The sequence below is a fragment of the Actinomycetota bacterium genome, from assembly GCA_040905475.1.
In the GTDB taxonomy this organism is placed as follows: Bacteria; Actinomycetota; AC-67; order AC-67; family AC-67; genus DATFGK01.
Genome location: JBBDRM010000019.1, coordinates 1 through 56,563, shown reverse-complemented (window position 1 = coordinate 56,563; position 56,563 = coordinate 1). Strand labels below are relative to the sequence as shown.

The window sequence follows — 56,563 nt, the reverse complement described above, 5'->3', positions numbered from 1 at the left end:
AGCATCACCTTGCCAAGGTGAGGGTCGCCAGTTCGAATCTGGTCGCCCGCTCCAGTCATCGGTGGGCCGGCACGTGCCGGCCCACCTGAAGTCTCAGGGCGTCGCCGGATCCAGGTCGGCCGTTGAAGCGGCGCTCGGCGGCGCGTCGGCGAAGCTGATGCGCTTCACGCAGAGCCGTAGCAACGGCGCCGTCATCAACGTCGTGACGACCGATACCATCACGAGCATCGTGTAGGCCTCCTCGGTGATGACGCCGATGCTCAGGCCGATGGCCGCGATGACAAGGCCGATGGCGCCTCGGGCGTTGAGCCCGATGCCGGTCGCGATCGCCTCCCACTTCGGCAGTCCGCCGGCGCGAGCTCCGAACGCTCCACCCACGAACTTCGCGATACATGCGATGGCTACCGCGACGATCGTCGCGACGAGCGTCGATCCCCGCATGGTCGTCAGATCGACGTTGATACCGGTGAACGCGAAGAAGAACGGCGTGAAGAACCCCGAACCGATCTGAGTAACGACGTTCTCCGAACGCTTCAGGCTGAGGCCCGTACGGCGAAGCTGGATCGCAACGATGAAAGCCCCCAAAGCGAGATGCACGCCGATCGCCTGTGTCGCAAGGGCGCCCAGCAACACGAAGCCGAGGACGACCGTCACTTCTGCGTGTGCGATCCGCAGGCTCCGGGACGAGCGGAGCGCCCACCGGAGGAGATCACGGCCGGCCGTGAAAGCGAAGACCACGAACGCCCCCGTGACCGTCAGGGTCCACGCGAGGTTTCCGAGCGCTAACCCCTCTCCTCGAGCGAGCCCGGCGACGACGCCGAGCACGAGCCAGCCGATCGTGTCGTCGGCGACCGCGGTGGACATGATCAGCACGCCCAGACGCGTTCTGATCAGGTTTAGATCCATGAGGATTCGAGCGATCACCGGGATCGCAGAGATCGACATGGCGACGCCGATGAAGAGCGCGAAAGTGGTGCGATCGGCCTCCGGCCCCACCAGGATGTCGGGCGCCAAGAGACCGAATCCCCAGCCGGCCGCGAACGGGACGAGGAAGGCTCCGAGCCACCCGAACATCACCGCTCTTCCGTGCGCGCGAAGGACGCCCAGCCGCGTCTCGAGCCCGGCCGACACCACGAGGAACAGCACGCCGATCCACCCGACGAGCTCGAGCAGGTCTCGCTGGCCGGGATCGGGAGGGAAAAGGGCGCGGAAGCCGCCGGGCCAAACCTGACCGAACAGCGACGGGCCGAGCATGATCCCGAACACGATCTCGCCGACGACTATGGGGATGCCGAGCCGGGCGGCGATCTCTCCGCCGACGCGGGCCGCGGCCACGAGGACCAGGATCTCGGCGAGCACGAGGAGTAGTTGGTGGTCGGTCACGGCTTCCTTTTCGGGCGTGGGAGAAGGTCTGCGTGGCTAGGTTTCGAGGGATTCTATCGACGGGCCGCTAGACGGGGCCGACGCTCGTCGGGGACGGTAGAATCCCCCCGCTCTGGCGGTGTGGCCGAGTGGTTAGGCAAGGGACTGCAAATCCCTCCACCCCGGTTCAATTCCGGGCGCCGCCTCCAGTAGTGACCAGGGCAAACGGTTAGCCCGATCGTGAAGAAGCCCCCGTGGGGGGGCTTCTTGCAAACAAGCTGCAAACATCAAGTTCGCTAGCACCGTCGGGATCCCGGTATCCGTTGGCCGCTCCAGGTTAGGCCTCCTGAGCGGGCGCCGGGGCTACCATCGGTACGGCATGTGGCGCAAACTCGTTGACTTCCTGACGGCCGAGTGGATGGTTAGGAACGCCAACGGCGGTCCGGTCGTCCTGGGTCGGGCGCTGTTCATCAGCATCTTGATCGCTGGGCCGACCATCGGAATACGGGAGATAAATCTGTTCGGTGATTCGGGTATCGGCGAACGGATCACCGACGCGCTCAAATTTCTTGGGGTCGTATTCGCCGCTTCGTACACGGCTCTGTACGCGCGGTTCTCTCAGCAGTGGACCTACCTTGCGAACCTCTACAACCAAATTAAGGCAACTGAAGTTCGAGCATCAACGAGCGGGCCCATGAATGAGGATGCGTCCAAGAGACTAGCGGAATGGAAGGCTGGTTTCATCGAGGACGCTGATGCGGTGCATCTCGTGAAGAAGCGGCTTTTTGCTTCAGTCATCGTTTCCTGGTCGAGACAGGAACAAGTTGAGGCTTCCTACTGCGAGCACGGGAACGACGGAGAACACGGTTGGGACCGCATCGTCTGCGCGGCGAAGGACACTGTCGCGAGACGATCGACAGTGAGGCGATGATCCGGATGGATCGTCAGCCGCCGAGTGCGTCCTCGATTGCCTTGGCCGCCGCGGCCGTCGTCCGAACGTGCTGGTAACGCTCCATCGTGAACGCCTCGCGGGAGTGCCCGAGCGCTGCCGAGGCGATGGCAGGGTGAACGTCGGCCTCCAGAAGCAAGGTCGCGAACCCGTGGCGCGCGTCATGTAGCCGGGTATTGGGGTAGCCCACCCGCTTCGCCAGTCTTCGGAACGAGCGCGTGAACACGTCCGGCTTGACCGGCTGGCCCTTGCCGTCGTCGCACACCAAGTCGCCTGCGGCCCACCCTTCGCCAATGGCGAGCCGCCGCTGAGCCTGGGCGACCTTCCAACGTCGGAGGTGTTCGACCGCAAATGGGGGGATCTCCAGCGTCCGGGCGGCTCGCTTGGTCTTCGGGTCGAGCATCGAGAATGTGCCCTCGACGCGATGGAGGCCGCGCGCGACCGAGATTGTCGCCTTATCGAGGTCCACAGCTGCCCAGGTGAGTCCGAGCGTTTCGCTGCGCCTCAAGCCCGCAGCGCAGGCGAGCAGAACCGGCGCCTCCCACCGAGTGCCCTCGGATGCCGCGATGATGGCCCGGACGCCCGCAGCATTGGGTACCTCCAAAGTCGGCCGCTCCGCCGTGGGGGGCTTGGCCGCCCGAGCGGGATTGTTCATGACGAGACCATCACCCAAGGCCGTCTCCATGATCGAGGAACAGAGGGCACGGCATTGGATGATCGAGCGGGGCTTGAGTCCCTTGCCGCGCATCTGCTCCATGAGGTCGCGAAGGTGCGCGGGCTTGATCCGCCGGAGCGGAATCTGGCCGAGTGCGGGGAGCAGGTGATGGCGGAGCAGGCTCCGGTAACGGACTCGGGTTGAGGCTCGGATGTCGCGCTGCTCAATCCACCTGAGCGCGTATTCGGAGAACAACACGTCCTCGGGGAACGGGTCCTCGCCCTTTTCGACTTCGCCTAACGCCTTACGGAGCGCCGCTTCGGCCTCGCGCTTCGTCGCATGGCCGCCGCTCCATCTCTGCCTGCGCAGCTTGACTGGCTCTGACAATTTGCCGCCGCACCGCGGGCAACGGTCGATCTTGTCATCACTCCAGACCACAACGCTGCGACCCCGCCCTCGACCGCCACCGGCACGGCATCCCGCCGCGCACATCCGTGCCGGTTGCATTCCTTGATCGACCACGATGGACCAGGACCGCCCGCGCCGAACGACGCTTCCTCTCATCGGCCCTTCCCCTTCCGCCGCCCTCGCGGCTTCGTCTCTTCCAGGTATCCCGCTGCCCGTGCCCCGTCGATCAACCTTTTCGCATGGCTCTGCCCGACGTGCTCCACCTCCATGACCGCCTTGATGAAGGGCTTCCCTTCCTCAACGGCGCGACGGACGACGGTAGCAACCCGGCGCAGCCGTTCTTGATCGACGCTGCGATACGCACGCCGGGTACGCTGCGCTGTCGGGCCGGTGGGATTCGTCATCGGGATGAACGCCTCGCGCCACTGGCGGACTTCGCTCTTCAGCGTCCCTCGTGTCTCCTCCTGGCCGATCTGCACGACCACGGCGGCCCCCTCGCGAAGAATCTCCGGCAGCGGTAGTCGCAGGGCCACGGAACTGATGCCCTTCGCTGCGTCCCGGGCTTCGACACTGATCCTGGCGACCCTGGGGACCGCATCCTTGCCGACCGTGACCCACAGTGTCGCGACGACTGGCCGTTTGGGGTCATCGAAGGTCAGCCCGAACGACGTTGGCAACCAGCGGCGATCGCCGAGCGAAACAGAATCAACCGACAGGTCGCCGAAGGCTCGGATGTGCCGGATGGGGAACGGGTCCTTCCGTCGCTGCTTGGCCATGACACAAGGGTACAACAGATGAACAGAATGGGCTAGCCCAATCCCCGAGGCTCAATTCTGCAATGAGCTATCCAAAGGGTACCGGGCACTATCAGGATGTGTTTGAGTGGCACGCACGATGACGAAGACGGAAGCACTCAAGGTCAGCCTGGCGCGCCGCCTGGCGCGAAGTGGCGAAGCGCAACGCATCCGCGCCGAGGCTGAACTATCTCTCAACCAGATCGCCGCCGTCGTGGGCGTGACGCACGTCACGGTTCGGCGCTGGGAGCTGGGTGACAAGCGTCCCTCGGGTAAGGCGGCGGTCCGATACGCCGATCTCCTGGCGGCTCTGCGGGGGCAACCGTGATTCCCGATCCGCGCGAGCAGCCGACGATGAGCGTCGAAGAGTTCGCGCGTTGCGCGGGTGTCAGTCGCGGCCTTGCGTACGAGGCTCTGCGCCGGGGCGAGGTCCCTGGTGCGTTCAAGCTCGGGTCTAGGCACATCATCCCGACCGCGGCTGTCCTAGCCGCGTTGGGCTTGAACAGCGACACCACGACAACGACAGATCAAAAAGATGAGTCCGGTACCTGACGCGGCGCCGGACTCAACGAAGCGGATGGAACAACCGTGGGTCATAGTAACGGGTTCGATTTTGATGCGCCATGCCGCGGATGGCTCTTGCCGCTCGTCAGCCTTCAGGACGGGCGGTCGTTCACGTGGAGGCGACCGTGCCGGCGCCGTGGACTATGCGCCGCGTGTCGCGAGATGCTCGGGCGCCGCGACTATCGGAACGCAGCGGGCAGGTTCCCGCATGATTTTGTCTACGTGCGGCGATTTGCCGGTAGCACCAATCGTCTCCGGCAGGCTCGCCACGCGGCAGGAGCAGAGGGCGTGACTGTGCGGACGCTCGACGGCAACGGTTGGTCGTTCACTGATTGCAGGATCGCACGGTCGCAGCCTTGGCGAAGCGATCTTGCGTTGCGGCTCCTCGATCTTGTGTTGCGAAAAGGCGCAGAGCGCGTGTCATGGTCGGATGGCTGGCGGCCTCCCGACGAAGAAAGGCGTTTCGACGTCGCCGATACAGGGATGGAGCGTGACCGAAAAGACGACTGGGAGCGCGCGTGGGAGCTGGCCGTAGACGAGGCGAAACAGCGATGGGGCGTCGAGATCGTCGAGAACGAACCGCTGCCGAAAGGGATTCCACGGAAGGCATGGCTGCGTCTGTGGGGCGATGCGATCCGTCAAGAGAAGAACGGCGGTAAGGATGAGCCCTGAGCAGGCATTTCTAACGGTTCATCCGGCGCGAACTAACGCTCCGTTGAGTACAGAAAGTACCTATCAACGAACCGTTAGTTCCCGCAGCGTGGAATGGGCCTGCGGCGCGGGATTGTCGCGCTGGTCGCGCCGCGCGGCCCGCTGCGCGGTCCACGCGCCCCTAGTCACCGCCGTAACGCTCCATGAACGCACGCGAGAGACGCTGCATCTTTTCGGGGCCGCCGATCTGCTCCACGATCGCGACCATTACCTGAGCCGAGAGCGCCGACGGAAGAAGCTCAAACAGGACTTTTGTGTACCCCTGTTCGCCCAGGGCGAGTTGCGACGAATGCATGGGCGCTTCGACCAGGGCCACGAGCAAGCTCTCCGAGTTCATTCCCGCCGCCTCCAACCAAGCAAGATTGATCTCGCCCATGCGGGACGGCTCATCTTTGTAGTACCAGAGCAAACGCTTCTGGTTCGTCGGCCCAAGGTGAATCAGCTCGCGAGGATCGCCATTGGGGTCACGCGCCACCGCTACCTGTATGACGTGTTCGTCCTCGCGCAGCAAGGGGCGAAACGGCGCCACGTAGCGTTCCTGGACGGCCTCTCCACGCTTCTTGAGGAGCCGATGAAGAAGGCCCATGCCGATACTCAAGCGGATGGCCTAACTGAGGTCAACGATCCCCGCGCTCGCCCACATTCGGCCTCCCCCCCTACTGGCCCAAACGATGCGCGCGAGGCTCCGGTGATCGGGTCTCTCAGGCCGTCAGACGGGTTCTCGCGCGGGCGCGTGGCTCGGATCCAACCGATCCACCGCACCGTTTCGCGGCTGTTTCGCGTGGTCGCTTTCGCGCCCTCTGACCTGCGGCGATGGATGGGTCGGGGGATATGCAATCCGCAGTTCGAGGGGGATGCCATCCGCGACTCGTCGCGGGGGCGAGCGGCGCACAGAGTATCCCCCTCCGACGTTTCCACACTCGAACCGAAACGGGGGGTAGTCGATGAATGATGAGGAACCCATGCGCGAAACCGCGGTAGAGATACCGGAATCGGATCGACCATGGCTTTTTCGCGCGGCCAATACGAAATCGGTGACGCACGGCGCGCGATCTGAACGCATCGTCCTCGCGCGTGCCAAACAGGAATACGAACGGCTCATCGGGGAGCATCCGCAGCTTGCAGATTTCGCCGATGAGACGATGGCTTACGCAGTCGCACTATCCGTCTGGAGCTTGTACGCGGAAGGCATCGACCGTCTTGGCGTCATGGATGAGAACGACGAACCACGAGCCAGCTTGTCGAAACAACTTCGTCTTTGGGCTTCCAAAACCGTTGAGCATCGGCAAAGACTAGGGCTCACGCCTACAAGTCAATCGCGACTATGGCTCGATGAAACGACACGGGAAGCGAGAAGATTAGAGCTGATCGAAGCGGCAGAAAAAAGGTACGCAGCATTGAATCGGAGGGATAACGATGGATGAGCTTGCCGGACTGACGGTACTACCAAGACTCAACAGATTGGTTGAAGCGGCTTTGACGATGCTTAGAAGCGATCCGATCACATGCGGGCACGTTGACGAAGCACAGGATGGACTATTTCTGTGCCTATTTCACGTTGAAGAAGTGAGCGTCAGTTGCAGAGGTTGCTACGAAGAACACATGGGTCACGCGCTCCATCGCAACGGGAACGAAGAGATCTGCGCCCTCTGTCCGCGCCTGCTATCGAACCCGGTGAAAGAGACGCTCTCCTGGAAGGCTGACGCGACGCCGCCGATCATCGTGCGCACTGAGAACTGCGCGGATTGCTTCGAGGCGACGACGGTTGACGCTCGAATCGGGCTATGCGAACTCCATCTCCTGCATCTCTCGAACGAGGAAGGGACATTTGCGAGGCGCTGGACGGGACTGCGGAACTGAACTACATTGGGCGCAGGCCGGTCGAGTCGCAGCGCCGCCGAAGGGCCATGCGAGCGAGTCGTCTCGGAGGAAGCGCCGCCCACTGTGGGTCATGCGGGCCTCCTAAGGTCGAACGGTAGCGCCGCGGCACATCGCCGCCATGCGGGCCAACCAAGAACCTTTGGAGGGTCCGTCATGGATTCACGTACAGCCAAACTTGCCGAATTGGTCGGTCGCTTCAAAGAGGTTGACGACGTTCAGCTCGGCGAGATCGGGGAACTCCTCACCCTCGAACTCTCTAGCGCCGCCGACGAGAGGGATCTCGACAAGGCCCGCGCCATCTCGGAACTGCACGGCAGGACCAAGACCGAAATCACGCGACGTAAGCGCGTCAAGGCCGAGACGGAACACGAACTCCGACAGCTCCTCACCCGAGCCGGGCTCGCCGATCCACCGGAACCAGAACCGGAACCCGAACCAGCGGGGGCGATCCTGGCAGCGGCCAAGCCGACCATCGCCGACCTTCAGCGCCATCGGTCCCGGCACCTTCGCTCGTCGCCGCGACCGCCAGCGGAAACCTCTCGCTGGACAACTCCAGCGGGTCGAGAACTCGGAACCGTCGCCGAGATTGCAGACGAACTCCGGTCCCGTTTGCTCTCGCTGGGCCGGGAGGGTCGTTTCAGCATCGCTCGCGCGAGCTGGGAGCTACCTCCGGAGCGGCGGCTGGGTCGAGACTTCACCGCCAATCGTTCTGCCCTCGACGCGGTAGTGTCGCCGCCCGCACTAGTCGCCTCGGGCGGGATCTGCGCCCCTCCCAATACGCGATATGACTTTCCATCTAGCTCGACGGGTTCACGGCCGTTGCGCGATGGGTTGCCGCGGTTCGATGCCGACCGGGGTGGAATCGTCTATCTGCCTACTCCGCGGCTGGTCGATGTTGGGTCAGCCGTTGGAATCACGACCGAAGCCCAGGACGCCTCGGGCGAGAACTATCCGAAGCCGTGCCTTCAGGTGACGTGCGATGAACCCACCGAACTCCACGTTCAAGCCGTCCATCGGTGTCTGCAATTCTCGAACTTCAACGCTCGAACCCATCCCGAAGCCGTCGAGCACTACATCGACCTGACCATCTCGGCCGTCGCGCGTGCCGCCGAGGATTCGCTTTGGACGAGGATGCTAACCGCGTCAACGGCCGTCACCGCGGGCGAGAATCTGAGTGCAACCCGGGACGTTTTAGCGGCGGTGGGACGTGCCGCCGCGCAACTCCGTTCTCGTCACCGGATGCCGCAAGACTTCACGATGCGATGGGCTGCTCCCGCGTGGCTCATCGACTTGATGCAGGCCGACATGGGAAGGCAGGCGCCGGGCGATTCCACCATGGGGATCTCGCGGGCGGACATCGAAGCATGGCTCACCGCGCGAAGCATCCGGCCGATCTGGTCGCTTGATGCCGGCGGGCAATCGTTCACCGATACGCAGGGTGTCGGTCCGCTCATCGGATGGCCTGACACGGTAGACACGCTCCTCTATCCCGAGGGCTCATTCATCCACGTTGACGGAGGAGAACTCGACCTCGGCATCATCCGGGACTCGACGATCAACCTGACGAACGATCTTCAAATCTTCGGCGAGATTTTCGAGACGGTCGCGTTCGTCGGTGTCGAGTCTTACGCTCTGACGCTCGATGTTTGCGCGTCGGGGTTGGCTGCCGGATTCGTGGATATGCCGGATGTGTGCCTCAGCGCATCATGACCCGGGAGTGGTCAGCTTGAGGGCCGCCCAAGGGACGCGGAAGATCGTCTCCCAGGGATTCAACCCTAGCTGTGTGGCCATGGTGGAGCAACAAAGGATCTCGCGCCATCGAACATAGGTGTCCACGACTGTGTCGGCTGCCGCGTGAAGCTCATCGAAGGTCATGTCGTCAACGAAGCGGTCGCGCTTACGATCATAGTGCGCGACGGATTTGTTAAACCATGTACGCACCTTTTCCGTGCGCGCCCGCATGTGTTCAAGGTCTGTGGCCGGAATTGTTGGGTCTAGAAAGTCGTACCCCACGCCGTTGATCTCATCGAAACGCTCACCCTCCGCCTGTTCACTTCCAGACGGCCGCAGTCTGATGAATCGCTCACGGGACAGAACACGAGGGAATCGAGATGCCAGGTCTAATAGACGTGCAAGCGAGTGCACGTTTTCCCTCAACTCATTCTGGCGGCGAACTGCGGCAGCGATTGCCTGGCCGTAGTTGTGGTTCAGCCATTCATGGAAGGTCGCGACCTGCTTGGCTTCCGGAGGTGCGCTTTTCAGTACGTGCCTGTAACCGTTCCAAACTTGCCGAATGACCAAGATGCCGTTCACGACGTCTTTGTAGATCGGGCCATCTTCGAGCCAATCGCGCCACTCCATGAACCGCGCATCGAAGTCATCCGGAGACGACCGATCTGCAAACATCTGCGAAACATCCTATCCGTCAGCGGTCGTCACCGGGCGTCAGCGCGCGGCAGAACGCTCGTTCGGAGCCGCAGGTCAGCGGCGATGGACGACACCATCCGGAAGTGGGCGTCAGGCTCCGGACGGGACTGCAAATCCCTCCACCCCGGTTCAATTCCGGGCGCCGCCTCAACGGAAACGCCCTGCACACGCAGGGCGTTTCGCGTTGGTGCTTTCGTCTTGATCAGGCAGTGTCGGCTGCAGATGGCAAACCAAGTGGCAAACCCGCGAACGAGTTCTCCAGCGCCGCCGCAACGTCCGCGTCGGCACCGTGGGCCCGCTTGATGTACCGGTCCTGCGTGAAGCTCGGCCGGGCGTGTCCGAGCCGCTTGGCGACGGCGGCGGCTCCCGCGCGCCCGACGATCTACACGACCGATCACTTCCGCGAGCGTTTCGAACGCAGGGCAAGGCGAACCTTGCGAGGTCGATCGAGCGCCTCAATAGACTGACGTCGTGAACGCGGCATTCCTCGAAAAGATCGAAGCCCGGGCGCCGGGGATCTGTCTCTACGGCCTCGTTCCGCCGAAGCTCGCCACCCCGACTGACGAGCTGAGAGCGATCGCCGCGCATCAGGCCGAACGCATCGAGCGTATGGACCTCGACGGCGTCATCGTCTACGACATCGGCGATGAGTCCGATCGAACGCCGGAGCCTCGCCCTTTCCCCTTCCTCCCCGTCGTTCTTCCCGATGCTTATGCGAACGAGCACCTCGGCCGTCTTCGCCCGGCGAAGATCGTCTACCGGCGTGTGAACCGGGACACGCCCGACAGCTTTGTCGAATGGCTGACCGGTGACGGGCGGCCCGATATCTCCGTGCTCGTCGGCGCACCCACCCGGCGCGCCGATCTCAGCCTCCCTCTGTCCGACGCCTACGCGCTCGTGAAGAAGCACGCCCCCGACCTCGTCCTCGGCGGAATTGCGATCGCCGAGCGGCACACGCACCGGTTCGACGAGCACGAGCGGATCCTTGCAAAGACCGAGATGGGATGCCGGTTCTTCGTGACGCAATCCGTGTACGACGTGACCTCGACGAAGTCGCTCATCTCCGACTACTCGCTCGCCCTCCGCGATGCTCCGGTTTCCATCATCCTGACGTTCGCGCCCTGCGGCTCGGAGAAGACCCTCGAGTTCATGAAGTGGCTCGGCATTGCTTTCCCGCGGTGGCTCGAGAACGAGCTCCGCCATGCGCCGGACCCGCTCGCTACCTCCATGAAGCTCTGCGAGGAGCTATTCGCGGAGATCTGGGACTACGCTCGCGCCAAGGGGGTCCCGGTCGGCGTAAACGTGGAAAGCGTCTCGATCCGCAAGGCGGAGATCGATGCGTCGGTGGAACTGGCAAAGCGGCTGAGGGAGCTGACGAAGCGGTAGCTACGGCGACGTGGATCGGAGTGACGAGCCGCCTGGCGGCAAACTGGTGGCAAAAAACGCCAGCGACGGGACCTTCTGCGACAAGAGGGACTCGGACGCTCACCCTCCCTAAGCAGCGGAAAGCAACCGGACGCGACCGGGAGCGGTGGAATGCAAATCCCTCCACCCCGGTTCAATTCCGGGCGCCGCCTCCAAAGGGTCCGTTTGACGGCGTATCCAGCAGGGCAATCTCATCCGGATGGCTGCCAAGGCAACCCGAGGAACGACGCCTCAAGATCTCATGCGCGGCGTCGCCGGGGGCGCGCTGCTCGGCGTACCGCTGCTCTATACCCAGGAAGTCTGGGATCACGGAAAGACGTTGGACCCAAGCGTGATCCTGGCGCTCTTCGTTACCGGCTTTGGCTTGAGCGTGGCGCTCTCGTACTACGTCGGGTTCCGCTCGGGCCGGACGCAGCGTCCTTTCGAGGATGCGGTCGTCGGGCAAGGCCTGTCGGTCCTCATCGCGTTGGTGCTGCTGTTCCTGCTGGCGCGCATCCATTTCGACATGCCGGCCGCGAACGTCTTCGGCGTGCTCGCGCTCACGACGATCCCGATCGGCATCGGCTTCGCGATCGGGAACGCACTGGCGCCTCAAGGCGGTGAGGAGGGCTCGGAGCGGATGAGTGGGGGACAGGGCGATCTGCTCGCCGCTGCCGGAGGCGCCGTCGTCTTGGCGCTCAACATCGCTCCGACCGAGGAGCCGGTACGGCTGGCGCAGGAACTCGGCTGGGTGCGGCTGGCGCTGCTCGTCGGCATGTCCCTGCTGTTGCCGTATCTCATCGTCTTCGAGGCGGAGTTCGGCGGCCGGCACAACCGCCGGGGACACGCGGGCGCGACGCAGCATCCTTCAACCGAGACGCTCCTCGCGTACCTCGTCGCGTTCGTGTTGGCGGCCGGGATGTTGTGGACTTTCGGCCGCATCGACGGGATCAACGGCCCCGCGCTTGCCGCGGTCGTCGTGCTGGCGTTCCCGGCCTCGCTCGGCGCGGCGCTCGGACGGATGCTCGTATGAGCGCGGCGAAGCGAGGCGCCCGCCGGTCGCGAAGCCCGTTCGAGACGGTCGTTCTCGTCGTTTCGCTCGCGGCCGTGTCGTCGATCGTGCTCGGGCTCGTCGTTGCCAGGGTTTCCGGCAGCAAACGCGAGGCCGACCTGCGGGCCTCGATTCGTGCGACCGGCCAGGTGGCGAGCGGCGGTGAGGTCTACGAGCTGACCATCCGGAACGTCGGCGGCGAAACGGCCGAGAACGTCGTGATCGAGATCACGCTCGGGGAAGAGACACGCGAGATTGAGCTGCTGTCGATCTCGAAGGGCGACGACGAGAGCGCGACCGTCATCTTTCCAAGCGGGAGCACCGGGACGCCGGTCGTGGAGGTGCTCTCGTACCACGAGACAACCCGGGGATGACCTGCCTGTCTCACGAGGCTGGTATTATCCGGCTCCCAACTGGGGCGCGTAGCTCAGCCTGGTTAGAGCGCCTGCTCGACACGCAGGAGGTCGCAGGTTCAAGTCCCGCCGCGCCCACCGGCTCGGGGCACCGCTGCGCCCGCCGCCCCTGAGACACCGAACCCAGATCAGACCCCTTCAGCCACCGGCCTAGCGTTCCTGCGGCGACAGGCGACATCCCGTGTCACTTCCAGCCGCACGTTCGCCGACGGCTGACGTGACCACCCGCCGCGCCCGCCGTGTGATGTCGCGAACTGCCGCCGCCATAGAAGCTTCCAGGCGCCCGTTTTCTGCCGATAATTCCAGGTCAGCCCTGATGCCAAAGCGCCCGTCCGACAAAAGGCGTAGGCGGTTTCACCTGCAGGAGCGATTCTGGCGGCGCGCGCCGCCACTAGGCTCGTCTCAACGATGATTTGGCGTGCCAGGGTCTCTACGCTCACGGTCGTCGCGGTCGCTTTGCTGGGCTTCGGTCCGGCGGCGAGCGCGGCGACCCAGGTCGGTTTCAAGGCGCATTCCTACGCCGGGTTCGACGCCGAGACCAGCGCAGGAGCCATCACCGGTCAGAAGCCGGAGTCGAAGCTGTGGTTCAACGCCGGCAAGTGGTGGGCCGTGATGCTGAGCCCCCCGAACAACGGCGCGCACACGATCTGGCGTCTGGACGACGGCGGCTGGGTGAATACGAACGTAGTTGTCGACGGCCGGGCGGCGACGAAAGAGGACGTGCTGTGGACGGGGTCCAAGCTGTACGTCACGTCCCGGTCTGCCGGGTCTTCGAACCTGCTGCGCCGCTTCACCTGGACCGGAACGACCTACACGCTCGATAGCGGATTCCCGGCGGATCTGGGGATCACGAAGCCAGAGACGCTGACGATCGCCCGCGACTCCCTTGGCACGCTCTGGGTCACGTACGAACAAGATCTGAACATCTACGTCAAACGCTCTCAGGGGGGGCTCGACACGTCCTGGGGCGCGCCGTTCGTCATCCCTGTGCCCGGGGCGAGCGGGGTCCTCGACGACGACATATCTACCATCATCTCCTTCACCGATAACATCGGTCCCGCGATCGGGGTGATGTGGTCCAACCAGTCCACGGACGCCGACTACTTCGCCGTCCATCGGGACGGCGACGCCGACTCGAGCTGGACGGTCGAGACTGCACTGAGTGGCTCCAACCAGGCCGAGGACCATTTCAACCTCAAGACGTTCGAGGGGCGCGTCTACGCGGCCGCCAAGACCGAGGTCAAGAAGGGCGCGCAGATCCTCATCAAGCTGCTCGTCCGATCGCCCGGCGGCTCGTGGGCCTCCCACAATGTGGCGACGTTCGCCGAGGGCGACACCCGGCCGATCGCCGTATTGAACGTCGATCCGACCCAGCGAAAGATCTACATCTTCATGACCAAGGGTGAAGGCGCCGCGGCGGTAGGGATCTTCTACAAGGTGACCGGGGTCGACGCGATCGGCTTCCCGTCGACCGCCACGCCGTTCATCCAGGGACCCAACGGGGAGACGATCAACGACGCGACCTCGACGAAACAGAACACCGACGCGACGAGCGGTCTGGTGGTGCTCGCCTCGGACGGGGACAGCTATTGGTGGAACCGGATCGGTGGGGGGACGCCGGGAGCATCCCCGAACGCCGTCGCGGGCTCCGCGAGCACCACCGAGGACACGCCGGTTCAGGTCACGCTCAACGGCAACGACGCGGACACGTGCGATCTGATCTTCTCCGTCGCCTCGGCGCCGTCGCATGGCTCGCTCGGGGCGATCGCCAACCAGGCATGCACCAACGGGTCCCCGAACACCGATAAGGCGACCGTGACATACACGCCGGCGACCGACTACGCCGGCTCCGACTCCTTCACGTTCACCGTCCACGACGGAACGTCCGCTTCGTCTCCCGCCACGATCTCCTTGACGGTGAACGCGGTCAACGACGTCCCGACCGCGCTTTCCGGCTCGACCAGTACGACGACCGACACGCCGGTGACGGTGACGCTCAACGGCACCGACCCAGAGAGCTGCTCTTTGACCTTCGCGATCAGCCAGCAGCCCGGCCACGGATCTCTGGGCGCGATCACGAATCAGGCATGCGTCGCCGGGAGCCCGAACGCCGACCGGGCGACCCTGACCTACACGCCTGCGGCGGGTTACACCGGTTCCGATAGCTTCAAGTTCACCGTCAACGACGGCAGCCTCACATCGCCGGCGGCGACGATCTCGATCACCATCGGAGCCGCGTCGGCTGGGATCACGCTCCGCTCCGCGTCGAGCGCTGCCAACCCGACCGCGACGTCGCTAACCATCTCGGCGCCCGCCGGACTGGCGCCCGGCGACGTCATGCTCGCCGGCATCTCGGTCCGGGGAAACACGACGATCGCGCCGCCGGCAGGGTGGACGTTCGTACGCCTCGATGCCACGAGCGAGTTCATCTTCCGGCAAGCCGTTTACTTCAAGGTCGCGGGGTCAGAGCCCGCGAGCTACTCCTTTACCTTCAACTCGAACCAGGCCGCGGCCGGGGGGATCGCGGCGTACTCGGGGGTCAACACGGCCAACCCGATCGACGCTCACAGCGGCCAGGTCTCGAACTTCCTGCGCTTCGCAACGATAACCGCGCCGTCGGTGACGACCACGCAGAACGGCGCCATGCTGGTCGGCTTCTTCGGGATGGCCGACAACGTTACGATCGCCCCGCCCTCCGGCATGACCGAGCGGTGGGACGTGGCATCCAACGCGGGCGCCTTCTTCATGACGCAGGAAGGCGCGGACGCGCTACAGCCCACGGCCGGAGCGAGCGGATCGAAGGTAGCGACCGCTCCCGTGAAGGGTTGGAACATCGGCCAGCTCGTCGCGTTGCGGCCGGCGGGTGCAGACCCGTCGCCGTCACCGTCGCCATCTCCGAGCCCTACGAAGCCTCCGAGAGGCTAGCGTCCGACCGCGCGCTCCAACTCCTTCTTGCTCATCTTGGAACGGCCTTCGATGCCTTTGTGCTTGGCCTCGTTGTAGAGCTGATCGTAGGTCCGGCCGCCCGACCCGCGGCGGGAGCGGAGCCCGCCGCGGCGCCCCGATGAGATGTCCATGACGGACGTGCGGCTCTTCCGCCGGGCTTCGCCCGAACGCGCTCGCTCTTTGTTGACGGTCCGCGCCGCAACCTCCTCGGCTACGGTCTCGGGCTCGCCCCGATCGAGCAACCCCTCTTTGATGTGCTTGTACTGACGCTCTCGCTTCGCGGTCCATGAGCGCTGCGGCATCGTCCTCACTCCTCCCATGATCCCTCTGTCGACCTACCCAAGCGGCCGGAGACCACACCGGAACAAGGAACGCGTGGCCAGGTTGCTTCGGTTTCCTCGTGTACGGACGCGGGAACGAAAAACACGACCGTCAGGGGGCGAGCACTGTGGGTGCGAAATGTTTGTGGTGCGGCGGCCGTCTGGAAGATGATCGTTGGTGCATGCGATGTTCTCGCGGCCGGCTCCGCGTTGTCCAACGTTCCGGCGTCGTTCGCAAGCCGGGGGATCAGAAGCCGGATTCGCGCACGCTTCGGCAACAAGAACGCGGACGGCGAAGAGCCCCGCTCGAGGCGGGGCCCGGCGCGTTGAGATCCCGACTTCAGTCGTCGCGACGGAGCAGGCTGCGTCCTCGTCGGCCTGAGGCCTCGACTTCGCCGCCCAACTGGCGCATCTTGTCGACGGCCCCGTAGAGATTCGCACCGCGCGTCATCATGCCGCGCTTCAGCTCGAGCTGAGATTCCGAGGCGCTCAAGGCCTTCGAGACCGCTACCTCGAGGTCTGCCGGGTCGAACGGCTTGGAGATGTGATCGATCGCGCCGCCCGTCATCTCGCGCATGATCCCTTCGGACTCATAAGGCCTCGCGGTAACGACGATCACCGGCAGGTTGGCTCTCGAAGGCATGGCTTTGACCCGCTCGAGAACCTCGTAGCCGTCGGTAACCGGCATCATGATGTCGAGCACGACGAGGTCGAACTCAGTCTTCTTGATCTTTTCGAGCGCTTCCTCGCCCCCAGAAGCTTCGATCACTTGATGACCGGCCATGGTGAGGGTGGCTCGCATGAGAGCCCGGATCGGCGCCTCATCGTCGACGATCAGAATCTTGCCCACGCCGCTCCCTTCATTTCATTCGGTCCCCGCGCTCCCATTTTCGGCGGATCGGGAGGCCGACTGTAGGTGGGAGATCGGCCGGGGACGGCTCGGTGGGAGACCGGACCGCCTGGCTGGGGTGGGAATCGACGGTCGTGTCCGGGATGGGGGTTCTTGTGAGCAGCAGGACAAGGCAGGACTCCCGGAACAGGGGGACTGCCGGCGAACGGTGGTACTTTCTCACCGACATGGCCAACGTCGAAGGCGAAGCGGACGGCCCCATCGGGATCTTGGTCGTCGACGACCACGCGATCTCCCGCAGCGGCGTCGTGCAGCTTTGCTCCCTCATCCCGGGTGCCCAGGTCATCGGCGAGGCGTCCACCGGCGAGGATGCGCTCGAGCTCGCTCGTCTGCACGCTCCCGAAGTCGTCCTGATGGACGTGGAGATGCCGGGCACCATGGACGGGATAGAGGCGACGCGTCAGATCAAGGCGGAGCAGCCGAACACCGCAGTGATCATCCTCACCGTTCACGAGGATCGCGAGGTCATCTTCGAGGCGATCAAGGCCGGCGCCAGCGGCTACCTGCCCAAGTCCGCTCCGCTCGACCGGATCCAGCATGCGGTCAAGGTCGTGTCTCAGGGCGGGTCGTTCCTCGAGGCCGGTCTGGCCCGCAAAGTGCTCGATCAGTTCACGCGATACGCGGAGGAAGCACGCGCCGCCGCCGACGTGTACTACCTGCTGACGCCGCGCGAGCGAGAGGTCCTGATCGAACTATCGAACGGCTCGTCGGCGCGGCAGATCTCGAGCAAGCTCGGGATCAGCGAGCGTACGGTGAACACGCACATCGGGAACACCTATCGCAAGCTTCAGGTGAACAACCGCGTCGAGGCAGTGCACGAAGCGATCCGCATCCGATTGATCGAGCCGCCCCGCTAGCCGTTCGCGGGAAGTTCCCTCTCATATCCGCCGGAGCCGGGCGAGTCGACTCTGCACAACTACCTAGGCCCTTTCGGCATTCCTCTGCTGTCGCCTATGCGGCGCAGGTCCTACGGTTCGGAGTGTGGAACTCGGGCTTGGAGAGGCCGACGAGATCGGCGTTCGCGGTGTCCTTCTGGAGGCCGTACGCGCGACAGATGAGGCGCTTCGCGGGCTGAGTCGCGCGGAGCGCACCGCGCCGGACAGCAGAAGCGAGATCGACCGCGTGCGTGTAGAGGTTCGCCACGCCGCTCGGATGATCCTGGAATCGCTGCTCGGCATGGTCGAGGTCGAGACCGGACGCGAGGGACACTCGCGCCGGGTTGCCCTGAGGGCCCGAGCGATCGCCGCTCGGATGGGACTGGGCGACGTCGAGACCGAGCGGCTCGAAGAAGCGGCTCGGCTGCACGACGTCGGCGAGCTCATGCTCGACTGGGAGCGGCTGGCAAAGCCGCAGGCGCTTCCGCAAGCGCAGCGCCGGCCGCTTCGCCGTCATCCGACGATCGGTGAACGGCTCCTGCCCACGGTCGGGCTCGATGCGGAAACGTGCCGGATGGTCGGCGCACATCACGAACGGCTCGACGGAACCGGGTACCCGGACAAGCTGACCGGCGAACGCGTACCGCTAGGCGCGCAGATCCTCGCCGTCGCCGAGACGTTCGAGGCCATGACGCACGTTCGTCCGCATCGGCCGGCCGTGGAAACCAGTGAAGCGATCGACAAGCTCCGTCGGGAAGCGACGGCCGGGCGGCTCAACTCGACGGTCGTCGAGGTGCTGGCGCAGATCACGAATCCGAACTGAATCCTGTTGGGGGAGAGGGGAGTCGCAGAGATGGGAATCCTCCGTATCCGCAATACCCGAGGTGTCCCTCGTTCGCACGCGCCGATGGCGCCGCAACGGCTCGGGGCGATGCTGCTGGCGATCTTGCTGGCGCTCTTCATCGTGGGGCCGACGGCGTTCGCCGTGCACGACGAAGGGCTGTTCGAGCTCGACGGCGACGCGACGGCGAGCGGAGCACCCGGTGCGGATTGGAGCAACACGGGCAGCGCGATCGCGACGGCGTTCGTAACGGACGGCCAGGCGCCGGAGGACGAAACCTATCTCCACACCGGCGACTCAAAGGACATCAAGGACTTCGACGAGTGGGTTCCGACGACCACCGATGAGGCACCCGACAAGGACGAGATCCTTCACGCGTTCGCCGCGGGCTACAACAACGCAGACGGCGATCTGATCGTTTACTTCGGGCTCGACCGCTTCGACGCGAGCGGCGACGCTCAGGTCGGCTTCTGGTTCGCCCAGAGCAACGTCAGCATAGTGGGGTCCAGCGTCGTCGGCGACCATCAGGTCGGCGACATCCTCGTGCTGAGCGATTTCGTCAACGGCGGATCGGTCCCGGACATCCGCGTCTTCAAGTGGGTGGGCTCGGGCGGCTCGGATGGTCCGATCGATGAGGTCACGACGTCGGGCGACCCGGACTGCAACGCTGCCGATCCCGGCGACGACCTCTGTGCGCTCATCAACGCCGACATCGAGGACGCTCCGTGGCCGTTCCTCGACAAGAGCAAGAGCACTGATTTCCTGCCCGGCGAGTTCTACGAGGGCGGCGTCAACCTAACCGAGCTCGGGATCGACCAGGGCTGCATCACCACGTTCATCGCCGAGTCCCGCACCTCACAGTCCACCGACGCCCGCCTCAAGGACGTCGCGATAGGCGGCTTCCCTCTGTGCGGCATCTCCGTGACCAAGACGGGCGACGCCCAGTCCAAGGTCGGCGACCAGGCGCACTACACGGTCGAGATCGAGAACACGGGAGCGATCACGCTCTACAAGGAGAGCATTATCGACGACGTGCTCGGAAACCTCACCGACGGTTCCGACGCGAACATCACGTCCTCGACGTGCGGCGCCTCCTTGGTTCCGGGGGCTTCCTGCACGATCCAGCTGACCTACACGGTGCAGGCTGACGACCCCGATCCGCTCGTGAACACGGTCGACATCGTCTACGACAACAAGGCGAACCTGACCGGCTCGAACGTGTCCGACTCGGACGGCCACTCAACGCAGCTGTTCCAGCCGTCGATCCGGGTCGTCAAAGGCGGCGACCCGCAATCCAAGGTCGGGGACAACGTCCACTACACATTCGAGATCACGAACACGTCTTCGAGCGACGCGCCGGATCTGATCATGGACTCGATCAGCGACTCGCTGCTCGGGAACCTGGCCGACGACGCGCCGGCGGCATGCGACCAGATCGCCTCCGGTGACAGCTGTTCCTTCACGGCAGACCGCGTCGTGCAAGCCGACGACCCGAATCCGCTGCCGAACACGGTGACGGTTCACTATCACCCGGAGGGCTTCCCGAACGACATCAGTGATACGGATGATCATTCGGTGGATCTGTTCGGGCCGAGCGTGACGATCACTAAGGGTGGGGACACGCTTGGGAAGGTCACCGACAACGCGCATTACACGTTCGAGATCGAGAACACCTCGTCCGACAATTCGCCGGACCTGATCCTCGACTCGATCAGCGACTCGTTGCTCGGCGATCTCGAGGCCGCGGCTGTTGCTGCCGGGTGTGACACGCTTTCCCCCGGCGATACGTGCAACTTCACGGCCGATCGGGTCGTTCAGGCGGGGGATCCCGACCCGCTGCCCAACACGGTCACCGTTCATTACCATCCGGAAGGGTTCCCGAACGACATCAGCGCCACGGACGACCACTCGGTGAACCTGTTCCAGCCGTCCGTGGTGGTCGAAAAGGATGGAGACGGCATCTCCACGGCCGGCGAGAACGTCCACTACACCTTCGCGATCACGAACACCTCCTCGGACGATTCGCCGGACCTCGATCTCGAATCGGTGACCGACTCGCTCCTCGGCGATCTGACCGCGGTGGCGGAAGCGGCCGATTGCGGCACGTTGGCTCCCGGTGACTCGTGCGAGTTCGCGGCCGACCGGGTGGTCCAGGGTGACGACCCGAATCCGCTGCCCAACACCGTGACCGTCCTGTTCCATCCCGAGGGGTTCCCGAACGACATCAGTGATACGGATGATCATTCGGTGGATCTGTTCGGGCCGAGCGTGACGATCACTAAGGGTGGGGACACGCTTGGGAAGGTCACCGACAACGCGCATTACACGTTCGAGATCGAGAACACCTCGTCCGACAATTCACCGGACCTGGTGCTCGACTCGATCAGCGACTCGTTGCTCGGCGATCTCGAGGCCGCGGCCGTTGCTGCCGGGTGTGACACGCTTTCCCCGGGAGACAAGTGCAACTTCACGGCCGATCGGGTCGTGCAGGCGGGGGATCCCGACCCGCTGCCCAACACGGTGACCGTCCACTTCCACCCGGAGGGATTCGTCACCGACATCATGGCTACCGATGATCATGCGGTGAACCTCTTCCAGCCGAGCGTCACCGTGGACAAGGCCGGACCGGCGACCGTGACGGTCGGCCAGCCGCTGACCTACACGTTCACGATCAACAACACCTCGTCCGAGGACAGCCCGGCGCTCGAGCTCGCGAGCATGACCGACGTGGGCAACGGCTGGGCGGGACTTGGGGACCTCACCGACGAGGCGGTCGCGGCCGACTGCGGCTCGCTCGATCCGGGAGGGTCGTGCCAGTTCCAGGTGACGATCACCGCTCCGGCGAGCCCGTCTCCGCTCGAGAACACGGTGAGCGTTCTGTATCACCCGGACGGGTTCCCGAACGACATCACCGACAGCGATTCGCACTCGCTCGGGCTCGTCCAGGTCTTGGGCAACAAGATCCTGCCGAAGACCGGGACCGATGTCGGACTGTTCATGGCGCTCGGTATCGCCCTGGTGCTCGCAGGGCTCGGGCTCCGGTACTTGGTGACCTACTCGCCGGACGAGGCGGCGTAGGGCACTTCCTGGCGGCTCACCGCGGCCCGTGCTTGACTGGGCCGCGGTGAGCCGACCGGCCGACGAAGACGACGGAAGCCTGCTCGAACAGGCGACCCACGACCTGCTGAACCCGGTGGCTTCGATCCTCGGCCTCGGGGACACCATCCGTTCGCGAGGGTCGCAGCTCGACGACGGAACACTCCGCCAATTCGGCGAGTCGATCGCCCGGCAGGCGGCGCGCCTCGAGGCGGCCATCCGGGACCTAGTGAGAGCCACGCGGCTCCTTCGCCGCGACCCCGGCATCGCCGCGCAAAGCGTGTTGCTGTCCGAACTCGTCGGGGAGCTTGCCGGCGACCGGGTCCGCGTCGAGATCCCGCCGGACGTCCTGATCGATGCGGATCCGATCCTGCTCGGCGACGTGATCCGCAGGCTCATCGAGAACGCGCTCGAGCACTCCGCGGACGAGGTGGTGGTCACCGGCGGCATGGCCTGGATCGAGGTGGCCGATCGCGGTATCGGCTTCACGGAGGAGGGTCTCGCGAGGGTCTTCGAGCCGCTCTCGGCAGGCGCGAACGCGAAGGGAGAGCGCGGGCCCGGTCTCGGCTTGGGGCTCTACATCGCCCGGCGTCTCGTCGAGGTGATGGGCGGAACGCTCACCGCCACGAGCGAGCCGGGAACGGGCAGCACGTTCCGGGTCGAGCTGCCCGGCTGATCGTTGCCGGGGGTAGCGCCGGTTGTTACCCTGACGGTCCCGAGAACGGGCGCGTAGCTCAGCGGGAGAGCGCCGCTCTCACACAGCGGAGGTCGGTGGTTCGAAACCACTCGTGCCCACCACCTGGCTATGGAAGAGTCGGACATTCAGCGGGCACTCGCGGCGCAGCTTGCCGCTGAGGCGCGCGTTGCCGGCCACCTCGATGACATCCTGCAGCCTCGCGGGTTCGGCCTTGCGCCACAACCGGGATTCGTGCTCGCGCCCGATGGATCGGTGCGACACCAGGTCTTATATGAGGCGGACCCTGAAGATTATGCTTCACGATACCCTGCGTTGCGGCGCCGTTTCGAGGGTGACGTGGCCTGCATCGACCTTAGGATCAACCTTGGTGATGGCAGGCAAGTCTTGAGCGCGAGCATCGAGGTGGACGACATATGGGATCTACTTATGGAGATCGACGCCCCACTTCCACGCTTCGGCCAAGGCGACTTGGACGCCCAACTGGCCGACTTGGCCGACTCGTTGCGTAGAGTCTCGGATGACTTTGCAGGGAGGATCTAGCGATGTTCGCCGAGCCCGCCTCTGAGGTGGGCGGCGACACGGTACGGTTGAGCAAATGAAGCGAGCCCGCACCCTTCCCGTTTGCCTCATCGTCTTGACGCTTCTCGCTCCGCTTGCGAGCCGGGCTCAATCTCCCACCCCGACTTCGTCGACGGGTACCTGGCAGGAGGAAGTGCGTCAGATGCTCGCGACCCGTGCGCAGGCGGTGCTCTCGGGTGACGAGCAGGCGTTCCTCGGGACGATGGTCGGCGCGCCGGGGAGCTTCCGCTCGGACCGGCTCACCTGGTTCCGCCGCATCCGCACCTTGCCGCTCGGCGCCTACTCGCTCGACTTCACGCAAGCCGAGTATTCGGAGCTGACCCGTGAGGCCGACCGGCGGGATCACGCGGGGGTCGAGGTGCACATCGTTCAGGTCAAGGAGCGGATCGGGTTCAAGGGGTACGACGTTGCTCCGTCGGCCGAAGACCTCTACCTCACCGTCGTGAAAGGGAAGGACGGTTGGGCGGTCGTAGCCGACGACGACGCCGAGGGTCTCGCGCTCCAGTCGAACCGCAACCTGTGGGACTTCGGCCCGGTCGATCACATCGAGGACGACGGGATCATGGTCGTCTTCCACCCCGCCGAGCGTACCGCCGCGTCGCGCATGCTTGCGCTCTCCAAGCAGGCTCGCGCAACGGTCAAGCGGCAGTGGCCGAACCGGTGGCGTGAGGACCGCATAATCTTGAACATCCCGAGCACGGTCAACGAGCTGGCCCGCATCCTCCAGACGACGTTCGACCTGTCGACCTTCGTGGCGTTCGCCGCCTCGAGCATCGAGCGGACGAAGGGGTGGGATCTGGTCGGGCCCCGCGCTTACCTCCATTGGCCGAACTTCCGTGGCTACGGCGAGTCATTCCAGCGATCGATCCTGCAGCACGAGTTCCTGCACCTCGCCGCGCGCGAGCTGAGCGGACCCTACGTGACGTCGATCATGGACGAGGGGGTTGCGCAGTACTACGGCGAGGCGGCCTACAGCCCGCCGACCCCGCAGCTGCGCGCGATGGTGCGAGGCGGCCGGTTCGACGACCACCTCGTGGAGGACTTCGTCTTCACAGCAGGCACGCCGAACGAGATCTACGCCTCCTACGAGCAGGCGAACCATTTCATCGCCTATATCGGGAACCGCTTCGGCCGGAACGCGGGAGCCCGGCTGTATCGGGACTTCGGGGCGGAAAGCGCGATCGCGCCGGGGACCTGGCGATATCATCTGGACCGCGCCTGCCGTTCCGCGCTCGGCTTGCCGTTCGCGACGCTGGAACGAGATTGGGCGCGCCGCGTGGTGCAGGAGCTGTCGTGACCGCAACCGTGAAGCTGACCGACGGGGCAGCCGTCGACCCCTCCTCGGAGGAAGGTCGTGAGGTGCTCCGCCATTCGACCGCGCACGTGATGGCACAGGCCGTGTGCGACCTGTTCCCCGGCGCCAAGTACGCCATCGGGCCGGCGATCGCCGACGGCTTCTACTACGACTTCGACGTCGGGCGTCCGTTCACACCCGAGGACCTGGAGCGGATCGAGGCGCGCATGCGCGAGATCGTGGCCGCGGCGCAGTCGTTCAAGCGCGAGGAGCTTTCGCGGGACGAGGCGATGAAGCGCTTCGCCGACCAGCCGTTCAAGGTCGAGATCATCGAAGGCGTCGACGAGGCCGAAGGCGCCGGTGGCCGAGCCATCACCGTCTACCGCAACAACGGGTGGGCGGATCTCTGCCGCGGGCCGCACGTCTCGGACACCGCGCTCATCCCGGCGTTCAAGCTCCTGCGGATCGCCGGCGCGTACTGGCGGGGCGACGAACGCAACCCGATGCTCCAGCGGATCTACGGCACCGCTTGGGAGTCGCAGGAGGCGCTCGACGAGTACCTCGTGCGGCTGGAGGAAGCCGCCAAGCGGGATCACCGGAAGCTCGGTCGCGAGCTCGACCTCTTCTCGTTCCCGGAGGAGCTCGGCGGCGGGCTGCTCGTGTGGCACCCGAAGGGCGGCGCGCTCCGCAAAACCCTGGAGGACTTCTCGCGCGAGATCAACCTGTCAAGGGGCTACGAGCCGGTGTACTCGCCGCACGTCGCCCGGTCCGTGCTGTGGGAAACCAGCGGCCACCTCGCCCAGTACAAGGACAACATGTATCCGGCGATGGAGCTCGAGGGCGCGGAGTACTACGTCAAACCGATGAACTGCCCGTTCCACGTGCTGGTGTACAAGTCTAAGACCCGATCGTACCGAGACCTGCCCATCCGCATGTTCGAGCTCGGCACCGTCTACCGGCACGAGCGCTCGGGCGTTCTCCATGGACTGATGCGCGTGCGTGGGCTGACCCAAGACGATTCGCACATCTTCTGCCGGCGCGACCAGCTCGTGGACGAGATCATCGGCGTGATGGATCTGACCTTGGAGATCCACGACGCCCTCGGGTTCGGCGAGCCGCGCATCGAGCTCTCCACCAAGCCCGGCAAGGCGATCGGCAACGAAGAGATGTGGGCCGAGGCGACCGACGCGCTGAAGAGCGCGCTCGACAAGTGGGGGAAGCCCTATACCGTTGCCGAGGGCGAGGGCGCGTTCTACGGCCCGAAGATCGATTTCCACTTCTCCGATGCGATCGGACGATACTGGCAGCTGACCACGATCCAGGTCGACTTCGCGCTGCCCGAGGCTTTCGATCTGCAGTACGCGGCGGGTGAGGACAACAAGCTGGAGCGCCCGGTGATGATCCATCGTGCGATCCTCGGCTCGGTCGAGCGCGTCACCGGTGTGCTGCTCGAGCATTACGCCGGCGCGTTCCCGACCTGGCTCGCCCCCGTGCAGGTTGTGATCTGCGCGGTCAACGACCGCAACGTCGACCATTGTCGGCAGGTTGCGGCCGACATGCGCGCGCGGCGGATCCGGGTCGAGGTCGACGACCGCCACGAGAAGGTCGGCCGCAAGATCCGGGACGCGAAGCTGCAGAAGGTTCCCTACATCCTCGTCATCGGCGACAGCGACATCGAGGGCGGCACCGCGGGCGTCAACCCGCGTGATGGTGACGGGCAGCGCGGCGTCCCGCTCGCCGAGTTCACCGAGAAGGTCGTCGAGGAGATCCGCGCGCGGGCGCACGCGTAGTGGAACGTCTCTGGACTCCCTGGCGGATGGCGTACATCAAAGGCGAGGAGCGTCACAACGCGTGCATCTTCTGCGACTTCCCGTCGCAGGCAGAGCCCAACGACGAAACGAACCTGATCCTGGCGCGTGGGGAGCGCTCCTTCGTCATCCTGAACAAGTTCCCGTACAACACCGGCCACCTCATGGTCACGCCATACCGGCACGTCGGAGAATGGGAGTCGCTGTCGGCCGAGGAGCTGGCGGAGATCGGCGAATGGTCGCAGCGTTGCATCAACGCGCTCAAGGCGACGCTCGGCCCGCAAGGTTTCAACGTGGGGGTGAACCAAGGCGTCATCGCCGGCGCCGGGATCACCGACCACGTCCATCTGCACGTCGTCCCGCGCTGGGGTGGGGACACGAACTTCATGACCACGGTGGGGGAGTCCAAGGTCATCCCCGAAGCGCTCGAGGACACCTACTCCCGGCTCAAACCGCACCTCTAGGGCGTCTTTCGAAGTCGCCCGTTTTCGCCTCTAGACACGGCTCGCCCGGCGTTAGAGAATCGGGGTGCCGGTGGTTCCTCAAACGTGGCTTAACGTCGGGGCCGGAATCCGCGCCCCGTGGGATGCCCAGTAGGGCTGCCGCGTAGGACGAACCGGCTAGGGTGACCCTCCGTCCCGGGCCCGGGCTCGATTGCGGAGAGGGAGCCACAGTTCCATACGAGTGAGGGCTGGCGGGTGCGACCTCGGCCAGCCCTTTCTCCTTTTTCGAGCGCACCCCTACAGCAGATGTCGTAGCGGTGCCCACGTGAATGCAGAACGCGGTCGTGGGGGCTTGACCCTATCGTTACCTGGATGATCCTGATCCTGGCGTTTGCGCTGTTGCCGGTCGCCGTCGTGGCGCTGGTCGCGGGCCTCCGAGCGCCGATCCGGGTCCTGCTCACGGCCTATGCGCTCGTGTTGCCATTCGGTTCTGCGGTGAGCCTGCCGCTCGGGCTGCCCCCGCCGTTCGATACCCCTTCGAGCGTCCTCGGGCTCGTGGTGATCGCCGGCCTGATCGGCCACCTCATGCTCGTACCGAGAAGCGCGCCGATGCTCCTCTCCGCCGTCCCTGCGTGGCTCCTTTTCGCGGCCTTCGCCGGATTGAGCTTCGCGTGGTCCGTCAACCCGTCGGCCAGCTTGAGCGAGTTCACCATCCTGCTCGGCCTGGTCGCCTTGTACCTGCTCGTTTGCTTGATGCCCGTGGAGGAGCGCGACGTGGTACGCGTCGAGGAAGCGCTCGTGCTCGGCGGCGCCATCGCCGGCATCTACGGCATCATCCTGCTGCTGCAGTCGGGGCTCGGGCAGGCGGGCGGCACGGGGCAGAGATTCGCTACGGCGGGCGGCGTGGGCAAGGGGATCGACCCGAACATCACTGCAGCGACGTTGATCCTTCCACTCGCGATCGCGATCGGCCGCGCGGTCCGGGCCACGAACACGGCGGCTCGTCTTCTGTTTTGGAGCGCGAGCGCCCTCATCGGTGCAGCGATCATGCTTACCGGCTCGCGGGGAGGGATCCTCGCGGCGGTGACGGTGCTCGTGATCCACGCGTTCTCGCATCAGCGCCGCCGCGTTATGGCGGCCGTCGGACTCGGACTGGTGTTGGTTGCCGGCCTGACCATATCGCTGGCGCCCGACCAGTTGCAGCGCCGGATCTCCCGTCCGGGATCCTCCGGACGGACGGACATCTGGCGAACGGCCCTGACGCGTTGCGATCGGTACTGCTGGGCGGGAAGTGGTTTCGGGACGTTCCCCACGGTGTACCAAGACACGCTGCACTCCGAGCCCAGCGCGCGCGGGCTCGACCGCCCATTCGTCGCGCACAGCATCTGGATCGGTTCGCTGATCGAGACCGGGATCGCCGGGCTCTTGCTCTTGGTCGCGGCGCTGGCACTCGTGGCGAAGGATCTGCTTCGCTTGCCGCCGGAGATCCGAGGGTCCCCGCTGGCCGGCTTCGTGGGGCTGCTTGTGGCGAGCACGTTCCTGTCGACCTTAGGGTTCAAGTACTTCTGGATGGGTCTGATGTATGCGGGATTGACGTCGCTTGCGCATGAGGGGCGCCGCGCTGCTGCACCGGCCACGGCGCGGTTCTCACCGTTGCAACGCCTGGAATTAGGGGAGGCCTGATGGCCGACGTATTCGAGGACACAGCGTCGAGGCTGTGGTGGGGGGTGCGCCGGTTCCTCTGGGTGTTCATCATCACGGTTCCGGCGGCCGCGGCCATCTTCATCTCGGCCGGCGCGAGTGGGTTCGGGCGCGAGTATGAAGCCACCGCGCTCGTCATCGCGACGAAGCAGCCGCTTCCGATCGACGCCTACGCGAAGCTCGGCGAGAACATCTTCTCCGGCGGAGCGGTCGCGGAGAAGGCGGTCAACGACGGCCGCTTGTCGATCAAGCCGTCGAGCCTCATCCCTGAGTACGCCCGGCTCGACCCGGTCCAGGAGAACATCATCTATCGCGTGATCGGCACGCACGCCAACCGCAACGTGGCCGCCGACATCGCCAATGCGGTCGCGACTGCCTTCGTCGCAGAGCTCAACAGACCGGGAGAAGGGGTTGGAGAATTCGCGGTTCAGGACATCGCACGCGTCCCCTCTGCCGCGTCCGATGCGATCGCCACCGTGCCCGTGTTGGGCGTGCTCGGCATCGCGCTCGGCCTTCTGGTTGGGGTCGCCGTCGTCGGCATGTTCCTGACGATCCGGCGGCCGGTGCTCGGTGCTGATGAGGCTGCGGCGCTCACCGGCGCCCCGCTCGCCGGTACGCCGACGCTGCCTTCGATGCGGGGGGTGCCGGCCGAGGGCTCGCGCGTTCCCGGACTTGCGGCCACGGTGAAGCGCCTGTTCCCGAAACCTATAGGGACGATCGTGCTCATCAGCGCGCCAGGCGACGAAGAGGTTCGGACGGTCCTTGCCCAGCTGATCGCTGCTACCCACGGGCGCGAGACCCGGACGTATCTCGTCCCGTCGAAGGACGAAGGTGTGCGGCGTCTGTACGAGCACGTTGAGAGCGACGCACGTGTGATCGTCAGCAAGGAACTTCCCGATCCTTCGGCGTGGGCCCGAACCGCGATGGTTATCGACGGACCATCCGCGAAGGGCAGTGATGCCCCGCAGATGGTCCCCGAGACGGCCCAGATCATCCTGGTTGTGCGTCAGGGCGCTCCGAGGAGCCGGATCCTCGACGTGGCTTCGCAGTTTCTGCCCGGCGAGATCGCGGCTGTCGTGTTCGTCCGGCGCGGTCACGCCTGGCCTTGGCTGGTGAGCCCACGAACCACGCCGTTGCCGGCCGCGACGACGCACGATGCGCGGGTGACCCCATCGGCGCCCGGGCCGACGATCCCACCGCGTCCGGCCGTCCTAGCCCGCCCGGCCCCACGACCGGCACAGCCTGCACAGGAGGCACCAACTGCGCACCGGCCGGCCCCGCCGACCCAGCAGCCGGCGAGCCCGCCGTCGGCGAGTCCTGTCCCGCAAGATCGGAGCGGCCTCCGTCCTGGAGGACCGACGATCGAGGGCCCGAAGCCGGCGGGCTCCAAGGCGTCCACCCAGGTCGAACGGCCGGGGTGGACGCCCGCGTCTGCGCTCGAGCGCGAAGAGCGGCGGTTGCGATCGATGATGCCCCCGCGCGCGCAGCCGGAGCAGCCGCTCCTCTGGCAGCCGGCACGAGACCCCCGGCCGCCACGACAGATCAACCTCGACGACCTCGACGACGTGGCGCCCGACTTGAGCAACGGGAAGGACGCCGGGGATGAAGCTCAGTCCGCGCCGCGTGACGGCGGGTCGGTCACCCCACGCGACCCCGAGTGACCACGCGAGCCGCGCGTCGCAACGCCGGGAACACGGACGATGTGCGCGCGGGGAGGTACCAGCGCGAATCCTTGACGCGCAACGTCCACTCGTTGTTGCCGGGGTAGATGCCGACGCGCGGGATCGCGTAACGTCCGACCGCCTCGCGCCCTTCCGGCAGGGTGAATGCAGCCTCGTACCCGGTATGCGCGGCGATGCGTCGAACGCGCTCGTCGTGCCGACCTCCCGGATACGCGAGGAGCGTCGCGGGGCGGCCCAAGAGGTCGCCGAGGATCTGCTTGCTATCCGAAAGCTCGTCGGCGCACTCGGCGTCCGAAAGGTGGGTGAGGTCGCGGTGGTTGACCGTATGCGAGCCGAACGTCACGCCGGCGTCCTGCATCTCGAGGACCTGCTCGAGGGTCAGCGTGCGCGGTTCGGGCGGCGGCTCGCCCTCGACCCACTCGTAGCGCAACGGGGCGCCGGTGAGCGTGGACGCGACGAGGAAGATCGTGGCAGGGAGCCCGTGCGTGCGCAGCACCGGGGCCGCGTGCTCGGCCAGCCCGGCGAAGCCGTCGTCGAAGGTGACGGCGACCGTCCCGGCGGGAAGCCGGCAACGCCGGTCCAGCATGCCGACGGCGCGCTCCAAACCGACGACGCGCCGGTTGGCGGCGAGCCACGCGCACTGGCGGTCGAACTCGGACGGCGTGACCGCCAGAGGCGATCGCCAGGCCGGGTCGACGGAGTGATAACAAAGGATGCTCATGTGATCCTTCGGGGCTTCAGACGGGCTTCCCCCCGCTGGGCGATCGCCCTGGTGTTCGCTTCGCTCCTTGCGGGTTGTTCCTCCGGGCGAAAGCCGGAAGCGCCCCTGACGTGGCGCGCAGCATACCAGCCGTTCTCCGTCGATTCGCCGCTCCGGAGACCGTTGCCGGCGGAGGCGGCGGTGCATCCGCAGTCACGCAGCATGATCGGTGATCTCGTCGCGGCATGCGGCTCCGACCCAGATGGCCCGTGCAAGTATCCACGTCTCGCAGGCGCGCCGGAGGAGGGCCGCTTCTTCAGTCAGTTCGGAACGCCCGTGTACGTGGCACGCGCCACGGACCGCCTGCGAACGGTGATCTGCAACCGTTTCCCGTGCGGCGTGCAGGGTGTCACCGGCGAGGACACCCGGGCGCTCTACAACGTGCCCATGCCGAGCGGCGCTCTGCCGGATCCCTCCGACGACGGTCACCTCGTCGTCTACGACCCGCTGAAATCGGCAGCGTGGGAGTTCTTCCGTGCGACCTACTCGACCACGGACGACGCCTGGGAGGCAGAGGGTGGGATCCGCTGGGATCTCAACGGCCCGGGTACCGACGGGGCGCACGAGCCCGGAACGGCCGTCGGTGGGGGCACGCCTCTGCTGGGCACGATCGTGCGTCCCGAGGAGGTGCGCGAGGCCCTGCGCGACGGCACGGGCGTCATCCCGCACGTGCTCTCCGGAGGCTACGACTCGCCCCGCAAGGACTGCTACATCTCGCCGCTCGTGAAGACGACCGACGCCGACGACGGTCGTCGCTGGGCGATCCCGGAAGGGGCTATCCTGCAGCTCGATCCCGATCTGGACCTCGATGCGCTGGACCTGACGCCGGGCGCCCGTGTCATCGCACGGACGCTTCAGGTCTACGGCATGGTGATCCGGGACGATACCGGCGCGTTCACGGTCGACGTCGAGAACGTCTCTGTCGAGGACGGCGCCGAGCCCGGCCGGTCGGGCACATGGAAGCGGCTCGGCATCGGGAACGAGTCGCTGAGAGCACTGCGCTCCGAGCATTTCCATGTCCTTGCGTGGCCCGCCTCGCAAGCTCACGGCACCAATTGCCCGTAGATCGCGTCGATCTCATCGATCATCCGCCCCGTCGCGAAACGGTCGGCGACGGCGTGCCTTCCCGCTTGGCCCATCGAGCGGCGCCGGTCACCATCGGCGAGCAGCTCGCCCAGCGCGTCGGCGAGGAGATCCGGCCGTTTCGGCGGGACGACGAGGCCGGTCACTCCGTGCTCCACGATGCGTCGCACGTCCCCGACGTCGGTCGCCACGACCGGAAGTCCGCTGGCCATCGCTTCGAGGATCGACAGCGGCATCGCCTCGAACCACGACGGGAGGCAGAAGAGATCGGAATCTCGATACAGCGACGGCATCCGATCGTGGGACTGCGCACCGAGCAGGTGCGCGGTGGCGGGCGCGGCCGCGCGGACGGCGGCCTCGTCGTCCGGGCCTTCGTCGGGCATGCCGCCGGCCAGTACGAGCTCGTGCGCGACCCCGCGACGGCCGAGCTCCTCGCTCGCCCGCATCAGATCGACGACCCCCTTGCGCGGCGTGAGCAGTCCCGCGTAGAGGATCCGCGGAGCAACGTTCGCGGCATCCCCGGGGTGGAACCGATCGAGGTCTACCCCGTTGTCGACCACGGAGATCCTGCGCTCGCCGAGCGCCGCGGCCAAAGCGTCGCGGGTCGGGTTCGACATCGTCAGTATGCGGTGAGCGGAGGACAGGAGCACTCGGGCGAGCGCGCGCCGTGCCCGAGTCGTGAGCCAGAGCTCGACGAGGCCGCTGTGTACGTGGAGCGCGACCTTCGCACCCCGGATCCGGGCGGCGAGGCACAGCATCCCCGCGCGGACGAGCGTCACGGCCGGAACGAGCGCCGTGTGGATGTGGACGACCTCGGCCCGTCCGGCCTCCTTCCCGACGCGCACGGTGTCGGACAGCGTCCGCCGAACGTTCGCGGAAGTCAGGCGGCCGGCCCTCGGCACCTCGTCGCGCGTTAGGTTGAGGAGGCGGATCTCGTGTCTGCTACCGAGGTCGCTCGCGAGCAGGATATGGAGGAAGGCGGCGATGCCTCCGCGGTCGGGCGGACCCTTGCCGACGAGGAGGACGCGGCTCACATGGAGCCGTCGCCGCCGGGTCCAGGAGGCGCGGTGGTCGCGGGAACCGGAGTGCTCTCGAGTCGTCGCCGCGAGCCTGCGACGGTGAGGCGGATCACGTGCAGCGTGCCGAAACCGAGTCCAACGCCTTGCGCGATGCCTCGGACGAAGAGCAACGCCGGGCTCGCCGCGCCGACGGCGCGATCCTTTCGGAGAGCCTTGATCGTGAACGGCACGGTGGAGACCGCGAACAACGCTGCGAGCGCTACCGCCGGCCACACAAGCGCCGGCACGACGATCGCCGCCGCCGCCAGGATAGGAAGCAACGGTGCGACGACGGCCTGAGCCTTCATCAGCTGGGGCGTGTGCGAGTCCGAAACGAGCTTCTCCGGATTGCGTTTGACCGCGAGCAGGCGCCAATACGCGAACTTGAACTTCTTCTTCGCGTAGGCGACTAGGCGGTTCGGGTGGAGGTGGAACACGATGGCTTCCGGCTCGAACACCATGCGTCCGCCGGCGCGTGACATCCGGAACGATAGGTCTACGTCCTCCGCACACGCGGTCGGGAACTCTGCACTGAACCCACCGTGCCCGAGGAACACGAGGCGGCGGAACGCGGCGGAGTACGTGTCGATGAAGTCGATGTCGCGGCTCCGCGCCAGTCGATCGTACTTATCCTCGTACTCGATCTGAACGAAGCGCGCGATGAGCTCGGGCTGGCGCGTCCGATAGGCGCCCTTGACGGCGATCACCTCCGGATCGGCGAATCGGGCGAGCATGTGCGCGAGCCACCCGGGCTGAGCCTCGCAGTCCGCGTCGATGAAGACCAGGAGCCTTCCCCGCGCTGCCTGGGCTCCGACGTTGCGAGCCACCGCAGGGCCGGCGTTGGGCTGCCGGAGCACCCGCACGCCCTCGAACAACTCCGCGACGGCCGCCGTGTTGTCCGTCGATCCGTCGTCGACCACGATGACCTCTCGGTCGCGCGCGTCCGGCTGAGCCGCGATCGAAGCAAGTGTGCGGCCGATCGTCCGGCCGGCGTTGAACGCGGGGATGACGATCGAAACCGGGGGATCATCGGGCATGGTCACCCGACAAGCGTATCGGGGGCGTCTCCGGCCCCGAATCCTGCGCGGGGACGAGATGGGCTACGACTTTCGCGGCCTCGGGCGTCCGGGCGACCGCTCAAGGGCGTCGGATCGCGGGCCGATACGTCGCGTAGCGGTTGATGCCCGGCCTGGGGGTCCGGCATGCCCGGCATCCCCCCGATGTCCTCGTTCGGCCGCTGAAGGGGGAGCCATGAGCGTCCGACCGATCGTTCCCGACGGCACGACCTCCATCCGCACACGGCTTGGTCGCTTCGGTTCCGCGTCCGTCACGTTCGCGGTCCTCGTGGTCGCGCTGGGGAGCGGAGCGCCCGATCCGGGGACCCGGCGAACCGGCGTCGCCGCGGGAGCGATCTTGTTCGCGGACACCGTCCCGAAACCGACGCACGCGATCGCTGCAGCGCCGCCGGCGACGTCACCGAAAGCGAAGCCGAAAGCCGTCGCTTCGAGCGGGCCCGCTGCGCACGCCACGAAGCCGAAACCGGCTCCGAAACCGCCGTCGGCTCCCGCGCCGAGCACCGGCAAGTTCTACGCCTCGACCTCCTTCTGGAACACGAAGATCCCCTCCTCTCCCGCGATCGATGCCGATTCCGCGGCGATCGTCCAGGCTTCGCTGACCGCCTTCAAGTCGAACGCCAACTTCGCCAACACCGACGCGTGGGGCATCGCGATCGTGAAAGCGGGATCGGGCTCGAAGACCTATTCGATCGGGTGCACACACTTCGACTGCGATACCCCGGTGTCGTTCCGCATCCCGGCCGGCGCGAAGCCGACGACCGGATCGGACCAGCATCTCGTGGTCATCGACGGGACCAAGGAGCTCGACATGTGGCGCGCCGAGTACAACCCAGCGACGGACAGATGGACCGCCGGATCTCGCTACATCACCAACGCGTACGGATGGGGAGCGATCTGCGGGCTCGGTCAGCATTGCAACGGCGCCGTGGCCGCCGGGTTCGCGGCCTTCGGAGGCATCCCCCGGCCGGAGGATTTCAAAGGCGAGCTGATCCCACACGCCTTGACCGTAACGTCGCCGTTCACACGCGACAACTTCATCGCGTGTCCGGCGACGCACTCCGACGGTGAGGAGAGCAGCGCGAGCGCGATCCCGGAAGGGGCCCGGATCCAGCTCGACCCAAGCTTCAACGTCTCGGCCCAGTCCTGGCCGCATTGGAAGAAGGTGATCGCGAGAACGCTCCAGGTCTACGGGGCTTATGTTTCCGACACCGGGGGCACGCTCGCCATCCGCGGCGAGGCGGACATCAACCGGCCCGGCACCTGGGCGAAGTACGGTGTTCCCGAGGGGGCCAACATCTCGGACCTCCCGTGGAGCAAGATGCGCGTCTTGAAGCTCAAGGCCTGCTGAAGCTGGCGTTTGGGACCCCGTAGGACAAAAAGCGTAGCCCGTATCACCTGCGGGAACGAGCCTGGCGGGGGGCCCGGCGACTACTGTCGAGCCAGGCGTCGGCGCCCGCGTCTTCCGAGGGACGGGAGACGGTTGCGCCACGTCCTCCACGCATGTCACCGATGGATCTGCGGAACACGCGACGGGCTCGCCGGCCCGCAGGGCGGCTCGCCTTGGTGACGCTTGCGGCGGTGCTGGCTTCGTCCATGGCGGCGCCGGCGCAGGCCGCCACCCAGGTGGGGTTCAAAGCCCACTCGTTCTCAGGATTCAACGCGGAAAGCTCCGGCGGTGCGATCACGGGTGAGAAGCCCGAGTCGAAGCTGTGGTTCCACGACAACCAGTGGTGGGGCGCGATGCTCAGCCCGGCCGCCGCGGGCGCGCACACGATCTGGCGCCTGGGGCAGAGCAGCTGGACCGACACCGGCGTCGTGATCGACACGCGTCCGGCATCGAAGGAGGACACCCTCAGTGTCGGCGGGACGCTCTACGTCGTCTCGCGCGCTTCGAGCGCGCTCGGCGGCAACAAGCTCCGGCGGTTCACGTACACGGGTAGCTCGTACCAGCTGGACGGCGGCTTCCCCGTGACCCTGCCGGGCGCCGGCGAGGAGACGCTGACCCTCGATCGGGACACAACCGGACGGCTCTGGGTGACGTACGAGTCCGGTTCGAGCATCCGCGTCGCGCACACGCTGGGATCGGACACGTCGTGGAGCGCCCCGTTCGTCATCCCGGTCGCCGGGGCCACGGGCACGAGCAGCGACGACATCGCGTCGGTGATCGCGTTCACCGACGCGACCGGCCCGGCGATCGGCGTGCTGTGGTCCAACCAGAGCAGCGACGCCGATTACTTCGCGATCCATCGCGACAACGCACCGACAAGCACATGGACCGTCGAAGTCGCGTTGAGCGGAAGCAACGAGGCCGACGACCACATCAACCTCAAGACGTCGGGCGGGCGAGTCTACGCCGCCGTCAAGACGGAGCAGTCCGGATCCACGAACGCGCGCATCCGGCTGCTGGTCCGTTCGGAGACCGGCACCTGGGGCCGCCATCAGGTCGCGGTCGTGGCGCAAGCCAACACGCGCCCGATCACGAGCCTCTACATCGATCCGGTGCAGCAGCTCGTGTACGTGTTCATGACCATCGGCGAAGGCGACACGGCGAACGGCATCTCCTACAAGGTTTCGTCGACCCAGTCGATCACCTTCCCGTCGCAGCCGACGATCCTCATCCAGGGGGCCAACGCCGAGAAGATCAACAACGCGACCACGTCCAAGCAGAACGCCGATCAAGCCTCCGGCGTCGTCATCTTGGCGTCGGACGGCGTGAACTACTGGTGGAACCGGATCGGAGGAGGAGCGCCGCCGAACACGCCGCCCACCGCGCACGCGGGATCGGCCGCCACGACGACGGGAACGCCGGTCGGGATCACCCTCACCGCCACCGACGCGGAGACCTGCGAGCTTTCGTTCTCGGTCGTGCAGCAGCCGGCGCACGGGACGCTCGGATCACTGGGCGCCCAGAGCTGCACGTACGGCGCGCCGAACACCGACCGGGTCGGCGTGACCTTCACGCCGCACGCCGGATACGTCGGGCCGGACTCGTTCACCTTTTCGGTGACCGACGGCGGCGGCGCGTCGGCTAACGGGCTCGTGTCGCTCGCGATCAGCTCCCCGTCGTCGGGGATCACCTTCCGTTCCGCGTCGAGCGCCGCGAACACACCATCCACGTCGCTCACCATCCCGACGCCGGCGAACATCGCGGCCGACGACGTCCTGGTGGCCGTCGTCGACGCGCGAGGTAACCCGACCCTCACGGCCCCCGCCGGCTGGACCCTCGTCCGGCTCGACATCAGCGGCAACGTGATGCGTCAGGGCGTCTGGGTCCGCGTGGCTGGCACGAACCCGCCGTCGAGCTTCACCTGGACCCTTTCCAACGCGCAGTCCGCTGCCGGCGGGATCTCGGCGTACGCGGGCGTGGACACCGCTGCGCCGATCATGGCGCACAGCGGCCAGATCAGCGCGTCGAAAAACACCAACTCGATCGTCGCCCCGACGATCACCACGACCGCTGAGGGCGCGATGATCCTGGGCATCTTCGGCGTCGCGAGCAAAACCTCGGTGACGCCGCCGAGCGGGATGACCGAGCGCTTCGATGTGGTGTCCAACGCGGGACCTTCCCCCGTCGTGTCTTCCTCGGCCGATGTCCAGCAACCGATCGCCGGGCCGACCGGGAACAAGACGGCCGTTTCCGCCCGCCGGGGTTGGAACATCGGTCAGCTGGTCGCGCTGAGGCGTCGTGTCCCGTAGCCGAGGAACCCCCGGAGCAACTCGCCGACCCTCCGACGAGGTGATCGTCCCCGGGTCCTTGCTTGAGGCGTTCGATGCGCTCGACGCAGCGGAGGTCGCGTGGTGCCTGCTGCGCGGCGCGGACCGGCTCGACGATCCGGACGGAGACGTGGATCTCCTCGTGGGGCCGTCCGGCATAGGGCGCGCGGCCGGGGCGCTCGAGTCGATCGGGTTCATCGAGCACCGCGCCTGGGGCTACGACCCTCACCGGTTCTTCCTTCGTGCCGGCGAGGACGGCTGGACCAAGCTCGATCTCGTCGACGAGCTTCGGTTCGGCCGGGACGCCGGTGCCCGCTTCCCTGCGCTCGACGGGGCGTTGGAGCGCAGGAGGCGAGAGGGTTCGCTCTACCGCCTCGCGCCGGCGGATGAGTTCTGGGCACTGCTGATGCACGCGTTGCTCGACAAGCCGGCGGTCGAGGAGCGGCACCGAGTCGCGCTCCGGCGGCTCGCGCCGGCCGCTCGCGACGTGCCCATGACCGGTGGGATCACGGACGCCGCCGCGATCATCGACGCCGTCCAGGCCGAGCGCTGGGAGGAGGCGGCTGCGTGGGTGACTGCGCAGGTGTCGGCGCCGTCCCGGAACGGTATCGCTCGCTCGATCGCCCGCCGGGTGGGGTGGCGACTCCCGCCGCTCGGTCGCCCGGGCGTCACCGTGGCGATGCTTGCTCCCGACGGCGCCGGCAAGTCCACGATCGTCGATCTCCTTGTGCGAGGCTTCCCGATCCCGGTCCGGCCGATCTACATGGGGCTCTACAAGGACCCGCGGCGCAAGCTCCCGCCGGGCATCGGACTTGGAGCGCGGGTCGGCCTCCAATGGACCCGATACGCGCGGGCTGCGTACCACCGAGCCCGCGGCCGGGTCGTCGTGTTCGATCGGTACACCGACGACGCCGCGCTCCCCACCACCACGAGGGCCGGCCGCAAGGACCGGATCCGTCGCCGCGTGCTCGCCGGGGCACTGCCGCGCCCGGACCTGATCCTGGTTCTGGACGCACCGGCCGAGGAGCTGCTCCGACGCAAGGGGGAGCACGACCTGGAGCGGCTCGAGCGCGATCGGCGTCACTACCTCGCCGTCGCCCAGGCATCGCCTCGCGCGGCCGTGCTCGACGCGACCCGTCGACCCGAGGACGTTGCCCGAGCCGCGTCGGCGCGGATCTGGGCCGCCCTCGCGGCGAGGTCGTGACGTGGACACGATCTCGGCCACAGCGGGGGACGCGTCCCTCCCGGTAACCGGCGACCTCTCCTCGGAGGCGACCGCCTCCCAGATCCGCGGCTCGAGCCTGCTGCTTTTCGGCCGGATCATCTCTACCGCCGTCAACGTCGTGATCCAGGTGATCATCGTTCGCTATCTGTCGAAGGAGCAGTTCGGCGCTTTCGCGTACGCCCTGTCGCTCGTCGCGCTCGGCGAGGCCATCGTCACCGCCGGCCTCGACCGCGCGATCACCCGGTTCTTGCCGATCTACGACGAGGAAGGGAAGCCGGGCAAGATGCTCGGCACGCTCGTGCTCGTCGGTGGCACCGTTCTTTCGCTCGGGCTCGCGCTCATCGTGATCACGCTCGGGCTCCGCGCCTTCTCCGGGGGAGCGTTGCTCGGGGACGCGGAGGCCGTCGGCCTCCTGTCGATCATGATCGTCCTGGCGCCGCTCCAGGCGATCGACACCGTGGCGACCGGAGTGTTCGCCGTCTTCTCAAAGCCGACGGCGATCTTCTTCCGGAAGTATCTTCTCGAGCCCGGCCTCAAGCTGATGGCGGTCGGTGCGCTCGTGTGGTCCAACAGCACGCCGCGCGCGCTCGCCGCCGGTTACGTGGCGGCCGGCATCGCCGGGACCTTGCTCTACGTTTGGGTACTGTTCCGCATGCTCCGCCGGTCGGGGATCATGAAGCGGTTCTTCCAGACGCACCTCGAGATCCCCGCCCGTGAGGTCCTCTCGTTCACGATCCCGCTTCTCACCTCCGACCTCCTCTATTCGGTGATGACGACCTCGGACGCGATCATGCTCGCCCGATGGCGAGGCGCCGAGGATATCGCCGCCTTCCGCGTCGTCCAGCCGGCCGCGCGGCTGAACCAGCTCGTCCTGACCAGCTTCGCGTTGCTGTTCACCACCGTCGCCGCACGCATGTTCGCGCGACGCAGCACGAAGGAGATGGGCCACCTGTACTGGCAAACCGCGGTGTGGATGGCCGTCCTGGCGTTCCCGATGTTCGCCGTGACGTTCGCGCTGGCGCGACCCGTCACCGAGACGATGTACGGCGTGCGGTACGCCGACTCGGCGATCATCATGTCGCTGCTGTCCTTCGGCTACTACTTCAACGTCGTGCTTGGGTTCAACGGCCTCATGCTCAAGGTCGTCGGGAAGCTCCGGGCGGTCGTCGCGATCAATGCGATCGCGCTGGTGGTCAACCTCGTGCTCAACGTCGTGCTCATCCGCGCGTACGGGCCGGTCGGGGCGGCCGTCGGAACGGCGGCGACGCTCGTCGTGCACAACCTGCTCAAGCAGGGAGCGCTCGGGCTGGCGACGGGGGTATCGCTGTTCGAGCGCAAGCACCGGAACCTCTACCTGACGATCGTGCTCACGGCGGCGGCGCTCATCCTCCTCCAGTATGCGCTGGATCCGCCGCTGCTCGCGGGGCTCCTGTTCGCGGGGCTGGGCTCGCTCGCCGTCCTGGCCGTCGGCCGGGGGTCGCTGCGCGTTGACGACACGTTCCCGGAACTGATGCGCTACCGGCTGGTTCGGATGATGGTCGGGGGCGGGGGCAAGTGATGCTGGACACGACGCGCGCGGGAACCTTCGTCGCCGGGAGCAACCGTCTCGACGGCGCGTCCGGGGCCGCCTGGCTGGCGCTGCTTCCCCGGCAGGAGTTCGGCAGCGTGCTCGTCCTCGGGGTTCCGGGCAAGCCGGTCCTGGCGGCACTCGCCCGCGCCGCCGGTGCCGTGACGGTTCGCTGCCGGACGGGACGCGAAGCGCGCCGTGCCCGGGTGATCCTGGCCGGCTCCGCCGCGCAGATCGTCGGAGAGATCCCCCAAGGACGCTTCGACCTCGTCGTGGTCGCCCGTTCCGAGGCTCGCTCGTTCGATGGAGCGCTCGCAGGTGACGCGACCGTCGTCGTGGAGGAGTCCGGCGCTCCTCGGCGCGGCCACGGCGCCACGAACGCCACGCGGATCGCCTTGCGGCCGGCCGTCGGCGAGATCACCGCCGCCGTCCCGGAATCCTCTCCCAACGCGCGGCGCGCACTGGAGCGGCGCGGCCTGTGGTCCGGCTCGGTGGTGATCCGTGCGTTCGGCCGCTCGCGCGAAGTCGGCGGGCCGTGGCTGCGCGCGCTCCGCGAGCGCAGGCTCGTTGTCGGCGCTTCAGGGCCGCCCGCGTACCTGCGACGCATCGCCGCCGGTGCCGGCATCGACATCGACGCGTGGGACTGGGCGATGTCGGCGCCGGGACGGTATCGGTCGAACAAGATCTCGTTCTTCCTCTTCGAGCCCGGATCCGCCGAGCCGAAGCTGGTCGTCAAAGCGACCCGCGATCCCGATCTCAACGGACGCCTCGAGATCGAGCGGGGGGCGCTGGATCATCTCCGCGCCGCTCGCGTCGTCGATCCGTCCACGATCCCGCGCGTCGCGTTCTCCGGCGTGGAAGCCGGGCGCGCCGTGCTCGGGCTCACGGCCGTCGACGGGAGGCCGTTCACGGCGGCGACCCGAGCTACGGCCGACTGTCCCCATGCCGCTCGCGCGTTCGGATGGCTCGTCGACCTCGGCGCCGCGACGGCGACCCCCGCGTCCGGAGCCGAGCTCGCCGCGCATCTCGGCGACATCCTCGACCGGTTCCTCGGCCTGTACCCCGTGGGGGCGGCCTACCGATCGATGCTCGAGGCGCAGATCCGCGTCATAGAGGATTCGGCGTCGAGCTTCCCGTCGGTCCTCCAGCACGGCGACCCCGGCGTCTGGAACCTCCTCGTCGCCGAGGACGGGACCGTCGCGTTCCTGGATTGGGAGGCCGCGGAGCACCGCGGCGTCCCGCTGTGGGACGTGTTCCACCTGGCGCGCAGCTTCGCCGTCGCCGCCGGTCGGACCGGCGGAGAGACGAACATCATGCGTGCCATCGAGACCATCCTGTTCGCGCCGACCCCGATCAACCGGATGGTCGCGGATGCGATCGGTCGGTATCGCGATCGCGTCGGCGTTCCGACCGAGCTGATCGAGCCGCTGTTCCATACGTCGTGGATGCATCGCGCGCTCAAGGAGGCGACGCGCTTGCCGAAGGAGCGCCTCGAGGGCGGCCACTACCTCGCGCTGCTGCGCCGCGGCATCGACCTTCGAGACACCGCGGGCGTTCGCCGGTTGCTCGGCGGGGGAGAGGGTTAGTCGATGCGGATCCTCGTCTGCGCGGAAGAGGCGCTGCTGCCGCCGGCCACCGGCTTCCGGATCGCCGTCGAGTCGCTCGTGGAGCGTCTGCGCGACGCGAACGACGTACGGGTGCTCGCACTGCGGGTTCCCGGTCAGAACGATCCCGCCCCCGAGGGGACGCGGCTGGTCGACTGGCGGCCGGCCGGGACGATCACGGACGCGGCGAGGCTCGCGCGCGCGCTGGCGATGCGCAGGCCGCTCCGGGTGGACGCCTACGCCGACGCGTTGCGTCCCGCGCTCGCCGAAGAGCTGGCGAGCTTCCGCCCCGACGTCGTCCACCTGTCCTCGGGCCGCGTGGCCGCGCTCGGGGGCATGCTCCTCGACGTGCCGTCGGTCCTGGGGGCATTCGACGCCGCGCACCACAACGTCGAGGCGAGAGCGGAACGCGCCTCGGGCATCAAGGCGATGCTGCTGCGAGGCGAGGTGCGTCGCTGGAAGCGCTACGAACGAACCGACTGGCACCGCTTCACACGCGTGACCGTGTCGAGCGAGGAGGACCGCGCGACGCTGACCGCCATGGATCCTCGCCTCCGCGTGGTCGTCATGCCGCTCGGGATCCACGTCGGATCATTCGCCGGACGCCCCGACGAGAAGCGAGACGACCGGCGCATCGTGTTCCACGGCGTGATGGACTACGCGCCGAACGTAACCGCGGTCGAGTTCCTCGTCCGGTCGGTCCTGCCGCGGGTGAAGGCGGCGCGCGCCGACGCGCACGTCGCGATCGTCGGTCGCGATCCCTCGCCCGACGTGCGAGCACTCGCCGGTCCCGGCGTCGAGGTCACCGGGTCCGTCCCCGACATCCGTCCGTGGCTCGCGGGGAGCCGTGTGTTCGCGTGTCCGATGCGCAGCGCCACCGGGGCGAAGACCAAGGTGCTCGAGGCGATGGCGTCCGGCTTGCCGTGCGTCGTCTCCCCACTCGCCGCTCGCGGCATCGGTGCGACGCCGGGCGTGCATCTGATCGAAGCGTCCACCGAGGAAGACTTCGCGGATGCGCTCGTGCAGGTGCTCGACGACGACGACCTCGCCGGCAGGCTGGGCGCTGCGGCGCGCGCGTTCGTCGAGTCCGGGCACGACTGGAGTTCGGTCGCTCGCATGCACGAACGGCTCTATCGAGAGATCACGACCGAGACGGCCGCCGTTCAGAGGGAGCGCGCGTGAGTCGCGTCGAGGCCGAACGACGGGTCGAGGCCGCCGACGTGGTGGTCACCGACGACGGTGACGGCCACGGCCGCTCGGCGCTCGCGGCCGTGCGCGCGCTCGCGACCGCCGGGTACCGCCCGGCCGTCGCACGATCCGGCCGATGGTCGCTCGCCGCCGCGTCCCGCGCCTGCGTGCGGACGTTCGAGGTCGGGCCGGTTTCCGCGCCGGGATTCGCCGACTCGGTCGGCCGCGCGGCCCGCGAGATCGGCGCGCATGCGATCTTCCCGTCGAGCGACACATCGCTGCTCGCGCTGGGCGAGCCCGTCGGCCATCTCCTCGATAAGGCGCGGCTCATCGAAGCCGCGAAGCGTGCCGGGATCCCCATGCCCGAGACGCACATCCACGAAACCGCCGAGGACCTCATCGCGTCGGCCGGCCGGCTGACCTACCCGGTCGTCGTGAAGCTTCCGATCTCGCGCGTCCCGGCGCGCAAGGTGTCGGGTGCCGCCGAGCTCGCGGGAGCGGCGGCCGTACCCGGTCCCTTCCTGGTCCAGCCGTTCATCGACGCCCCGGTGTGGGCCGTCGGCGGCGTGATCTGGGACGGCCGGCTCGTCGGCGCCGTCCACCAGCGGTACCTGCGAACCTGGCCGGTCGATTGCGGAACGGCATCCGCGGCCGTGACCGCCGAGCCCGACCCCGCGATCGAGGAACGCCTCGTGGGGTTGCTCGACGGGTACGAGGGGATCTTCCAGGCTCAGTTCGCCGGCGAGTTCCTACTCGATCTCAACCCGCGCGTGTACGGCTCGCTGCCGCTCGCGGTCGCGGCCGGCGCGAACCTGCCGGCGATCCTGTGCGACCTCAGGCGGGGCGAGAGCGTCCCGTCCGTCCGCGCGCGCGCCGGGGTGAGCTACCGGTGGATCGAGGGCGATCTGCGCGCGCTCCGCAGCCTCGTGCGCGGCCGGCGGCTCGGTCCGGCGGCCGCCGTGCGCGCGCTGGGCCCCAGGCGCGGGAGCGCGCACAGCGTCGCGTCGCTCCGCGATCCCGGGCCCGCTTTACTGCGGCTGCGATACGTGATGCGAGGGCGCCGGTGACCGACGAGGAGCTGATCGCGCGGCTCCCGACGCCGGAGCACAGGGCCAACGGGATCCCCGACGAGGACACGATGCGCCGCCGTGAGCGCGCGGCCGCAGCCGCCGAGAAAGCGCTCGCAGATCTGATCGCGCCCGACGGGGTCCGCACCTCGCCGCTGGGGGCGGGCTGGTCGAGCGACGTGGACCTGCACCTGATCGGCGAGCCGGAGCCGGGGCGGCTGGAGGGGCTCGGCTGGATGCCGTTGGACCGCCTCCTGACGGCCGTCGGAAGCCCCGGGAGCGGCCGGTGGGCGGTCATCGAGCGGGGAGAGGTGCTGGGGACCGCAGACCTTCATGCGGCAGCGGCCCCGGCGGATCCAGTGCAGGGCATCGTCGAGCGCTGCCGTCGGCGCCGCGAGGTGCGCCTGCGCGAGGTGCTCGAGCTCCGCGAGCTGGTACGCCGCGGCATGCAGCTTCCCGCCGACCCCGTGATCGCGGCGGCCGCCGACGCGGAAGCGTCGCTCGGAGGTGATCTGCTCGCCGAGCGCCACACGGGCAACGCCCGGCGGCCCCCGGTCCGGCTCGCCGGGTCGACCGCGCGGCGGACGGCGAGGCGGCTGCTGCGCCGGCGCCCGCCCACCATCGGGATCGCGCTGAGCGGCGTCGACGGATCGGGGAAGTCGACGCTCGCGCGGCTCTTGCTGCGCGACCTCGGGCGCTTGGGGATCCCGGCGTCGACGGTCTGGACGCGGCCGGGGATGCGCATCGCATGGCTGGAGCCGATCGCGCGGTCGGCGAAACGCGTGCTGCGCGAGGACGCGGAGCCCGGCGTTCTCCGGGTCGCGGCCGAGCCGGATAGCACGCTGCGTTCCCGGCGCGGGCTCTTGGGGTGGACCTGGGCCGCGCTGGTGACGTCGTCGTTCGTCCGCGACGTCCGCCGCCGCGTGCGAGCAGCCGAAGGTGTGGTCGTCTACGACCGGCACCTGCTCGACGCGCTCGTCACGCTCTCCTTCGCGTACCGTGGCGTCGACCTTCGGCGGCACCGTCGGTTCGTGCGTCGCCGGATGCCGCCGGCGGCCGCATGCTTCTACCTCGACGCGGCCGCCGAGCTGGCGGTGGCTCGCAAGCCCGGAGACGCGATCGGCCCGGCGGCGGTGCAGCGCCAGCTCGAGGGATACGCGGCGGAGCTCGCGGCGATGCCGGATGTCGCCGTGCTCGACGCCTCGCTTCCGGAGGAGGAGCTCGCGCGACGGCTGCTGGCAGCGGTACTCGGGGCGGGAGAGCCGCGGCGGGTGGAGGACGTCAGGGGCGAAGCGTCCGCAGAACCCCGTCCACGTTGATCGCGAGCCACCGTTCGTCGGCGGCTCGCGACGGGTGCCGGGACACGGTCCCACGCAGCTCGCCGGCCCACCAGGCGATCGCGAGAACGTCGCCGGGGATCGTCGCCGACGCGCCGTCGAGCAGCGACCGGTAGGCCTCGTCCCGCCACGGGTGGCTCTCCCAGATCTCCCCCAGCTCGCAGCGTTCCGCGATGCGTCGTCCGGTCGCGTGCAGATGCAGGAGATCGGCACCGGGAACGGCTCCGGGATCCCACGCGTCCCAGTCGACGACGCCGCTCAGCCGTCCTCCGTCGACGAGCAGGTTGCCGACCCACAGGTCGCCGTGCCGCAGCACCGACGGGAGTGCTCGGAGCGTGCCGCGCAGCGAATGGGCGAGCGCTCGCAGCGCGTCCGCGCGCTCGGGCAGGAGCGCCGCCAGCGCCTCGAGATCCCTGCGTGGGGCGGCCGGCGGGCCGTTCCCCGGCGGCAAAGCTGCGCAGAGGGCGGCCGCGTCACGGGAAACCTGCGCGGATCCGCCACCGGGCCGGCGTCCCGGCAGCGCCGTCTCGAGCGACCACGAAGCGCCGGCTGCTTCGCCCGTGGCCAGCAGGCGGGGGACGGGGATGTTGTGCGGCGACAGGTGCGCCAGCGCGGCGGCGCCGCGGGCCGGATCCCCGGGAGCCCCCGCGACGCCCACCCGCAGCACGGCCGCTCCGTCGCCGGCGCGAACGCGAGCAAGGATCGAGCCGCTCGAGGAGAGGTGGAGTGGCCCCTCGGACAGGCGCACCCCCGCCACGTGGACGGCCGCGTCGAGCACGCGAGGCCGGGGACCGGCGAGGGGAAGCTCGACCACCGCACCGCCGAGCAGCATCGATCGAAGCGCGTTCCGGCCCCCACTGCCGCCCAGGGTCTGCGGAGGGATCCGATGCACCCGCGCGCCGCGTCCACGCCGGGCAGCTCCGAGTGCGCGCTCCCGAGCGAAGACCGCACGCAGCGCGGACGCCCGCCGGGTCCCCGACGGGAGCGGCGAGCGCCCCCAGACGATCGCGCGGGGCGTATCCCGGGCGGGCAGACGCCAGCGGTCGCCGGCGGGCGCGAAGACGCCGGTGCCGTCGGAAGGACCGAGCAGGTACGCGATCCGCTCGATCGGATCTGGAGAGGTGACGTCCGGGGCCGAACCCGTCGCCGGCTCACCCGGCGACGAACGGCTTGAGCTCATCCCTTGAGGTTATCCCGCCAGATCTGGATCGTCCGCGCGATGCCGTCGTCGAGCGAGACCTTCGGCTCCCAGCCGGTCGCCTTCGAAACCTTCTCGTGGCTCGAGTTCAGGTAGAAGATCTCGCCGGGCCGCTTCGGGATGGTGTTCCAGTTGATCCGGCCCTTCCAGTCGAGCTGGCCGGCGATGTTGTCGGCGAGCTCGCCGATCGTCAGGCCGTTGTCTGGACCGGTGTTGTAGACCTCGCCGTGCAGCTTGTCGTCCGCAGCGGAGTTGATGAGCTCGACGTAGAGGTCGAGGAGGTCGGTGATGAAGATGAAGTTCCGGACGGGATCCTTCTCGCCGAGGTTCACCGTGTCGCCCTTAAGCATCTGGGTGAGGATCCGCTCGACGATGAAGTAGTCGTTCTCTCTCCGGCCGAAGCAGTTCGTCTGACGAAGCATCACGGCCGGGAAGTTGTACGCGTACTTCATGTATTGGAGATACTTCTCGGAGGCGAACTTCGCGACCGCATACGGGCAGGCCGGGTGCGGGTCGAGCGTCTCCTCGAACGGGCCGTCCGGAGCCTGGTGGCCGTAGACCTCCATGCTCGACGCGAAGATCATGCGCTTGAGGTCGGGCAGGATCTTCAATGCCGCCTCGGAAAGGTTGATCACCCCCATGTAGTTCGTGTCGGTGACCTCGTGCGGGTGCGCGAACGAGTACGCGACCGGTGTCACCGCGCCGAGATGACAGATGATGTCGGGGCGGAACTCGCGGAGAGCCTGCGCGACGCTGTGGTAGTCCGTCACGCTGCCGTAGTGCATGTCGACGCGACCCATCAGGCGCTGGACGCCCGGGTAGTTGAGACGGTTCGTCTGGCGAAGCAGCCCACCGACGTGGAACCCGTCATCGAGCAGCCGCTCCGCGAGATAGGAGCCGATGAACCCGCTCACGCCGGTTACGAATACCTTGGTCTGGGTCACGGGATTCCTCCTACGTTGCTAGTTCGTCCCATCCGGCGCCGGCTCTTTCGTGTGGCCGTTTCTCGTGATGGGATCCAGATGGATGCGGGCGGTGGCCACGTCCGGATGTCCGTTGCCGGTCGTCGATCCGTTCATCGATCCGTTCGCGCGGCCGTTCATGTTGGCGAGGGTTGCCGAGGACTCGGTGTCGGTGAGGTCGATGACTTGCGCGCTGAGGTCGACCATCTGCGCCGACTTATCGGCACGGAGCGCCGTCGCGACACCCGTAAAGATTGCCTTCCCGGTCCTGCTCAGGATCACCAGGTCGCGCCAGAGCGACCAGCGCTCGATGTAGCGGTTGTCGAACCGGGCTCTGTCCTGGATCGACGTGTCCCCGTTGAGCCCGTGGATCTGCGCCCAGCCCGTCAGGCCGACGGGAACGCGATGACGGTCCTTGTAGCGGGGGATCTCCGCCGCGAACAGATCCACGTAGTACGGTCGCTCGGGGCGGGGCCCGACGAGAGACATGTCGCCCTTGAGGACGCTGATCAGCTGGGGAAGCTCGTCCAAGTGGGTCGCCCGAAGCAGACGGCCGATCGACGTTTTCCTCGCGTCGCCGTTCACCGACCACGTCGTGTCCGCATCGTCGTTGACGAGCATCGTGCGGAACTTGAGGATCTCGATGACGCGGCCGCGATGGCCGACGCGCTTCTGGCGGAAGAAGACCGGCCCGGAGCTGCTCAACCGAACCATCGCCGCGAGGATGAGGAACAGAGGCGCCGCGACAAAAAGGGCGGTCGCGGCGACCGTGGCGTCGACAACCCGCTTGAGGCGCCACGTCGCTCCGCGGGTCGCCACGCGATGGAGCTTCACGAGGGGGATCCCGTTGACATCGTCGGCGTTCCCGTCGGTGCCGACGCCGAGCTCGAACAATCGCGGGACGACGTAGATGTCGAGCGGCATCTCGTCCCAGGTGCGAAGCACATCGATCAGGTCTTCTTCCTTGCCGGGGCCGAACGCAACGACCAATCGCGTCGCTGCGTGACCGTCGACGATGTGGGGCAGCTCGCCGATCGAGCCGAGGAAAGGAAGCGGAAGATCGCGACCGTTGCGCTCGTCGACGAAGCCCACCGGGCGCAACCCGTACTCGGGGCTCCCCTGGAGCGTCTCGGCGATCTCCGCTGCAACGGGACCTCCGCCGAGAACGATCGTCGGTTCGAGTCCGGAGCCCCGTCGTCGGAGTAGCCGGACGACCTCGTAGCCGATCGCACGCGCGGCGACCACGAGCCCCGCCGCGATGGCTGCCGACTGCGCGAGGCGGCCGGCCCCTTCGCCGAACCCTTCGGCTGCTGCGCCGCCGATGCCCGCGGCGCAAACGGCGGCGACGAGCATCGGAAGCTCGTCGCTGACGGCCGGATCGAGGCGGCGTCCGTGGCCGCCGTGCAGGCGCAGGAGAGAGAACGCGACCACGATCGTGATCCAGCCGATCGCGTCGAGGGAGTGGGCCAATGCGAACGCGCCGATCAGGGCGGCCGCGTCGAGCGCCGGAGTCACAAAGAGTGACCTCCGGAGCGGACGCCTACGCTGTTGGAGGAATCGCGAAGCGAACAACTTGATCCGTACCCCCCGCAGGAGCCCCGCTTCTTCTCGGAACGCGCTGGTAGCAGCACCGAGCGTACAAACCGGGACAGACGATCCCCTCAACCCGCATGATGAACTTGCCTACGCTTTTCGTCCCAACGGGATGTATAGGGCGCTTACTGAGCGAGTTGCGGGCCGCGTCCGGCAGCCGCAACGGGCCGGGTGGAGCGGACGCGGAGCGCGAGCGCGACCGCCTCGAGGCTGGACCGCACGTGAAGCTTGGCGAAGATGTTCTGGACATGTGTGCGGACCGTGTTCGTCGAGAGGAACATCCGCTCCGCGATGGCCGACCGGTCCAACCCGTCGGCCATCATGTCCAGGACGCTGCGCTCGCGTGGCGTGAGCCGGCCGAGGCGCTCTTCGTCCTCGTCGACGATGCGGCGGGTCGTCAAAAGGTCGCGCAACACGCCGGTTAGGAGGCGTGGAGGGATCCAGCTCTCGCCGGCGGCGACGCCTCTGATCGCGCCGAGTAGCTCTTCGGTCGGCGCGTCCTTCGTGACCCAGCCCGCGGCTCCGGCCCGGACGGCCTCGCCGACCCTGACGGGATCGGTCAGGAAGCTCACGACGATGATCGCCAGCGCGGGATAGGCGGCCCGCAGGCGCGATGCAAGATCGATGCCGTCGTCCCCCCCCAGCTCGACGTCCATGAGAACGACGTCGGGATCGAGCGTTTCAACGGCGTCGAGCGCTTGGGCAGCCGTGTTCGCCTGGCCGACGACGCTCAGATCGGCCTCTGCCTGGAGGCGCGAGGCTATCGCTTCGGCGAAGACTCGATGATCGTCGACGATGAGGACGCGCAGGACTTTCACCATACGTACCTTCCAACGATAACGGCTCGTGGGCGACCTGCGAATGGGGGAAAGGGTCTACGCCACGCGAAGGAACCCGGCCGAAAGCGCCGGGGCGGCGGAAGCGGAGCGAGCGGATCGGATCGAACTCCATTCACGAGGGTCTCATTTCCTTATCGACCAGGGGAAGCAGGATTTTGGGATTTTGGACCGGTTCAGATAGGACTTGCAACTCTTTGCGGCAATTGACCACAGGTGGTAGTGTCGTCATTCAGATTACGTAGCTGGGGGGCTGCGTCCGCGTGGGCGCCGGGGGAGTCGTGCAGTTGGCTTCGAAGACGCATGGCCGGGTTTCGATGAAGCCCCACCGCCGCGCCAACAGTTCCCTCCAAGACGTCTGTCACGACCTTCGCCAGCCTGCAGCGGCCATACTCGCGCTCGTCGCGGCGGCCGAGGCGCACAGCGACCTCCCCGACGAGATCCGCGGTCGGCTCGAGCAGATCGGATCCGAAGCTCGCCACATCTCCACGATCGTCGGTCAGGCGGCGGGCGAGGGGATGACCTTCCGCCCACTCGACGCCGGGGACTGCACCGCGAAGGTCGTTGAGTCCGTCCGCGCTTCAACGCCCGGTACGATCACCGTCGTTGCCGAGGCCGGGACGATCGTCGTGGCCGATGCCTCGGTGCTCCGGCGCGCTTTGGGAAACCTCCTGGATAATGCGATCCGTGCAGCCGGGGCGACCGGAACCGTCCTGGTCACCGTGGGCACGTACGATTCGTGGGTGCAGTTCGACGTGAACGACTCGGGTCCGGGGTTCGGCTCCGGGCCCGTAGGCATCGCGGGCCTCGGCCTCGGGATCGTCGAGTGGCTTGCCGGCAGCCACGGCGGCGATCTGAGCTTTCTCGAGAGCCACCTCGGCGGTACGCTCGCCCGTCTTCGGCTCCCGGCAGCTCGCACGGGATCGACCCAACTTCCAAGGAGCCGTCCGTGAGGATCCTCCTCTGCGACGACCACCGTCTCTTGGTCGAAACCCTTGCGGCCTTGCTCCGGGCGAACGGCCACGAGATCGTGGGCGTTTCGTTGACCCCGGAGGAGGCCGTCGAGGTCGTCCGGACCGAGCAGGTCGATGTGTGCGTGATGGACATGAGCTTCGCGGGCGCTGGGGACGCCGGGATCGACGGCATCCGGCGGGTCGTGGAGGCGTCCCCCACGACCAAGGTTGCGGTATTGAGCGCGTCGGGTGAGCCGGACCTCATCGCGAAGGCTCTGAGCGCAGGCGCCGGCGCGTATCTCCTGAAGTCGGAAGACGTCGATCGGATCCTCGCCACGATCACGGCGCTCGCGCGTGAGCGCATGGAGGATCTCCCGGTTACCACGCCTCGCAGCACGGAGCCGACCCAGGGTCAGCAGTTGCGTTTCATGACCCCGAGGGAACGCGAGGTGTTGACCCGGCTCGTGCAGGGGCAGAGCACCGTCGCGATCGCTCGCGAGATGGGCGTGGCCTACAGCACTGCGCGCACGCATATCCAGAACGTGCTCACCAAGCTCGGCGTGCACTCGAAGCTCGCCGCGGTCACGTTCGCCGTTCGGAACGGTCTCGTGGCGCCGCTCCCTCGCAACGGGAACGACACCAAGCGAAACGTGGTCTAACTCAGGGCTGCCGCAATCAGCAGGCCGCTATTTGTGCGCTTCTTCTTTCGCCTTCTGCGCCTCGGCGACGACCTTCTCTTGCACGTGCGACGGAGCCTCCTCGTAGTGAGAGAAAGCGACCCGGAAGGTCGCGCGGCCCCCGGTCTTCGACCTCAGGTCGATCGAATACCGGAGCACCTCGCCTTGCGGGACCTTCGCTTTGATGTGCGTCCAGCCGCGTCCGACGGGCTCCGAACCTTCGATGCGCGCGCGTTTCGACGACAGGTCGCCCATGATGTCGCCGACCGTATCGTCCGGCGTCATGACGTCGAGATCCATGATGGGCTCGAGCAGCACGACGCCAGCTTCGCGCGCGGCATCCTTGAACGCCTGACCTCCCGCGAGCTGGAACGCGATATCCGAGGAGTCGACGGAGTGGAACTTGCCGTCGAAGAGCCTCGCCTTGACGTCGACGAATAGGTAGCCGGCGAGCACGCCCTCCTCGAGCGCCTTCCGCGCGCCTTTCTCGACCGACGGGATGAAGTTGCCCGGGATCGCGCCGCCGACGATCGCGTTCTGGAACTCGAAGCCGGCCCCACGCGGTAGGGGGGACAGCTCCAGGGAGCACACCGCGTACTGGCCCCGACCGCCCGATTGCTTGACGTGACGACCTTGAGCGGAGGCCGTTCGCTTGATGGTCTCGCGATACGCGACCTTGGGTGGGAGCGTGTTCACCTCGACGTGATGGCGCGCCAGCCGGTGAACGATGACGTCGAGATGAGCCTCGCCCATCCCCATGATCAGCGTCTGGTGCGTCTGGGAGTTCCGCTCGTGACGGAAGGTCGGGTCTTCGTCGGCGAGCTTGTGTAACGCGATCGACAGCTTGTCCTCGTCGCCCTTGGTCTTCGGCTCGATGGCGACGGCGAGCAACGGTTCCGGGAACTCCACGCCTTGGAGCACAAGGGGTGTGCCGCGCGTCGCAAGGGTGTCGCCGGTGATCGTGTGCGAAAGCTTGGCGAGCGCTCCGATATCGCCGGCCGGCACCTCGGAGACCGTCTCCTGATGCTTGCCCCGCAGGGTATGAACCTGGCCGACCCGCTCCTCCGCGTCCCGGGTGGCGTTCAAGACCGTCTGATCGGGGCGGAACGTGCCCGAGTAGACGCGGAAGAAGGTGAGCTTGCCGACGTACGGATCGGACAGGGTCTTGAAAACGAGAGCTGCCAGCGGGCCTTCCGCGTCGGGCGGGAGCTCGCTCTCCGCGCCACCTGTCGTCGCCTTGACTGGGAGCCGCTCCAGGGGCGACGGGACCTCATCGACGATGAAATCCGCGAGCAGGTCGACGCCGATGCCCTTCGTCGCGCTCCCGCACAAGACCGGAACCGTGATGCCGGCCGCGATGGCTTTGCTCAGCGCCGCGACGATCTCCTTGGTGTCGATCGTGCCGCCTTCGAGGTAGCGCTCCATCAACGCGTCGTCGGTCTCGACCACCGACTCCACGAGCTTCTCGTGCAAAGACGCTTCGTTGGCCGAAAGGTCGTCGGGGATCGCCGTCTCGCTGCGAGCGCCGTCGTCGTAGGTGAAGGCGCGATCCCCGAGGAGGTCTACCACGCCGCGGAAGTCGTGCTCCTCGCCGATCGGCAGATGAAGGGGAGCGACCTTGTTGCCGAAGGTCTCGGTCAGCTCGTCCATCGTCCGCTGGAAGGAAGCGCGCTCACGGTCGAGCTTGTTGATGAAGAACGCGCGAGGGATACCGAGGTGCTCGGCGATATCCCAGGCGACGCGGGCCTGGACCTCGAGGCCTTCGACCGCGGAGATGACGATGATCGCGGCGTCCGCGGCACGGATGCCTGCTTCGGCATCGCCGACGAAGTCGGCGTAGCCCGGCGCGTCGAGCAGGTTGATCTTGTGGTCCTTCCACTCGAAGGGCGCGAGCGAAAGGGAGATCGAGATGCCCTTCGTCACCTCGTACGGGTCGAAGTCGCTCACCGTGTTGCCGTCCTCGACCCGACCCGGCCGATTGATGGCACCGGCGACATGGAGGAGTGCCTCGGTGAGCGACGTCTTGCCTGCTCCACCGTGGCCGACGAGCACGACGTTCCGGATCCGGTCGCTGGGATACGTCTTCACAGGCCGATCCTTTCGTTCACCGATGGACGCACAGCGGTTGAGCGGGGCGCCATTATAGCCACGCCGCTTCGAGCCACGGCAGGCGCGACCGAGGCGCCGCACGCGCGCTGACCTGGGGTTACGACGCGCGAGGGTTATGCTTACGCCACCGATGCTGTCGAACGCGCGTCAAGCCGTCGCGAAGATCGCCGAGCCACTCGCCCGAGTGATCGACGCCACGCCGATAACCCCCAACGGGATCACGATGCTCGGCCTGGTCGGTACGCTTGCCGCCGCCGTCTTCGTCGCGCAAGGCGAGTTCGGCGTCGGAGCCGCGTTCTTCGTCCCTTCGGCCTTCCTCGACCTCTTCGACGGTCTGATCGCCAGGCGTCGCGGGACGGCGAGCCGGTGGGGCGCGATGATCGACTCGGTCGCCGACCGGTTCGGCGAAGCTTCCCTGCTGATCGCGCTGGCGTATCGCTTCCGCGTCGAGCGGCCGCGCCTGGCCGGGGTCGTCCTTGCGGCGCTCGTGTTTTCGTACCTCGTCTCCTATGTGAAAGCTCGAGCCGAGAGCCTCGGTTTCCGGTGCGAAGGCGGATGGGCGGAACGCCCCGAGCGAGCCATCCTCTACGGCACCGCGCTGCTGATCGTCGGCGCCGTCGAGCCGGCGATGTGGGCGCTCGCGATCCTGGCCGCAGCAACCGTCGTTCAGCGACTCCTCATGGTTCACCGGCAGGCCGCCGCGGAGCGCGCCCCCGAACGGAACATGTAGAGATGGCGGGCGAGACGCGCCGCGAAGGCGTGCGGCTGAAGCTCATCGGGGTCGCGTATCTCCTCGTGTGGCGGTTGGCGCGCGCGCTCCCCGAACGGCTCGCACGGAAGCTCTTCGACTGGTCGTCGGGACGCTCGTATCGGCGCAATACGCGCCGTCGTGAGGTCGTACGGGAGAACCTCCAGCCCGTCGTCGGCTCGGGCCCGCAGCTGGACCAGACGGTGCGCGAGGCCTTCAACAGCTACGGCCGTTACTGGATGGAGACGTTCCGGCTGCAGGACTTGTCCGGCGAAGAGCTCACCGAGCGGTTGCACGGCGAGGGCCTGGAAACGCTGGCGGAGATCCACGCCCGGGGCCGGGGTGGGGTGCTCGCGACGCCGCACCTCGGAAACTGGGACACCGGAGGTCGCTGGGTCGCAGAGCGGTGGCCGCTGACGGTCGTCGTCGAAGTGCTGCGCCCCAAGTTGTTGTTCGACCGGTTCGTCGAGCACCGCCGCGGGCTCGGGATGACGATCATCCCGCTCGTCCGGGGTGGCGACGCCACCGCACGATGCCTGGAGAAGATCAAAGAGGGCGGATACGTAGCGCTCGTGTCGGACCGCGACCTCTCCGGCTCCGGCGTCGAGGTGAAGATGTTCGGGCGCACGACCAAGATGCCGCCCGGGCCGGCGGTGCTCGCGCTCCGAGCGGGCGTCCCCTTGATCCCGGCATGCATCTATCAGCTTCCCGACGGGAACTGGCACGCGTGGGTGATGGATCCGATCGACGACGGCGTCACCGGTGAAACGCCGGAGAACGTCGCGCTCCTGACCCAACGGATGGCGAAAGCGTACGAGCAGCTGATCGCCCGCGAACCCGAGCAGTGGCACGCGTTCTCGCCCATGTGGCTGCCGGCCGGGGCGTCGGCCTGACGCCTTGAAAATTCTCCCGTGAAGGTGCTGGTGGTCTGCCCGTACTCGTGGGCAACGCCGGGCGGGGTAGGTGCGCACGTCGCCAGCCTGGCGGCCGCCCTTCGAGACCGGGGCCACGAGGTTCGGATCGTGGCGCCCGACGCGGCCGATGCTCCGGGGGTCACCTCGGTCGGTCGCAGCGTCCCGATCCCCTACAACGGATCGATCGCGCGCCTCGCCTTCGGACCGCGGGTCGCGATGCGGATACGAGTGGTCATCCGCCGGTACCGGCCCGACGTTGTCCACGTTCACGAGCCCTTCGCGCCGAGCGTCGGGCTGGCGGCGCTGCTGGCTACTCGCCTGCCGGTGGTTGCGACGTTCCACGCGAGCGCGCCACGATCGAGGGCGTACCGGATCGCGTCGCCGGCCCTGCGCCCCCTGTACCGGCGGCTCGCCGGCCGCATCGCCGTGTCCGAGGAGGCTCGCCGGACCGTCGAGGAGGCGCTCGGCAACGACCTGCGCGTCATCCCGAACGGGGTGGACTGCTCGCGATTCGCCGGGCTGCCGGAGCCCGCGGGCTCGACGGTCCTTTTCATAGGCCGCTTCGAGCCGAGGAAAGGCGCACGCGTACTGATCGACGCCTTCCCGGCGCTGAAGGATCGCCACCCTGAAGCGGCGCTCATCATGGTGGGGGAAGGATCGGAGCGGCGCGCGTGCGAAGAGGCGGTGCCCGAGGCCCTGCGCGAGCACGTCACATTCGTCGGCCGCGTGGAGCCGTGGGAACTCGCCCAGTCGATGGGCCTCGCGGCCGTCGTGTGCGTGCCTTCGCTCGGTGGGGAGAGCTTCGGGATCGTCCTTCTCGAAGGGATGGCCGCCGGGAGGCCCGTGGTCGCCTCGAACATCCCCGGCTACGCGGCCGTGCTCCGCGACGGCGTCGACGGGCTGCTCGTTCCTCCCGGCGATCCCACGGCATGCGCCGAGGCGCTGGCGCAGGTTCTGGACGATCCCGCGCGCGCGAAGGCGATGGGAGAGGCCGGCCGGGAACGCGCCTACCGCTACGACTGGCCGGTCGTCGCCGGGGAGATCGAAGCGGTGTACGCGGAAGCCCTGAAGTCGGTCCCGGAG

48 protein-coding genes and 3 tRNA genes are annotated in these 56,563 nt (G+C 67.3%); 36 read left to right on the top strand and 15 right to left on the bottom strand.

The window, feature by feature from the left end; all coding sequences use genetic code 11:
• Positions 1 to 93 precede the first annotated feature (93 nt).
• Entirely contained in the window at positions 94 to 1,383 is a 1,290-nt protein-coding gene (locus WEB06_02080) for a cation:proton antiporter (protein ID MEX2554400.1), read from the bottom strand.
• Positions 1,384 to 1,497: 114 nt separating this feature from the next.
• On the opposite strand from WEB06_02080, the gene WEB06_02075 reads away from it, so the two are divergent.
• Both WEB06_02075 and WEB06_02070 read left to right on the top strand, forming a co-directional pair.
• Positions 1,498 to 1,571 (top strand) — tRNA-Cys (locus tag WEB06_02075).
• Positions 1,572 to 1,741: 170 nt separating this feature from the next.
• Positions 1,742 to 2,293: a hypothetical protein gene (locus tag WEB06_02070; protein MEX2554399.1), complete on the top strand. Its 552-nt coding sequence runs from the start codon at positions 1,742 to 1,744 to the stop codon at positions 2,291 to 2,293.
• A gap of 13 nt (positions 2,294 to 2,306) precedes the next feature.
• Here WEB06_02070 and WEB06_02065 read toward each other — a convergent pair whose 3' ends face one another.
• Positions 2,307 to 3,353 (bottom strand): tyrosine-type recombinase/integrase, encoded by a 1,047-nt coding sequence (locus WEB06_02065; GenBank protein MEX2554398.1) that lies wholly within the window; start codon positions 3,351 to 3,353, stop codon positions 2,307 to 2,309.
• A 173-nt stretch (positions 3,354 to 3,526) separates the two neighbouring features.
• The gene (locus tag WEB06_02060; GenBank protein MEX2554397.1) at positions 3,527 to 4,150 is read right to left on the bottom strand and encodes a hypothetical protein; all 624 of its coding nucleotides are present in this window, start codon (positions 4,148 to 4,150) and stop codon (positions 3,527 to 3,529) included.
• A gap of 118 nt (positions 4,151 to 4,268) precedes the next feature.
• On the opposite strand from WEB06_02060, the gene WEB06_02055 reads away from it, so the two are divergent.
• Both WEB06_02055 and WEB06_02050 read left to right on the top strand, forming a co-directional pair.
• Positions 4,269 to 4,496 (top strand): helix-turn-helix transcriptional regulator, encoded by a 228-nt coding sequence (locus tag WEB06_02055; GenBank protein MEX2554396.1) that lies wholly within the window; start codon positions 4,269 to 4,271, stop codon positions 4,494 to 4,496.
• Between the two features lie 398 nt (positions 4,497 to 4,894).
• A complete protein-coding gene (locus WEB06_02050) occupies positions 4,895 to 5,404 on the top strand; it encodes a hypothetical protein (GenBank protein MEX2554395.1) in 510 nt (169 codons plus the stop codon).
• A gap of 160 nt (positions 5,405 to 5,564) precedes the next feature.
• Here the strand turns inward: WEB06_02050 and WEB06_02045 are convergent, their stop codons facing one another.
• Entirely contained in the window at positions 5,565 to 6,041 is a 477-nt protein-coding gene (locus tag WEB06_02045) for a hypothetical protein (protein ID MEX2554394.1), read from the bottom strand.
• 346 nt (positions 6,042 to 6,387) lie between these two features.
• Between WEB06_02045 and WEB06_02040 the strand changes: the two genes are divergently transcribed.
• From WEB06_02040 to WEB06_02030, 3 genes are all read left to right on the top strand, one after another.
• On the top strand, positions 6,388 to 6,867 hold the full coding sequence (locus WEB06_02040; GenBank protein MEX2554393.1) for a hypothetical protein: 480 nt from the start codon (positions 6,388 to 6,390) through the stop codon (positions 6,865 to 6,867).
• The gene (locus tag WEB06_02035) at positions 6,860 to 7,303 is read left to right on the top strand and encodes a hypothetical protein (GenBank protein MEX2554392.1); all 444 of its coding nucleotides are present in this window, start codon (positions 6,860 to 6,862) and stop codon (positions 7,301 to 7,303) included. The genes WEB06_02040 and WEB06_02035 overlap by 8 nt, the downstream gene beginning before the upstream one ends.
• Before the next feature lie 84 nt (positions 7,304 to 7,387).
• On the top strand, positions 7,388 to 9,034 hold the full coding sequence (locus tag WEB06_02030; protein MEX2554391.1) for a major capsid protein: 1,647 nt from the start codon (positions 7,388 to 7,390) through the stop codon (positions 9,032 to 9,034).
• Here the strand turns inward: WEB06_02030 and WEB06_02025 are convergent.
• Complete coding sequence (locus WEB06_02025) at positions 9,029 to 9,730, bottom strand: hypothetical protein (GenBank protein ID MEX2554390.1); 702 nt, start codon at positions 9,728 to 9,730, stop codon at positions 9,029 to 9,031. The genes WEB06_02030 and WEB06_02025 overlap by 6 nt on opposite strands.
• A 492-nt stretch (positions 9,731 to 10,222) precedes the next feature.
• Here WEB06_02025 and WEB06_02020 point away from each other — a divergent pair, with 492 nt between their 5' ends.
• From WEB06_02020 to WEB06_02000, 5 genes are all read left to right on the top strand, one after another.
• A complete protein-coding gene (locus tag WEB06_02020; GenBank protein ID MEX2554389.1) occupies positions 10,223 to 11,137 on the top strand; it encodes a 5,10-methylenetetrahydrofolate reductase in 915 nt (304 codons plus the stop codon).
• A 238-nt stretch (positions 11,138 to 11,375) separates the two neighbouring features.
• A complete protein-coding gene (locus tag WEB06_02015) occupies positions 11,376 to 12,188 on the top strand; it encodes a DUF2391 family protein (GenBank protein ID MEX2554388.1) in 813 nt (270 codons plus the stop codon).
• Positions 12,185 to 12,580 (top strand): hypothetical protein, encoded by a 396-nt coding sequence (locus WEB06_02010; GenBank protein ID MEX2554387.1) that lies wholly within the window; start codon positions 12,185 to 12,187, stop codon positions 12,578 to 12,580. The genes WEB06_02015 and WEB06_02010 overlap by 4 nt, the downstream gene beginning before the upstream one ends.
• A 42-nt stretch (positions 12,581 to 12,622) precedes the next feature.
• Positions 12,623 to 12,697 (top strand) — tRNA-Val (locus tag WEB06_02005).
• Positions 12,698 to 13,027: 330 nt separating this feature from the next.
• The gene (locus tag WEB06_02000; GenBank protein ID MEX2554386.1) at positions 13,028 to 15,544 is read left to right on the top strand and encodes a cadherin-like domain-containing protein; all 2,517 of its coding nucleotides are present in this window, start codon (positions 13,028 to 13,030) and stop codon (positions 15,542 to 15,544) included.
• On the opposite strand, the gene WEB06_01995 is transcribed toward WEB06_02000, so the two are convergent.
• Positions 15,541 to 15,867 (bottom strand): plasmid stabilization protein, encoded by a 327-nt coding sequence (locus WEB06_01995; GenBank protein ID MEX2554385.1) that lies wholly within the window; start codon positions 15,865 to 15,867, stop codon positions 15,541 to 15,543. The two genes, WEB06_02000 and WEB06_01995, sit on opposite strands and share 4 nt — an antisense overlap.
• 358 nt (positions 15,868 to 16,225) lie before the next feature.
• On the bottom strand, positions 16,226 to 16,735 hold the full coding sequence (locus tag WEB06_01990; protein ID MEX2554384.1) for a response regulator: 510 nt from the start codon (positions 16,733 to 16,735) through the stop codon (positions 16,226 to 16,228).
• Positions 16,736 to 16,962: 227 nt separating this feature from the next.
• On the opposite strand from WEB06_01990, the gene WEB06_01985 reads away from it, so the two are divergent.
• The 10 genes from WEB06_01985 to WEB06_01940 all read left to right on the top strand — a co-directional run bounded on the left by WEB06_01985 (position 16,963) and on the right by WEB06_01940 (position 29,790).
• On the top strand, positions 16,963 to 17,652 hold the full coding sequence (locus tag WEB06_01985; GenBank protein ID MEX2554383.1) for a response regulator transcription factor: 690 nt from the start codon (positions 16,963 to 16,965) through the stop codon (positions 17,650 to 17,652).
• Positions 17,653 to 17,776: 124 nt separating this feature from the next.
• Positions 17,777 to 18,493 carry an HD domain-containing phosphohydrolase gene (locus WEB06_01980; protein ID MEX2554382.1) on the top strand — a complete coding sequence of 239 codons (717 nt, stop codon included), beginning with the start codon at positions 17,777 to 17,779 and terminating at the stop codon, positions 18,491 to 18,493.
• 30 nt (positions 18,494 to 18,523) lie between these two features.
• Positions 18,524 to 21,589 carry an LPXTG cell wall anchor domain-containing protein gene (locus tag WEB06_01975; GenBank protein MEX2554381.1) on the top strand — a complete coding sequence of 1,022 codons (3,066 nt, stop codon included), beginning with the start codon at positions 18,524 to 18,526 and terminating at the stop codon, positions 21,587 to 21,589.
• Between the two features lie 46 nt (positions 21,590 to 21,635).
• On the top strand, positions 21,636 to 22,283 hold the full coding sequence (locus WEB06_01970) for a HAMP domain-containing sensor histidine kinase (GenBank protein MEX2554380.1): 648 nt from the start codon (positions 21,636 to 21,638) through the stop codon (positions 22,281 to 22,283).
• A 47-nt stretch (positions 22,284 to 22,330) separates the two neighbouring features.
• Positions 22,331 to 22,405, top strand: a tRNA-Val gene (locus WEB06_01965).
• Between the two features lie 620 nt (positions 22,406 to 23,025).
• Complete coding sequence (locus WEB06_01960; protein MEX2554379.1) at positions 23,026 to 24,180, top strand: hypothetical protein; 1,155 nt, start codon at positions 23,026 to 23,028, stop codon at positions 24,178 to 24,180.
• Positions 24,177 to 25,967 carry a threonine--tRNA ligase gene (thrS, locus tag WEB06_01955; GenBank protein MEX2554378.1) on the top strand — a complete coding sequence of 597 codons (1,791 nt, stop codon included), beginning with the start codon at positions 24,177 to 24,179 and terminating at the stop codon, positions 25,965 to 25,967. Before WEB06_01960 ends, thrS begins: the two co-directional genes overlap by 4 nt.
• Entirely contained in the window at positions 25,967 to 26,449 is a 483-nt protein-coding gene (locus WEB06_01950; protein MEX2554377.1) for an HIT domain-containing protein, read from the top strand. The genes thrS and WEB06_01950 overlap by 1 nt, the downstream gene beginning before the upstream one ends.
• A 351-nt stretch (positions 26,450 to 26,800) precedes the next feature.
• Positions 26,801 to 28,111, top strand: a complete 1,311-nt coding sequence (locus WEB06_01945) for an O-antigen ligase family protein (GenBank protein MEX2554376.1) — start codon at positions 26,801 to 26,803, stop codon at positions 28,109 to 28,111.
• Positions 28,111 to 29,790 (top strand): hypothetical protein, encoded by a 1,680-nt coding sequence (locus WEB06_01940; GenBank protein ID MEX2554375.1) that lies wholly within the window; start codon positions 28,111 to 28,113, stop codon positions 29,788 to 29,790. Before WEB06_01945 ends, WEB06_01940 begins: the two co-directional genes overlap by 1 nt.
• Here WEB06_01940 and WEB06_01935 read toward each other — a convergent pair.
• A complete protein-coding gene (locus WEB06_01935) occupies positions 29,768 to 30,532 on the bottom strand; it encodes a polysaccharide deacetylase family protein (protein ID MEX2554374.1) in 765 nt (254 codons plus the stop codon). The genes WEB06_01940 and WEB06_01935 overlap by 23 nt on opposite strands.
• Positions 30,533 to 30,712: 180 nt before the next feature.
• Between WEB06_01935 and WEB06_01930 the strand changes: the two genes are divergently transcribed.
• Positions 30,713 to 31,636, top strand: a complete 924-nt coding sequence (locus tag WEB06_01930; GenBank protein ID MEX2554373.1) for a hypothetical protein — start codon at positions 30,713 to 30,715, stop codon at positions 31,634 to 31,636.
• Here WEB06_01930 and WEB06_01925 read toward each other — a convergent pair.
• Both WEB06_01925 and WEB06_01920 read right to left on the bottom strand, forming a co-directional pair.
• Entirely contained in the window at positions 31,615 to 32,688 is a 1,074-nt protein-coding gene (locus WEB06_01925) for a glycosyltransferase family 4 protein (GenBank protein ID MEX2554372.1), read from the bottom strand. The genes WEB06_01930 and WEB06_01925 overlap by 22 nt on opposite strands.
• Complete coding sequence (locus WEB06_01920; protein ID MEX2554371.1) at positions 32,685 to 33,749, bottom strand: glycosyltransferase; 1,065 nt, start codon at positions 33,747 to 33,749, stop codon at positions 32,685 to 32,687. Before WEB06_01920 ends, WEB06_01925 begins: the two co-directional genes overlap by 4 nt.
• A gap of 214 nt (positions 33,750 to 33,963) precedes the next feature.
• Here WEB06_01920 and WEB06_01915 point away from each other — a divergent pair, with 214 nt between their 5' ends.
• The 8 genes from WEB06_01915 (at position 33,964) to WEB06_01880 (ending at position 45,472) form a co-directional block, all read left to right on the top strand.
• Positions 33,964 to 35,136 (top strand): hypothetical protein, encoded by a 1,173-nt coding sequence (locus tag WEB06_01915; protein MEX2554370.1) that lies wholly within the window; start codon positions 33,964 to 33,966, stop codon positions 35,134 to 35,136.
• Positions 35,137 to 35,297: 161 nt separating this feature from the next.
• Complete coding sequence (locus tag WEB06_01910) at positions 35,298 to 37,484, top strand: Ig-like domain-containing protein (GenBank protein MEX2554369.1); 2,187 nt, start codon at positions 35,298 to 35,300, stop codon at positions 37,482 to 37,484.
• 40 nt (positions 37,485 to 37,524) lie between these two features.
• Positions 37,525 to 38,706, top strand: coding sequence for a hypothetical protein (locus tag WEB06_01905; protein ID MEX2554368.1), 1,182 nt, complete (start codon positions 37,525 to 37,527; stop codon positions 38,704 to 38,706).
• A 1-nt stretch (position 38,707) separates the two neighbouring features.
• Positions 38,708 to 40,285, top strand: coding sequence for a flippase (locus WEB06_01900; protein MEX2554367.1), 1,578 nt, complete (start codon positions 38,708 to 38,710; stop codon positions 40,283 to 40,285).
• A complete protein-coding gene (locus tag WEB06_01895; GenBank protein MEX2554366.1) occupies positions 40,285 to 41,880 on the top strand; it encodes a phosphotransferase in 1,596 nt (531 codons plus the stop codon). The genes WEB06_01900 and WEB06_01895 overlap by 1 nt, the downstream gene beginning before the upstream one ends.
• 3 nt (positions 41,881 to 41,883) lie before the next feature.
• A complete protein-coding gene (locus WEB06_01890; GenBank protein MEX2554365.1) occupies positions 41,884 to 43,080 on the top strand; it encodes a glycosyltransferase in 1,197 nt (398 codons plus the stop codon).
• Entirely contained in the window at positions 43,077 to 44,153 is a 1,077-nt protein-coding gene (locus WEB06_01885) for a hypothetical protein (GenBank protein MEX2554364.1), read from the top strand. The genes WEB06_01890 and WEB06_01885 overlap by 4 nt, the downstream gene beginning before the upstream one ends.
• Complete coding sequence (locus WEB06_01880; GenBank protein ID MEX2554363.1) at positions 44,150 to 45,472, top strand: hypothetical protein; 1,323 nt, start codon at positions 44,150 to 44,152, stop codon at positions 45,470 to 45,472. Before WEB06_01885 ends, WEB06_01880 begins: the two co-directional genes overlap by 4 nt.
• Here the strand turns inward: WEB06_01880 and WEB06_01875 are convergent.
• The 4 genes from WEB06_01875 to WEB06_01860 all read right to left on the bottom strand — a co-directional run bounded on the left by WEB06_01875 (position 45,435) and on the right by WEB06_01860 (position 50,061).
• Positions 45,435 to 46,670 (bottom strand): phosphotransferase, encoded by a 1,236-nt coding sequence (locus WEB06_01875; protein MEX2554362.1) that lies wholly within the window; start codon positions 46,668 to 46,670, stop codon positions 45,435 to 45,437. The genes WEB06_01880 and WEB06_01875 overlap by 38 nt on opposite strands.
• Positions 46,667 to 47,632, bottom strand: coding sequence for an NAD(P)-dependent oxidoreductase (locus WEB06_01870; GenBank protein ID MEX2554361.1), 966 nt, complete (start codon positions 47,630 to 47,632; stop codon positions 46,667 to 46,669). The genes WEB06_01875 and WEB06_01870 overlap by 4 nt, the downstream gene beginning before the upstream one ends.
• A gap of 18 nt (positions 47,633 to 47,650) precedes the next feature.
• Positions 47,651 to 49,165: an exopolysaccharide biosynthesis polyprenyl glycosylphosphotransferase gene (locus WEB06_01865; protein ID MEX2554360.1), complete on the bottom strand. Its 1,515-nt coding sequence runs from the start codon at positions 49,163 to 49,165 to the stop codon at positions 47,651 to 47,653.
• Positions 49,166 to 49,368: 203 nt separating this feature from the next.
• Entirely contained in the window at positions 49,369 to 50,061 is a 693-nt protein-coding gene (locus WEB06_01860) for a response regulator transcription factor (protein MEX2554359.1), read from the bottom strand.
• Between the two features lie 335 nt (positions 50,062 to 50,396).
• Here WEB06_01860 and WEB06_01855 point away from each other — a divergent pair, with 335 nt between their 5' ends.
• Together WEB06_01855 and WEB06_01850 are read left to right on the top strand one after the other, a co-directional pair.
• Positions 50,397 to 51,032 carry a HAMP domain-containing sensor histidine kinase gene (locus tag WEB06_01855; protein MEX2554358.1) on the top strand — a complete coding sequence of 212 codons (636 nt, stop codon included), beginning with the start codon at positions 50,397 to 50,399 and terminating at the stop codon, positions 51,030 to 51,032.
• On the top strand, positions 51,029 to 51,691 hold the full coding sequence (locus tag WEB06_01850; GenBank protein ID MEX2554357.1) for a response regulator transcription factor: 663 nt from the start codon (positions 51,029 to 51,031) through the stop codon (positions 51,689 to 51,691). The genes WEB06_01855 and WEB06_01850 overlap by 4 nt, the downstream gene beginning before the upstream one ends.
• Positions 51,692 to 51,718: 27 nt before the next feature.
• On the opposite strand, the gene fusA is transcribed toward WEB06_01850, so the two are convergent.
• Positions 51,719 to 53,797, bottom strand: coding sequence for an elongation factor G (gene fusA, locus WEB06_01845; GenBank protein MEX2554356.1), 2,079 nt, complete (start codon positions 53,795 to 53,797; stop codon positions 51,719 to 51,721).
• Between the two features lie 151 nt (positions 53,798 to 53,948).
• On the opposite strand from fusA, the gene WEB06_01840 reads away from it, so the two are divergent.
• From WEB06_01840 to WEB06_01830, 3 genes are all read left to right on the top strand, one after another.
• On the top strand, positions 53,949 to 54,548 hold the full coding sequence (locus WEB06_01840; protein MEX2554355.1) for a CDP-alcohol phosphatidyltransferase family protein: 600 nt from the start codon (positions 53,949 to 53,951) through the stop codon (positions 54,546 to 54,548).
• A gap of 2 nt (positions 54,549 to 54,550) precedes the next feature.
• Complete coding sequence (locus tag WEB06_01835) at positions 54,551 to 55,459, top strand: phosphatidylinositol mannoside acyltransferase (GenBank protein ID MEX2554354.1); 909 nt, start codon at positions 54,551 to 54,553, stop codon at positions 55,457 to 55,459.
• An 18-nt stretch (positions 55,460 to 55,477) separates the two neighbouring features.
• On the top strand, positions 55,478 to 56,563 hold a 1,086-nt coding region (locus WEB06_01830), incomplete at its 3' end, for a glycosyltransferase family 4 protein (protein MEX2554353.1).

Bases quoted from the DNA above. Each gene is read 5' to 3' on its own strand.
- WEB06_02070 (MEX2554399.1), top strand. From the start codon at position 1,742: ATGTGGCGCAAACTCGTTGACTTCCTGACGGCCGAGTGGATGGTTAGG.
- WEB06_02060 (MEX2554397.1), bottom strand. From the start codon at position 4,150: ATGGCCAAGCAGCGACGGAAGGACCCGTTCCCCATCCGGCACATCCGA.
- WEB06_02055 (MEX2554396.1), top strand. From the start codon at position 4,269: ATGACGAAGACGGAAGCACTCAAGGTCAGCCTGGCGCGCCGCCTGGCG.
- WEB06_02050 (MEX2554395.1), top strand. From the start codon at position 4,895: ATGCTCGGGCGCCGCGACTATCGGAACGCAGCGGGCAGGTTCCCGCAT.
- WEB06_02040 (MEX2554393.1), top strand. From the start codon at position 6,388: ATGAATGATGAGGAACCCATGCGCGAAACCGCGGTAGAGATACCGGAA.
- WEB06_02035 (MEX2554392.1), top strand. From the start codon at position 6,860: ATGGATGAGCTTGCCGGACTGACGGTACTACCAAGACTCAACAGATTG.
- WEB06_02025 (MEX2554390.1), bottom strand. From the start codon at position 9,730: ATGTTTGCAGATCGGTCGTCTCCGGATGACTTCGATGCGCGGTTCATG.
- WEB06_02015 (MEX2554388.1), top strand. From the start codon at position 11,376: ATGGCTGCCAAGGCAACCCGAGGAACGACGCCTCAAGATCTCATGCGC.
- WEB06_02010 (MEX2554387.1), top strand. From the start codon at position 12,185: ATGAGCGCGGCGAAGCGAGGCGCCCGCCGGTCGCGAAGCCCGTTCGAG.
- WEB06_02000 (MEX2554386.1), top strand. From the start codon at position 13,028: ATGATTTGGCGTGCCAGGGTCTCTACGCTCACGGTCGTCGCGGTCGCT.
- WEB06_01995 (MEX2554385.1), bottom strand. From the start codon at position 15,867: ATGCCGCAGCGCTCATGGACCGCGAAGCGAGAGCGTCAGTACAAGCAC.
- WEB06_01985 (MEX2554383.1), top strand. From the start codon at position 16,963: ATGGCCAACGTCGAAGGCGAAGCGGACGGCCCCATCGGGATCTTGGTC.
- WEB06_01975 (MEX2554381.1), top strand. From the start codon at position 18,524: ATGGGAATCCTCCGTATCCGCAATACCCGAGGTGTCCCTCGTTCGCAC.
- WEB06_01960 (MEX2554379.1), top strand. From the start codon at position 23,026: ATGCTCGCGACCCGTGCGCAGGCGGTGCTCTCGGGTGACGAGCAGGCG.
- WEB06_01945 (MEX2554376.1), top strand. From the start codon at position 26,801: ATGATCCTGATCCTGGCGTTTGCGCTGTTGCCGGTCGCCGTCGTGGCG.
- WEB06_01940 (MEX2554375.1), top strand. From the start codon at position 28,111: ATGGCCGACGTATTCGAGGACACAGCGTCGAGGCTGTGGTGGGGGGTG.
- WEB06_01935 (MEX2554374.1), bottom strand. From the start codon at position 30,532: ATGAGCATCCTTTGTTATCACTCCGTCGACCCGGCCTGGCGATCGCCT.
- WEB06_01920 (MEX2554371.1), bottom strand. From the start codon at position 33,749: ATGCCCGATGATCCCCCGGTTTCGATCGTCATCCCCGCGTTCAACGCC.
- WEB06_01915 (MEX2554370.1), top strand. From the start codon at position 33,964: ATGAGCGTCCGACCGATCGTTCCCGACGGCACGACCTCCATCCGCACA.
- WEB06_01910 (MEX2554369.1), top strand. From the start codon at position 35,298: ATGGATCTGCGGAACACGCGACGGGCTCGCCGGCCCGCAGGGCGGCTC.
- WEB06_01895 (MEX2554366.1), top strand. From the start codon at position 40,285: ATGCTGGACACGACGCGCGCGGGAACCTTCGTCGCCGGGAGCAACCGT.
- WEB06_01890 (MEX2554365.1), top strand. From the start codon at position 41,884: ATGCGGATCCTCGTCTGCGCGGAAGAGGCGCTGCTGCCGCCGGCCACC.
- WEB06_01875 (MEX2554362.1), bottom strand. From the start codon at position 46,670: ATGAGCTCAAGCCGTTCGTCGCCGGGTGAGCCGGCGACGGGTTCGGCC.
- WEB06_01855 (MEX2554358.1), top strand. From the start codon at position 50,397: ATGAAGCCCCACCGCCGCGCCAACAGTTCCCTCCAAGACGTCTGTCAC.
- WEB06_01840 (MEX2554355.1), top strand. From the start codon at position 53,949: ATGCTGTCGAACGCGCGTCAAGCCGTCGCGAAGATCGCCGAGCCACTC.
- WEB06_01835 (MEX2554354.1), top strand. From the start codon at position 54,551: ATGGCGGGCGAGACGCGCCGCGAAGGCGTGCGGCTGAAGCTCATCGGG.